This window comes from Leptospira hartskeerlii (genome assembly GCF_002811475.1).
GTDB lineage: Bacteria > Spirochaetota > Leptospiria > Leptospirales > Leptospiraceae > Leptospira_B > Leptospira_B hartskeerlii.
In genome coordinates, this window is the sequence record NZ_NPDL01000006.1 from 57,672 (window position 1) to 115,342 (window position 57,671).

At 40.4% G+C, this 57,671-nt stretch carries 57 protein-coding genes (2 of these 57 cut by a window edge); 33 read left to right on the top strand and 24 right to left on the bottom strand.

The window, feature by feature from the left end; genetic code table 11:
- The 3 genes in view from CH352_RS12115 to CH352_RS12125 are tightly spaced (each overlapping or abutting the next) and all read right to left on the bottom strand, a layout consistent with a single transcriptional unit that may run on beyond the window.
- A protein-coding gene (locus CH352_RS12115) for an AZOBR_p60025 family cell surface glycopolymer formation protein (RefSeq protein WP_100707530.1) crosses the window boundary here: on the bottom strand, window positions 1–468 show its start. Its footprint begins 771 nt before the window's first position; 468 of the gene's 1,239 nt are visible here — the first part of the coding sequence; the start codon lies at window positions 466–468; the stop codon falls past the left edge of the window.
- Window positions 469–2,055 carry a hypothetical protein gene (locus CH352_RS12120; protein ID WP_100707529.1) on the bottom strand — a complete coding sequence of 529 codons (1,587 nt, stop codon included), beginning with the start codon at window positions 2,053–2,055 and terminating at the stop codon, window positions 469–471.
- Window positions 2,052–2,450: a Fur family transcriptional regulator gene (locus CH352_RS12125; protein ID WP_100707528.1), complete on the bottom strand. Its 399-nt coding sequence runs from the start codon at window positions 2,448–2,450 to the stop codon at window positions 2,052–2,054. The genes CH352_RS12120 and CH352_RS12125 overlap by 4 nt, the downstream gene beginning before the upstream one ends.
- A gap of 146 nt (window positions 2,451–2,596) precedes the next feature.
- Here CH352_RS12125 and CH352_RS12130 point away from each other — a divergent pair, with 146 nt between their 5' ends.
- A complete protein-coding gene (locus tag CH352_RS12130) occupies window positions 2,597–3,301 on the top strand; it encodes a leucine-rich repeat domain-containing protein (RefSeq protein WP_100707527.1) in 705 nt (234 codons plus the stop codon).
- Here CH352_RS12130 and CH352_RS12135 read toward each other — a convergent pair whose 3' ends face one another.
- Complete coding sequence (locus tag CH352_RS12135) at window positions 3,302–4,087, bottom strand: hypothetical protein (RefSeq protein WP_100707526.1); 786 nt, start codon at window positions 4,085–4,087, stop codon at window positions 3,302–3,304.
- 93 nt (window positions 4,088–4,180) lie between these two features.
- Here CH352_RS12135 and CH352_RS12140 point away from each other — a divergent pair, with 93 nt between their 5' ends.
- On the top strand, window positions 4,181–5,803 hold the full coding sequence (locus CH352_RS12140) for a peptidase M30 (RefSeq protein ID WP_100707525.1): 1,623 nt from the start codon (window positions 4,181–4,183) through the stop codon (window positions 5,801–5,803).
- Here the strand turns inward: CH352_RS12140 and CH352_RS12145 are convergent, their stop codons facing one another.
- The 4 genes from CH352_RS12145 to queA all read right to left on the bottom strand — a co-directional run bounded on the left by CH352_RS12145 (window position 5,804) and on the right by queA (window position 9,213).
- The gene (locus tag CH352_RS12145) at window positions 5,804–6,112 is read right to left on the bottom strand and encodes a YbaB/EbfC family nucleoid-associated protein (RefSeq protein ID WP_100707524.1); all 309 of its coding nucleotides are present in this window, start codon (window positions 6,110–6,112) and stop codon (window positions 5,804–5,806) included. It abuts the gene before it with no gap.
- A gap of 56 nt (window positions 6,113–6,168) precedes the next feature.
- Window positions 6,169–6,399, bottom strand: coding sequence for a hypothetical protein (locus tag CH352_RS12150; protein ID WP_100707523.1), 231 nt, complete (start codon window positions 6,397–6,399; stop codon window positions 6,169–6,171).
- 88 nt (window positions 6,400–6,487) lie between these two features.
- On the bottom strand, window positions 6,488–8,107 hold the full coding sequence (locus CH352_RS12155) for a S16 family serine protease (protein WP_100707593.1): 1,620 nt from the start codon (window positions 8,105–8,107) through the stop codon (window positions 6,488–6,490).
- A 50-nt stretch (window positions 8,108–8,157) separates the two neighbouring features.
- Window positions 8,158–9,213, bottom strand: coding sequence for a tRNA preQ1(34) S-adenosylmethionine ribosyltransferase-isomerase QueA (gene queA, locus CH352_RS12160; RefSeq protein ID WP_100707522.1), 1,056 nt, complete (start codon window positions 9,211–9,213; stop codon window positions 8,158–8,160).
- A gap of 84 nt (window positions 9,214–9,297) precedes the next feature.
- Here queA and CH352_RS12165 point away from each other — a divergent pair, with 84 nt between their 5' ends.
- The 9 genes from CH352_RS12165 (at window position 9,298) to CH352_RS12205 (ending at window position 19,294) form a co-directional block, all read left to right on the top strand.
- Window positions 9,298–10,608, top strand: a complete 1,311-nt coding sequence (locus CH352_RS12165; RefSeq protein WP_100707521.1) for a glycosyltransferase family 87 protein — start codon at window positions 9,298–9,300, stop codon at window positions 10,606–10,608.
- 13 nt (window positions 10,609–10,621) lie between these two features.
- Window positions 10,622–11,749 carry a glycosyltransferase family 4 protein gene (locus tag CH352_RS12170; RefSeq protein WP_100707520.1) on the top strand — a complete coding sequence of 376 codons (1,128 nt, stop codon included), beginning with the start codon at window positions 10,622–10,624 and terminating at the stop codon, window positions 11,747–11,749.
- An 11-nt stretch (window positions 11,750–11,760) separates the two neighbouring features.
- Window positions 11,761–12,366, top strand: a complete 606-nt coding sequence (locus tag CH352_RS12175; protein WP_100707592.1) for an LIC20162 family protein — start codon at window positions 11,761–11,763, stop codon at window positions 12,364–12,366.
- A complete protein-coding gene (locus CH352_RS12180) occupies window positions 12,366–13,751 on the top strand; it encodes a hypothetical protein (protein ID WP_100707519.1) in 1,386 nt (461 codons plus the stop codon). Before CH352_RS12175 ends, CH352_RS12180 begins: the two co-directional genes overlap by 1 nt.
- A gap of 63 nt (window positions 13,752–13,814) precedes the next feature.
- A complete protein-coding gene (locus CH352_RS12185) occupies window positions 13,815–15,323 on the top strand; it encodes an MBOAT family O-acyltransferase (protein ID WP_100707518.1) in 1,509 nt (502 codons plus the stop codon).
- A 7-nt stretch (window positions 15,324–15,330) separates the two neighbouring features.
- Window positions 15,331–16,491 carry a hypothetical protein gene (locus CH352_RS12190; protein WP_100707517.1) on the top strand — a complete coding sequence of 387 codons (1,161 nt, stop codon included), beginning with the start codon at window positions 15,331–15,333 and terminating at the stop codon, window positions 16,489–16,491.
- 2 nt (window positions 16,492–16,493) lie between these two features.
- Window positions 16,494–17,891, top strand: coding sequence for an MBOAT family O-acyltransferase (locus tag CH352_RS12195; protein ID WP_100707516.1), 1,398 nt, complete (start codon window positions 16,494–16,496; stop codon window positions 17,889–17,891).
- Window positions 17,892–17,894: 3 nt separating this feature from the next.
- The gene (locus tag CH352_RS12200) at window positions 17,895–18,965 is read left to right on the top strand and encodes a DUF1574 family protein (RefSeq protein ID WP_100707515.1); all 1,071 of its coding nucleotides are present in this window, start codon (window positions 17,895–17,897) and stop codon (window positions 18,963–18,965) included.
- On the top strand, window positions 18,962–19,294 hold the full coding sequence (locus tag CH352_RS12205; protein WP_100707514.1) for a nucleotide pyrophosphohydrolase: 333 nt from the start codon (window positions 18,962–18,964) through the stop codon (window positions 19,292–19,294). Before CH352_RS12200 ends, CH352_RS12205 begins: the two co-directional genes overlap by 4 nt.
- Window positions 19,295–19,296: 2 nt before the next feature.
- Here the strand turns inward: CH352_RS12205 and CH352_RS12210 are convergent, their stop codons facing one another.
- Both CH352_RS12210 and CH352_RS12215 read right to left on the bottom strand, forming a co-directional pair.
- Entirely contained in the window at window positions 19,297–19,695 is a 399-nt protein-coding gene (locus CH352_RS12210) for an ExbD/TolR family protein (RefSeq protein ID WP_100707513.1), read from the bottom strand.
- A gap of 6 nt (window positions 19,696–19,701) precedes the next feature.
- Window positions 19,702–20,178, bottom strand: coding sequence for a MotA/TolQ/ExbB proton channel family protein (locus CH352_RS12215; RefSeq protein ID WP_100707512.1), 477 nt, complete (start codon window positions 20,176–20,178; stop codon window positions 19,702–19,704).
- A 96-nt stretch (window positions 20,179–20,274) separates the two neighbouring features.
- On the opposite strand from CH352_RS12215, the gene CH352_RS12220 reads away from it, so the two are divergent.
- The 3 genes from CH352_RS12220 (at window position 20,275) to CH352_RS12230 (ending at window position 24,355) form a co-directional block, all read left to right on the top strand.
- Window positions 20,275–21,021, top strand: coding sequence for a ubiquinone/menaquinone biosynthesis methyltransferase (locus tag CH352_RS12220; RefSeq protein WP_100707511.1), 747 nt, complete (start codon window positions 20,275–20,277; stop codon window positions 21,019–21,021).
- Between the two features lie 58 nt (window positions 21,022–21,079).
- Window positions 21,080–22,918 carry an LruC domain-containing protein gene (locus CH352_RS12225; protein ID WP_100707510.1) on the top strand — a complete coding sequence of 613 codons (1,839 nt, stop codon included), beginning with the start codon at window positions 21,080–21,082 and terminating at the stop codon, window positions 22,916–22,918.
- Between the two features lie 84 nt (window positions 22,919–23,002).
- On the top strand, window positions 23,003–24,355 hold the full coding sequence (locus CH352_RS12230; protein WP_100707509.1) for a PrsW family glutamic-type intramembrane protease: 1,353 nt from the start codon (window positions 23,003–23,005) through the stop codon (window positions 24,353–24,355).
- Here CH352_RS12230 and CH352_RS12235 read toward each other — a convergent pair.
- The 8 genes from CH352_RS12235 to CH352_RS12270 all read right to left on the bottom strand — a co-directional run bounded on the left by CH352_RS12235 (window position 24,326) and on the right by CH352_RS12270 (window position 31,570).
- The gene (locus CH352_RS12235; RefSeq protein WP_100707508.1) at window positions 24,326–25,012 is read right to left on the bottom strand and encodes an HAD family hydrolase; all 687 of its coding nucleotides are present in this window, start codon (window positions 25,010–25,012) and stop codon (window positions 24,326–24,328) included. The two genes, CH352_RS12230 and CH352_RS12235, sit on opposite strands and share 30 nt — an antisense overlap.
- Window positions 25,013–25,019: 7 nt before the next feature.
- A complete protein-coding gene (locus tag CH352_RS12240; protein ID WP_100707591.1) occupies window positions 25,020–26,987 on the bottom strand; it encodes a hypothetical protein in 1,968 nt (655 codons plus the stop codon).
- Between the two features lie 157 nt (window positions 26,988–27,144).
- Complete coding sequence (locus CH352_RS12245; RefSeq protein ID WP_086445833.1) at window positions 27,145–27,597, bottom strand: TraR/DksA family transcriptional regulator; 453 nt, start codon at window positions 27,595–27,597, stop codon at window positions 27,145–27,147.
- An 11-nt stretch (window positions 27,598–27,608) separates the two neighbouring features.
- Window positions 27,609–27,761 carry a 50S ribosomal protein L33 gene (gene rpmG, locus CH352_RS12250; RefSeq protein WP_010514486.1) on the bottom strand — a complete coding sequence of 51 codons (153 nt, stop codon included), beginning with the start codon at window positions 27,759–27,761 and terminating at the stop codon, window positions 27,609–27,611.
- A gap of 125 nt (window positions 27,762–27,886) precedes the next feature.
- The gene (locus tag CH352_RS12255; RefSeq protein ID WP_100707507.1) at window positions 27,887–28,852 is read right to left on the bottom strand and encodes a bile acid:sodium symporter family protein; all 966 of its coding nucleotides are present in this window, start codon (window positions 28,850–28,852) and stop codon (window positions 27,887–27,889) included.
- Window positions 28,853–28,856: 4 nt separating this feature from the next.
- Window positions 28,857–30,002 carry an aminotransferase class V-fold PLP-dependent enzyme gene (locus CH352_RS12260; RefSeq protein WP_100707506.1) on the bottom strand — a complete coding sequence of 382 codons (1,146 nt, stop codon included), beginning with the start codon at window positions 30,000–30,002 and terminating at the stop codon, window positions 28,857–28,859.
- Between the two features lie 130 nt (window positions 30,003–30,132).
- Window positions 30,133–30,873, bottom strand: a complete 741-nt coding sequence (locus tag CH352_RS12265) for a ferritin-like domain-containing protein (RefSeq protein WP_100707505.1) — start codon at window positions 30,871–30,873, stop codon at window positions 30,133–30,135.
- Between the two features lie 67 nt (window positions 30,874–30,940).
- On the bottom strand, window positions 30,941–31,570 hold the full coding sequence (locus CH352_RS12270) for a lysoplasmalogenase (RefSeq protein WP_100707504.1): 630 nt from the start codon (window positions 31,568–31,570) through the stop codon (window positions 30,941–30,943).
- 103 nt (window positions 31,571–31,673) lie between these two features.
- On the opposite strand from CH352_RS12270, the gene CH352_RS12275 reads away from it, so the two are divergent.
- From CH352_RS12275 to CH352_RS12345, 15 genes are all read left to right on the top strand, one after another.
- Window positions 31,674–32,663 (top strand): TerC/Alx family metal homeostasis membrane protein, encoded by a 990-nt coding sequence (locus CH352_RS12275; RefSeq protein ID WP_100707503.1) that lies wholly within the window; start codon window positions 31,674–31,676, stop codon window positions 32,661–32,663.
- An 11-nt stretch (window positions 32,664–32,674) separates the two neighbouring features.
- The gene (locus CH352_RS12280) at window positions 32,675–34,552 is read left to right on the top strand and encodes a methylmalonyl-CoA mutase family protein (protein WP_100707502.1); all 1,878 of its coding nucleotides are present in this window, start codon (window positions 32,675–32,677) and stop codon (window positions 34,550–34,552) included.
- Complete coding sequence (scpA, locus tag CH352_RS12285; RefSeq protein WP_100707501.1) at window positions 34,549–36,726, top strand: methylmalonyl-CoA mutase; 2,178 nt, start codon at window positions 34,549–34,551, stop codon at window positions 36,724–36,726. The genes CH352_RS12280 and scpA overlap by 4 nt, the downstream gene beginning before the upstream one ends.
- 6 nt (window positions 36,727–36,732) lie before the next feature.
- Window positions 36,733–37,767 (top strand): methylmalonyl Co-A mutase-associated GTPase MeaB, encoded by a 1,035-nt coding sequence (gene meaB, locus CH352_RS12290; protein WP_100707500.1) that lies wholly within the window; start codon window positions 36,733–36,735, stop codon window positions 37,765–37,767.
- A 241-nt stretch (window positions 37,768–38,008) separates the two neighbouring features.
- Window positions 38,009–38,389 carry an LIC20211 family lipoprotein gene (locus tag CH352_RS12295; protein ID WP_100707499.1) on the top strand — a complete coding sequence of 127 codons (381 nt, stop codon included), beginning with the start codon at window positions 38,009–38,011 and terminating at the stop codon, window positions 38,387–38,389.
- Window positions 38,390–38,485: 96 nt separating this feature from the next.
- The gene (locus CH352_RS12300) at window positions 38,486–38,809 is read left to right on the top strand and encodes a hypothetical protein (protein WP_423789715.1); all 324 of its coding nucleotides are present in this window, start codon (window positions 38,486–38,488) and stop codon (window positions 38,807–38,809) included.
- Window positions 38,806–39,147: a hypothetical protein gene (locus tag CH352_RS12305; RefSeq protein WP_100707497.1), complete on the top strand. Its 342-nt coding sequence runs from the start codon at window positions 38,806–38,808 to the stop codon at window positions 39,145–39,147. The genes CH352_RS12300 and CH352_RS12305 overlap by 4 nt, the downstream gene beginning before the upstream one ends.
- Window positions 39,144–41,690, top strand: a complete 2,547-nt coding sequence (locus CH352_RS12310) for a TonB-dependent receptor plug domain-containing protein (protein WP_100707496.1) — start codon at window positions 39,144–39,146, stop codon at window positions 41,688–41,690. The genes CH352_RS12305 and CH352_RS12310 overlap by 4 nt, the downstream gene beginning before the upstream one ends.
- On the top strand, window positions 41,690–42,187 hold the full coding sequence (locus CH352_RS12315; protein ID WP_100707495.1) for a hypothetical protein: 498 nt from the start codon (window positions 41,690–41,692) through the stop codon (window positions 42,185–42,187). The genes CH352_RS12310 and CH352_RS12315 overlap by 1 nt, the downstream gene beginning before the upstream one ends.
- 78 nt (window positions 42,188–42,265) lie before the next feature.
- Entirely contained in the window at window positions 42,266–42,883 is a 618-nt protein-coding gene (locus tag CH352_RS12320; RefSeq protein ID WP_100707494.1) for a MotA/TolQ/ExbB proton channel family protein, read from the top strand.
- 27 nt (window positions 42,884–42,910) lie between these two features.
- Window positions 42,911–43,315: an ExbD/TolR family protein gene (locus tag CH352_RS12325; protein ID WP_008588965.1), complete on the top strand. Its 405-nt coding sequence runs from the start codon at window positions 42,911–42,913 to the stop codon at window positions 43,313–43,315.
- Between the two features lie 9 nt (window positions 43,316–43,324).
- On the top strand, window positions 43,325–43,981 hold the full coding sequence (locus CH352_RS12330) for an energy transducer TonB (RefSeq protein ID WP_100707493.1): 657 nt from the start codon (window positions 43,325–43,327) through the stop codon (window positions 43,979–43,981).
- A 171-nt stretch (window positions 43,982–44,152) separates the two neighbouring features.
- Window positions 44,153–44,704 (top strand): SCO family protein, encoded by a 552-nt coding sequence (locus tag CH352_RS12335; RefSeq protein ID WP_243396376.1) that lies wholly within the window; start codon window positions 44,153–44,155, stop codon window positions 44,702–44,704.
- Window positions 44,705–44,863: 159 nt separating this feature from the next.
- Window positions 44,864–45,316: an LIC_20196 family exoprotein gene (locus CH352_RS12340; RefSeq protein ID WP_100707590.1), complete on the top strand. Its 453-nt coding sequence runs from the start codon at window positions 44,864–44,866 to the stop codon at window positions 45,314–45,316.
- An 11-nt stretch (window positions 45,317–45,327) separates the two neighbouring features.
- Window positions 45,328–47,727: a C1 family peptidase gene (locus CH352_RS12345; protein ID WP_100707491.1), complete on the top strand. Its 2,400-nt coding sequence runs from the start codon at window positions 45,328–45,330 to the stop codon at window positions 47,725–47,727.
- A 40-nt stretch (window positions 47,728–47,767) separates the two neighbouring features.
- On the opposite strand, the gene CH352_RS12350 is transcribed toward CH352_RS12345, so the two are convergent.
- The 6 genes from CH352_RS12350 to CH352_RS12375 form a co-directional block, all read right to left on the bottom strand.
- Window positions 47,768–49,117 carry an EAL domain-containing protein gene (locus CH352_RS12350; RefSeq protein WP_100707589.1) on the bottom strand — a complete coding sequence of 450 codons (1,350 nt, stop codon included), beginning with the start codon at window positions 49,115–49,117 and terminating at the stop codon, window positions 47,768–47,770.
- A 78-nt stretch (window positions 49,118–49,195) separates the two neighbouring features.
- Window positions 49,196–50,626 (bottom strand): UTP--glucose-1-phosphate uridylyltransferase, encoded by a 1,431-nt coding sequence (locus CH352_RS12355; protein WP_100707490.1) that lies wholly within the window; start codon window positions 50,624–50,626, stop codon window positions 49,196–49,198.
- Complete coding sequence (locus tag CH352_RS12360) at window positions 50,614–51,021, bottom strand: hypothetical protein (RefSeq protein ID WP_100707489.1); 408 nt, start codon at window positions 51,019–51,021, stop codon at window positions 50,614–50,616. Before CH352_RS12360 ends, CH352_RS12355 begins: the two co-directional genes overlap by 13 nt.
- Window positions 51,021–51,527, bottom strand: a complete 507-nt coding sequence (locus CH352_RS12365) for a CsgG/HfaB family protein (RefSeq protein ID WP_243396373.1) — start codon at window positions 51,525–51,527, stop codon at window positions 51,021–51,023. Before CH352_RS12365 ends, CH352_RS12360 begins: the two co-directional genes overlap by 1 nt.
- Before the next feature lie 52 nt (window positions 51,528–51,579).
- Window positions 51,580–53,721, bottom strand: coding sequence for a 7TM diverse intracellular signaling domain-containing protein (locus tag CH352_RS12370; RefSeq protein ID WP_100707488.1), 2,142 nt, complete (start codon window positions 53,719–53,721; stop codon window positions 51,580–51,582).
- Between the two features lie 23 nt (window positions 53,722–53,744).
- On the bottom strand, window positions 53,745–54,941 hold the full coding sequence (locus CH352_RS12375; RefSeq protein ID WP_100707487.1) for a TraB/GumN family protein: 1,197 nt from the start codon (window positions 54,939–54,941) through the stop codon (window positions 53,745–53,747).
- Between the two features lie 211 nt (window positions 54,942–55,152).
- On the opposite strand from CH352_RS12375, the gene CH352_RS12380 reads away from it, so the two are divergent.
- The 4 genes from CH352_RS12380 to CH352_RS12395 form a co-directional block, all read left to right on the top strand.
- Entirely contained in the window at window positions 55,153–55,659 is a 507-nt protein-coding gene (locus CH352_RS12380; RefSeq protein WP_100707486.1) for a chemotaxis protein CheD, read from the top strand.
- 4 nt (window positions 55,660–55,663) lie between these two features.
- The gene (locus CH352_RS12385) at window positions 55,664–56,515 is read left to right on the top strand and encodes an HDOD domain-containing protein (RefSeq protein WP_100707485.1); all 852 of its coding nucleotides are present in this window, start codon (window positions 55,664–55,666) and stop codon (window positions 56,513–56,515) included.
- Window positions 56,512–57,051, top strand: coding sequence for a shikimate kinase (locus tag CH352_RS12390; RefSeq protein WP_100707484.1), 540 nt, complete (start codon window positions 56,512–56,514; stop codon window positions 57,049–57,051). Before CH352_RS12385 ends, CH352_RS12390 begins: the two co-directional genes overlap by 4 nt.
- A 314-nt stretch (window positions 57,052–57,365) precedes the next feature.
- Window positions 57,366–57,671 carry the 5' end (the start) of a tyrosine-type recombinase/integrase gene (locus CH352_RS12395; RefSeq protein ID WP_100707483.1) on the top strand. It continues 588 nt past the right edge of the window, so the window shows 306 of its 894 coding nt (coding positions 1–306); it begins with the start codon at window positions 57,366–57,368; the stop codon falls past the right edge of the window.

Below are 57,671 nucleotides of genomic sequence, written 5' to 3' on the forward strand. Positions count from 1 at the left end.
TCGGATAGCAAGGTAAGAAAGGTAGAAGATCCCCAAATTCAGAATGTACATCCCGAAGATGGTCGCATTCATCCCGAACCAACCGAATGGAGAAACTAAAAGCGGATAACCTATTCGGGGCGCTCTGAAACTGGTCTCGAAACCATTCGGCCAATCCAAGCTAAAGCCGGATAACATTCTAGAATAATAATAAAAGATCTGCCCGTCATAACCAGCACCGAGATTCCCCTCCTCTCCTAAGAAAACGATTGCACCCGGAGGAGTTTGCTCTTTGTTTTGGTCGGCGAATTCTTTACCGAAATTTATTTGCGAACTCGGGCTCCAAGAGTATTTCTTCCAAACGCAAAAAGAGGAAAAGGAATACAAAATGATAAAAATAACGGTAACTAGTTTAGGATTTCCTAAAACATTGATCCACTCTGACTTAAGTTTCTCATTCTGAAAAATTTTAGAAATGAATTCGAACATTTATTTTTCTGTTAATGTTTCTAAGATCCAATCCGCATATAGATCTGAAGCTTTTTCGGAAGCTTGGTATGTCAAATGATGGGGATCGAAAAAAGATCTTTTATCATCAAAATCAGCGATTGCGTTTTTGAATTTATACTTATCTTTCCCTAAACCTTCCAAATAAGAAATGTATCCTTTATACCAAGGACTAGATTCATATACTTCTCTTTCGATAGGATTTTCAGGAGAATTTACTATAACGACTTGGATACCTTTAGATTCCAGATACTCTATCCCTTTTTTCAGATATTCCAACTCAGACCAAACAAAGAATTTAGGAGAAGAGGCTAATTTGATCTTTGCCATTCTAAGAGTGACAAGTCTAGACATTTTGGAACTTTCTCCTTTATATCCATAGATCCTTTCCGCATAATCTTTGGAATAAGTTGTATCGTCCATTTTAGAAATTCTAGAATCATCTAAGCCTGGAATTCGAATATAAGAGATATGTTTTCTGATCTCATTTCTGCAAAAGTTTTGAGAAAGTCTGATCCCATAAATTTCTTCTGTTCCGAAAATCCTTGCGTCTACTTGCAAAGAAGAGATCTTTTTATCGGAAACAATTCTGAGTTTGGTTCTATCCGACTTTTCCGGAACTTTAAATTGGATTGTATGCCAACCTGATTTTGGAAAAGTTTTATCGAATAGGATGGATTTACCTTCTCCCCAAATTTTTAAAGTAGTTCCTTTGTCTTGGAAGAATACACTCTCTTCGAAGTTTCCATTTTTCAATTCGCAATCGATCGAGAACTCAGGTTTGGCCCATCCTCTTAGATAGATACCTTCTTCAGGGATAATTCCCGTATAATAATGGTAGGATCTCCCACTTCTGAGATGGTTTTCGATCCAAGCGTCCATCGGATCATACAAAAAACTTCTGTATCGGACTACCAAGAACAAAGACCTGGAAAGAAGAGATAAGAAAGCTGATTTGCCGGTTTTCAGAATGTCTTTATACTTCTCTCTTAGATATTGGGCAGGATAGATCATCCTGTTTTGGTGCCTTGTTTTTGCGGAAACATCATCTAAGGCTTTTTCAGAATATTCTAAATTCTGAAAGTCTATAATGGACTTTTCTTGGTAGAGCAGATTTTGTTTGTATTGGGCCAATCTGTTTTCGTTCTCTTTTTCTGTGATCAGAAAATCCAATTGAAGATCCGCTGGATTCAAAACAAAAAATACAAGTTTGGGCTTTTTAGAAGTTATATCTTCCTTATAAAAATAAAGATCAGAAGGTGTGAGAGCCGGGTGAGAATAAAACTCCGTACGGATCGACGCGTTTTTCAGTCTCTCGTTCATTCTTTCCGGTAAAGAAGAATAAAGAGCCACACTACTTCCTACTATCAGTGCACCTTTTTCATTTTCGGAAAATTGGATCCTTCTTCTTTTTTCCAAGAAGTTGAACCAAGGAGAGGTATCCCATTCTAGTTCGTTCGGAAATCCAAAAAGCAGATTTTCCAATACGACACGATCTATAAAGGAAAATAACGCGATAAATAGAATGCTTAAGTAGAGTATTTTAAATTTCAGTTTTTTTTGATTCATTTTGAAGAGTGGTTACATTCGGAACAAACGCCGTACAATATAATTTCATGAGAATCTAATGTAAACCCCTTAGGAAGATTTTCCATAGGGAAAGGACAGATCTCTACATCAAAAACTCGATCACAAAGTTTACAATGGAAATGATGATGATGGTCCAGATGACTGATCTCAAAGCGGGAAGATTCTCCAGGCAATTGGATCTCATGGATTGAACCTGATTCCAACAAATGATTCACCGACCTGTATACGGTGGCGATCCCTATATTCTGTATGGATTTTTTAGAGATATCGTGGATTTCCTTTACCGAAAGAGGACCTTTTGCGTCACGGATGACTCTCAGGATCTCGCCCTTTTGTTTGGTATTTCGAGAGGCGGATTTTTTATCTTCTTCCATTCGGATCAGCTTCGAATCTTATCTTGCTGTAAAAAGGAGGCAGATGTCAACCCGATTCCCGTTGGAATTCCAAGCTGTGGATCAAAGGATGATAATCGTTTTTTAAAGCGCTTGTAGGAACTCCGCCATAAAATAGATTCGATCTTATGAGGAAAATTTTTCTAGTCCTCTATTTCTTATTCGCCTGTTCCCAATCGAATCATCTTATCTCCGTACGGAATTCTGAAGGTGAGATCTTAGGTAACTATCCTAAAGATATTAGATGGTTGGGATTCGAAGACAATCTTACTTGGAGAGACCTGTCCCCATTCTCCGGATTAGAAATCCTGGAACTAAATTCTAAAGATATAAAATCATTGGAAAGTTTACCTGAACTTCCTAAACTCAGATATGTCCATTTATCCGGATCTTTTGTAAGAGATCTTTCTCCTCTAAATCGGTTTGCAAAACTGGACAGCCTGGTGCTCAACCAAACGGAGATAAGCGACCAAGATCTGAAAAATTATCTGTATTGGAATAGATTGACTAGAATAGAACTGACTGATTCTAAAATTTCCAATCTGGGATTTTTAGGACCTGGTTGCAGCGTTAGGCACTTGCAACTAAAAAATACTAAGATCACAGACCTAAGGCCTTTAGAGAATTGTACAAAATTAATGGAATTATATTTGGGTGGAACCCAAGTGAAGGACTTAAGTCCCCTATATGGTCTTACAAACCTGTTCCACCTACAACTAGATAATTCAGATGTTTCTGCAAAAGAAATTTCCGATTTTAGAAAGATCCAACCCTATGTAAAGATCATACCTGGCCTACGTAAGATCTTAAATTCGGAAAACGGACTAGATTAATTATAAGGCGAGAGGTCTCGCTTCTCCGGGATTTGTGTATAAGATCATATCCCCAGGTTGAGCTTGATTTGATTTTTCGGTTTTGATCTCGCCGGTAGTTTCGACGGTTTTTAAAGAATTCAATTCCCTCTTTTGTCCATCTTGTTTTTCTAATATAGCCTTGGCACCTTTTCTCACCCGAGAAAGACGGATCCCCCAAATACTTGTGATAGTCGGATCCGTTTTTAGTATGATCGCAGAAATTTGAGAAACATTAGAAGATTTGGATTTTTGGAGAAGAATCCCCTCTTCTTCTCCTTCGGGACCGGGAGTTAAACGAATATTTTCCGGACCTGATTTCCATATTAGAAATTCGAAATGATCACATTCGTATGCCCTTGTTAATGTCCAACGATCTCCTGGATTTTTACTTGTGAACATCCTACAAAGTCTGGGACGAAACCTAAAAAATTTTCCTGATTCGTCTAAATTTAGTTTTCCTTCGAACCTTGTTTCTTCCCAATTCTTAGATTCGCTCACTGTTAGTTGACTGATCAACATTTCTTTTTTGTTGGAATGATTTAGATATACCTGTCGGATATAAAACCCGGTTGGGATTTTTTTGATCTCGGAAAAATATTCTCCGCTATCCGGAATGGAATCAAATGCGGGGATTTGTGGACCTGGGATCGGATCTTTTTGTAAGGGAGAAGGACGAAAGCCGCAATTATATCCTAACGAAAAAATTACGATATATTGAAATTTTTTGGAAAAAAATTTCCAAATCTTCGGAACCCTTTTAGCCAATGATCCTTGCTCCCATTCGACCCTGAATAATTATTGACCTTAACAAAAAGGACCAAGGCGTAAAGCTAGTTTCCTTTTTTGGTAGGAAAGATCATGAAGGTTTCGACCGGAGACGGTTTTTGGAAGTCCCTTTGTATGCCGATAGGCAGATCTTTATATACGTTTGTAATTTCGTTTTGTTTGATATTCTTACTTTCACACTGCGTGGTAAGTAACGATGCACTCGGCACGCAGGATAAAACAGAGCCTAGTATAGACGATCTACTTTCATTAGCCAAAGTATCTAGTTCTTGTGGCGGCGGTAATACATTCTGGATCCGTAATCTTATAAAAAATAGTTCCAGTTGTGTGCAAACGACTAAAGTAGCATCCGGTTCCCACGTAAACATCTACGCGACTAGCGGTTTAGAATCAGTTTTAGATTACCAATACATCTCTCAAGAATTCGATTCTAAAATTTATCCAAGACTCGGCGAGGCTTTCGGCTTTTCAGACGATCTAGACGGAGACGGAAAAGTTGCAGTCATAGTATCCGATATACACGACGGAAGCACTACAGGTTCTTCTTTCGTAGCTGGGTTTTTCGATCCTGTGGATTATTTTCCGGATAGTTCCGGTTATGCGGTGCGTTCTAATTATTCGAATATTGTGTATATGGATGGGGTCGAGCTTGTTACAGTCCGTAACTCGGACCTTTCCCAGGGAAAACCGGATACATTCTTAGCGACTCTCGCCCACGAATACCAACATTTGATCCGATTCCAATACGAGGCCAGGATCATGAGCCAAGGTGGAGGAAGAGATGAGGCTTGGATCAATGAAGGGACGAGTGAAGTTGCCGCCGATATCGCAGGATATTCTCCCCAAATTAACCGGATCAATTGTTATAGAGGTAGGAATTCCAACGCCTGCTCTAGGGGCGCGAATGGGAATAGTATATTCGGAAGTTCTAAATTTAACTCACTAGTGGACTATGCATTCGCCTACTCCTTTATGAAATACTTATATATGATTTCTGGAAGCGACACTGATTCTAGAAATTCATATTTTAGAACTGGGGTCCAAGGTCCTAAAGGTTATAGAGCCTCGGATGCAACCGGATTATTCCATCTATTCAAAACAAGCGCGGATAATTATATAAATTCTTCCCAAGATGTTAAAGACGCGGTCGGAACGGATGGCTCTGCGATCTTCATGAAAATTTACCCTGCATTCTTATGGCAGTCTTTAGGAGATGTTTCTCCCGAATTTGCACAATCCGGAACGGATACTAGCGGAGCCTCCGGGTTCTTACAAGATATTACTAAGACAATCCAATCTTTTCCATTTCCTGCGGCAGGAACGGACGGAGATGTATTAAGAAAATTATACGATCCACTCAGAATACCCGAAATTACTCCGTTAGGAGAATTGAACCCAGGACAGATCCAATTCGTAAAAGCGGATCGCTCCAATTCGAGCGCTATTGGAAGACTAGTATTATTAAAAAAGAATATAGATGGAAACCTATATTCTCTGCAGATCAATACTGAGATGAAAAGATCAGGAGATATTTCGGTATCTTTGGGAATTACAGAGAATGACGACGAAGGTGGAGAAGAGGCGATTGTTCTTCCTGAGTCTACCGATTCTCGTCCGATCTGCCCTCATGAATTCTTTAAACTCTCTCGGAATCGGACGAAACAGAAAATTTTTAGCGAATATAAGGGCCTATAATTAAGGCATTCCGGAAAGAAGAGATTTGAATTCTCCCATTCTTTCTTCCGCAACTTTCTGAGCTGCTTCCATGGATTGGTTCACAGCCTGCTTTATACTTTTTTGAAGTAGTTTTTTATCGTTTTTAGCAAGCAAAGAATCTTCGATACGGATTTCTTGCACGGTTTGTTTACCGTCGGTAATGCAGATGACCAATTCGTTCTTGGATTTTCCCTCGAAGGTCAGAGCCTCCAGTTCCTTCTCCAATTTTTTCATACGAACCCGCATCTGGTTCATTTGTTTTAGATTATCTAAACTTTTGCCAAACATCGAACACTCCCGGTCTTTCTTGATAGGATTTTCAGACCGGGAAGCGGAGCAAGAAATTAAACCAGGCTGGGTCCGGTTTCTCCTACTCTCTCAGGCAGATCTCGGATCTGTTCAGAGCTTGGTTCCCAAGTAAATTGGTCGGGAATGAATTCTCTTAAGACAGGTTCATCGGTTAAAAAACCTCCGGTCCTGACAGGGCCAATTCCCAAACTGACTAAGAATCCCATACTCGCAACCAAGGTTACCAACAAGGAAGACTCAATATTGATGTTCGCCCGGCGTTTCATGACTCTATACAGAGTATCGGTCGTTTCAGGGCAGACTGATTAGAGGAATTCTGAGAAAAAATCAGTACCGACCGGCTATTTTTGCGAGTTAGGCCTCTTCGCCATCTCGTTTGCGATCTATTCGTTCTTCTATGATCCTAAAAAGTGAACCGTTCGGATATTTGCCTGATTTGGAGATCCTACCAGCCGGGACTCCAAAAATATCCGGGATCAGATCTTCTACGTGAGAACAGGAGAATATCTGGAAATTCCCCTTTTTCATACTTTCACGGATCTCACGAGGAAGATTCAGATCTCTCATATTGTCTTTCGGAATATAGATTTTATATTTATCTCGGGTAGAACCTGTGAGTCGGATCACATCAAACCAAGCCTGTATCTTAGTATTCACAGAACCCACAGGAAGAATGTCCCCGTACTGAGAAAGAGCACCTGTCACCGCAATATTACAAGGTATCTCCAATCCGGAAAGAGCAGAAAGAAGTGCCAAAAGTTCAGCGCAGCTTGCTGAGTCCCCATCAATCGGAGAACTATTTTGCTCGAATAGAATAGAAGCATCCAGACCGAAAGATTGTGTATGAGAGAACATTCCTTTGATATAGGACTGTAGAATAAACACTCCCTTATCATGAAGGCTTCCTGAAAGATTTACTTCTCTTTCTATATTGATCAGATTTCCGGAACCCAAGGAAACCCTGGCAGATACTTGATTCACCTGTCCGAAATCCAAAAGAGAAGACTGCAATAAAATTACCGAAAGCCCGTTGATCCGCCCTGTTTTCTTTCCTTTGAGAGGAACGGAGATAAGACCTTCTTTGATATTTTCTATATATTTTCTTTTATGGATAGCGGTTCTTTTTTGAATAAGAGAAGGGCCTGCTTCTATCTCTGCCCGTCCCACTGACTTCTTGCCTTTATTATTAAATGCTAATACTTCTCTCACGAAAGAACGAAGTTCCGAAAGATGTAAAGAAAGTCTAGTTTGGCTATCATTCCATCTGAGCGCAAGTTCCAGAAGTGAATCTAGAGCCGCTTGGTCCAAAGGAGGATACCCTGGCTTCTCCCAAGATTTAACTAGTCCCGAAAAAACAGGAAGCCAAGATTTTTCCAAACTGATCTCATACGGCATGTGAATTTTAAAATCAAAACTCCCGTAAAAGTCGGCGTCTATTTGGGAGATAGAATCCACTTCTGTTTCTTCTCCCACTAGGATAAGCCTGAATCTGGAATCTATACTAGGATGAAATCGATTGATATTTTTAGAATCTGATCCTTCCGGAAGAGAAAGAAAATCTATCTTGCCCGTAAGAAGAACACCTTTTAGAAAATAATAAAGATCCGGATCTTCTACAAATGGTTTGATCGGAAGAAGTAAAAGTCCTCCGTTCGCTTCTGAAATTTTTCCAGGCCTATACTTATTCTCCAAAGGAAAACCTGCCAAGGAAAGTAAGGTAGGATTTGGTTCAGCGACTACCGGTTGGTCTTTTACGATCTCTTCCAGGTATTGTCCGAATTGTAGAAGGTTTGCCTCTATCTCTGGACCGGTAATTAGAATATGTCGGAAGAGTCCGGGGTTTCCCAGGGCTTGGCGGAATGTTCTCACCTCTTCCTTGTGAAATACTAAAAAGTCAGGCAGTCCGTTCAATCTTGCCGGCTTTGCCGCTTTAAATCTAATTTCAGTTTGGGAAGGAAGAACCTTTTTTAACACCTTTCCCATTTTCGTTTCGGCTTAGAATTCCTCAATTAAATAAGTTCGGATCAGACTTTTTCAGGATCCAAAATTAGCATAGAATCTCCGTAGGAAAAAAAACGAAAATTTTGTTCTATTGCGAATTTGTAAGCCCTCAGTATTTTTTCTTTTTCTGCAAATGCGCTTACTAACAAAAGTAAGCTACTTTGAGGAAGGTGAAAATTCGTAATCAAACCTTCGCAACTCAGTATAGAATCTTCCGGCTGTAAAAACAGTCTTGTTTTTCCTTCTCCTGATTGAAAAGTTTTAGTATTTGGATCGTAAGCGGATTCTAATGCTCTTAGAGTAGTAGTACCAACGGAAATGATCCTTTTGCCATTCTTCTTAGCGGAATCCAAAACATTTTTAGTCTCAATGGGAAGATCGAATTCTTCTTCATGCAATTTTTTATTCGTAAAATGATCTTCATTCAAGGATTGAAATGTTCCATAACCTACTTTCAATTCTAGTTTTAGAAATTCTATGTTCCGATTTTTCAGTTCTTCTAATAGTTCCGGAGTAAAATGTAAACCCGCTGTAGGAGCTGCAACTGAGCCTAGGTTTTTAGAATACACAGTTTGGTAACGTATGTCGTCCTCAGATGTACTTTCCCTTTTGAAGTACGGAGGAATAGGAGTGCGACCTATGATCTCAAATGAGTTTTCATCGAGTTGGGTCTCTGATCGAAAGATTGTAAATTCTTCTTCTTTTCGTTCAACTGAAAAAAGAAATTTTCCAGTTGCCTCGTCGGAGACAATGTCTCCTAACTTCAGCTTTTTAGAATTTCTAGTAAGAGTTTTCCAAGTCCCAGGTTCTGATTCGGAAAGGAACATTGCCTCATGTCTTCTCCCAGTTTTAGTTATCAGGAATACTCTTCGTTTGGAAACTCTGGTTGCATTTGCTACCAATACATCTCCTTCACGGAGATAGTTTAGTATTTTGGAAAATTCACTTTCTTCTTTTAAAAAATTTTGGGTCCTTCCTAAAACAAGCAGCCTACTTTTATCTCTTTTGGCCGCCGGAAATTTTGCGATCTGCTCTTCGGGAAGTTCGAAATCAAAATCGGACAGATCTTGGAATTCCATTCTTCCAATGAATTGGATCCGAAGAATTCGGGAACCGATTTTTAATTTCTTGGCTTTTTCGGGCGGACAGAAAAGAGTACCTGAATGCGGATCGACCTCAAAAAGTCCGGCCCTGTTTTAGTATTCTTTCTATTCTTAGCTTTTCTTTACGCAAACGGGTTCAGTCGCACCGAACAATCTTCCGATTTTTCAGACTATTACGAAGCTTCCCGTAATTTCAAACAAGGCAAGGACCTATATAGTCTGGACGCGTTGTCTGAAGTGGTCCAAGAATTCGAAAGCGGCAAATTAAAGATAGACCAGATATTCGATCCTGAAGTGTTCTTTAGGATCAAAGCAAAAGTGGAGAATGTAGGCTCCTATATTTATCCCCCTACTTTTGCGTTCTTGCTCATTCCAATTTCAGGCCTTCCTTTCGAAGTCGCTTCCGGAATATTTTTCACAATCAACTTTATAGCTTTGATCTTAAGCTTATTGCTGATCGGGAAACTTATAGGAAGAGAGAAATCCTTTTTATTCTTATCCGCGGTCTTACTTTTATCTCTACGATTTGTAGAGAATCATCAAAACAATAACCAAGTCGGGTTCTTACTCTTATTCCTGATCTTGGTCTCCGTTTCCGCTCAAAAGGATTGGTTGTCTGGACTTGTTTTGTCCCTCGCAATTGTGATCAAGATCACTCCTGCAGCATTCTTGTTTTATTTCTTATACAAAAAAAGGCCGATGGTGATCGTTTATACGATTATCTTTGCTTTAGGTTGGATCGCGCTACCTGCATTATATAATCCAGAGTTCACTTGGAAGATGAACCAAACTTGGTATGATTTAGTTTTAGATAAGTATCTTAAATCTCCGGCTTTGCGTGCATGGAAGAATAACCAAAGTTTGAATTCTACTTTGGCTAAATACTTTTTAGCATATTCTGATCTGTTAAACCAAGGGCGATTCGGAATGCCATTTACTACGTTAACAGTAAATCACGTAAAGATCATTTCCGGAATCTTAAGTTTGGGAATTGTAGGTCCTTATTTATATAGAGTGTATAAAGGTGCATCGGAAGGATTCGTACTATCCGGACTATTCTTCTTTTCCGTAATTTTCAGTGGGATCTCTTGGATACATGCATTCGTATTTTTATTATTCCCAACAGCGTTTGCTCTCTCCAAACTTTGGCCAGAACAGGGAGAGCCACTTCTGGTCTGGGAAAAATGGAAAGTGAAATTGATAGAATATAGATCCGCTACGATCTTTATCTCCGTTTCGATATTAGTTCTACTTTTAAATAGAAGTTTTATAGGAAATATAGCGGAAGAAGCAATACTTATGTTTTCCTTCTTATTATATACTTCTTTAATACAGTACGTATGCACTTTCTATTCGGACAGAATTGCTTAGCCGTTAGGATACTATGCTAAAAAAGGAAAATTTAAAATACAAACCAAGGGTTGCAGTAGATGCAAGACCCTTGTCTTATGGGATAACAGGAAATTCCAGATACCTTGCGGAAGTTTTACAAAGACTTTTACGTCCTGATTCTCCTTTAGAATATTATCTTTATTCAAATAAACCGATCCATCCTGTATTCAATCATCTGATAGGCCTTACTCCTACTTTTATTCCAAGCAAACTCCCGGGAGTTTTATGGTTGAACTTGATCATACCTTCTTTGGTAAAAAAACATAGGATAGATCTTTTTTGGGGAACTTTGCAGCTACTTCCCGCCTTTGGTCTAAAAATCCCCACTTTAGTAAATTATCATGATCTAAATTTCAAGTCTGCTCCGGAAACGATGACAACTGCAAATTATTGGCAGCATAAGATCATGTCTCCGATCACTTTAAAAAAAGCGGATAAAGTTCTATGCCTTTCTCAAAATACTAAGAATGATATTCTAAATTTTTTACCTGAGTTAGAGCCAAAATTAGAAGTAGTTTATCCGGGAGTCCAAGGTTTTGGCTCTATCTCTGCTCCTGAAAAAACTCTGCCTAAAAATTTTCTATTCTCTGTTGGAACATTAGAGCCTAGGAAAAATCTAAGTACTCTTGTAGAGGCTTACCTTTCCCTAAAAAAGGAAGAACCGAATTTTCCATACCCTCTCGTTCTTGCAGGAAGATTAGGTTGGAAATCGGAAGGTCTAACCTCTCTTTTAAAAGAAGGCGGTTTGGAGAAAGACGGGATCTATTTTATAGAAAATCCTGACGATTCTAAACTGGGTTGGCTTTACAAAAATTGCTCTTACTTTATCTTCCCTTCTTTACATGAAGGTTTTGGTCTGCCATTATTAGAAGCTATTCGAGAAAATAAACCTTGTATCGTCTCGGATATTCCTGTCTTTCATGAGGTTTTGGACGAGCTTACGGATGCTTTCGTTTCTCCTAAGAATTTAGAGGCTTGGAAAAACGCACTTTCCCTGGCCGGTAAAAAAGGGATCTATGGCAGAAAGCCGAGTAGAAACGATTGGTCTTGGGATTCCACCGCAAAATTAGTCGAAAACTCTCTCGTAGAACTTTGGAAATCAAGAAAGAAAAACTCCTAGGCCCTCAAAGTATGAACAAATCCGATATATCCAAATCCGTATGGTGGAATTGGGAGAACTCCGAACCGGAAATCAGATCCTCCAGAATCAAAAAAAGTAAGTTAAGGATCAATTATATACCTCCTTTCTTTGCGATCCTAGTTTACGGAGTATTTTTATTCTATTTATTTCCTTTAAGGGCCTTGGTCTCTACTTGGATTTTCAAATTTGTAGAACTATTACAAATCACCAAAGTATTAAAACTTTCTCTTCTCACAGACAAAAGATTATACGACTATACCGCACTTTTTGTGATCTCTTATATCGCATTTGCATTCTTTTTAGATCTGGTTCGATTCTTAAGAAAGAATCTATTCCAAACTTTTGTTACGGAAGAAAGCAGGCTCGCGGTCACCAAATGGGGATTTTTAGGAAAGGAAACCATTCGTTGGAATCCGGACCAAACCGGTTTACAGATCCACCATAAATCCGGATGGTTCCGTTCGCTCTTAGGTTTAGAAAAATTATCTTTTAGGATACATCTTTCCGAAACTGAAAATTCAGTGCTTGCTGAATCTCCTTACTTCTTCTCGAAAAGTAATCGGGAATTTTTATCCTCTGTGTTCAGATCCGTTTAATGTTCAAACGTTCCCTGGAAAGTCTAGAGTTCCTTAAGAAAGCGGAGAATATATTTCGTTCTCCTTTTATTTGGGCAGGCTTTCTGTTTCTAGTTTGTTTTACCGGGATATTATTTTTATTTGATCTTAGATTTTTATCCAGACATTACGATTGGGACTCCATCGTATACACTCATAATATAGTTACTAACAAATACTGGAAGGTATTCTTCAATCCTCATCATATAGGTTTTGAAAGTACAGGATTATTATATTTAAAATTTTGGCATTGGTTTCATGGGCCTGACTCTGCCATGTTCGGACTTAGACTTAGAGTATTAGTAGTCGCATCTTTCTTTATTTTTATACTTATGCTCTCATATTGGAGATTGTATAAGGACATGGTCGGTGCAGTTCTTTTGGGACTCGCTGTCCATTGTTCTCAAGGGTTTTGGTTTTATGCCCAGCATAATGATACCCCCCTTATCCATTCCTGTTTTACTGCTGCCCTATTTTTACTCTGCGTTTGGAATTCTAAGAACGGTTGGTCTCCCGGCAAACTGTTTATCGCAGGATTTTTGCAGGTTTGGAATGTTTACTACCACCAATCAGATACAATTTTTCTGACATTTGTGCCTGCTTCTGTTCTTCTTGCAAATAAATGGAGAGGAAGAAGTTTCGAATATTCTTATAAACTAAAACTCATCTTTGTATATTTACTCTCCGTAGTACTCATCCTCACACTTTCTTATTTGTATGTAGGATTTATCCTTTTAGAAAGAAATCTAACTGCTCCGATCGAAAGTGAGAAAAATTTTGCCAACTGGCTATTTTTATACGCTTCGCAGGAAAGATGGGGAGCAGCTCCTGGACCCAAAAATTATATCATGAATTTTTATAGAGGAATAGGAGACGCATTCCTAAATTTCGAAGGTGTGAAGAATGGACTCAGGGTCAATACAAATGATCTTACGTCTCTCAAAAGTTTTCCTTATAATCTCAATCTTGGCTTTTGGGTCGGGATCTTATTGTTAGCATTCTTAAATTGGCTCCGTCTTTGGAAGTCCTACAAAACAGAACTCATTCTTTTATTCTTTTGGCTGATCCCTTCATTTGTATTCTATACTTGGTGGGAAGGTTATTTTTTCGAGTTCTGGGTCTCTTCTGTGATAGGACTTCTCATCTTTGCAGCTTTAGTGTTTCGTTCTTTGGAATTTGAAAACTTCAGATTCGGAATAAGATCTATCTCTCATATTATTTTTTTCTCTTATGTAAGTTTACTTTTTCTAGTCAATTTCACTTATTCTACTCTTCCAAGATCTGAAAGATCCCATAAAAGTTTTATAGAAGGAATTGAAGATAAGTATGAGCGTATCACTCCTGAACCGGTATATCTAAACGAGTAAATAAGTGCTTGTGGGTTTCCCTCAATCCAAAAAACTGCACAGGAGTCGAGGATAAACGAACGAATGCTGTTCAATTCAGCCCATTTTCTATTATTTTTGCCGATCGTTTTAATCCTAGCAAAAATCCTAAAAGGTACATACCAAAGGGTTTTCCTTCTTCTTGCCAGTCTCTACTTTTATAACGCTTGGCATCCTGCTTCCATAGTTTGTGACGATATCCGAACCTCTACTTGGTATGAGAACTGGATCGATCTATCCTTCTGTAATTTTAATATCAACTTATATATCATCATTCTGATCGTTTCCATGGTCGTGGACTATGCTGCAGGAAGATTGATGAGCAAAGAAGGAGCCTCTGAAAAATTCAGAAGACTATGTTTGATCGCTTCTTTGATCACAAATTTAGGGATCTTGGCGTATTTCAAATACACAAACTTCCTTTTAGAAGTTTTTGCCGACCTATTCAATCAAATCTCATCCGGCGAACCGCTTAAGATAGAACATCTAAAGATCATTTTGCCTGTCGGTATTTCATTTTATACATTCCAGTCCATGAGTTATACCATAGACGTATTCCGTAGGAACCTGGAAGCTCGTAAATCTTTCTTAGACTTCGCGTTGTACGTTTCCTTCTTCCCTCAATTGGTCGCTGGACCAATTGTTCGTGCACATACTTTTTTTAGAGACTTAGACGATACGCCGAAGGTTACTGCAGAAGATGTGCAGATCGCTTTTGCTCAGATCCTGATGGGATTCACTAGAAAGATCGTATTCGCGGACAACCTGGCAAAGGTAGTAGACTTTACATTCAATAATTATAAAATTCTTAATCCTGCTGAGATCTGGGTCGGAGCAATGGCTTTCGGCTGGCAGATCTATTTTGACTTTGCAGGGTATACTGATATCGCAATCGGAACAGCAAGGCTTTTCGGATATAAATTCGATCCAAACTTCAATTTCCCGATGGTTGCTAGAAATATTGCGGACCATTGGTCTCGTTGGCATATTTCATTCTCCACTTGGATCAGAGACTATATCTATATTCCTCTCGGCGGTTCTAGAGTTGGGGTTTTAAAAGGATACAGAAATCTTTTTATTACCTGGTTATTCGCAGGTATCTGGCATGGAGCAGCTTATCACTTCGTTTTATGGGGACTCTGGCAAGGAGTTATGCTTGGTATTCATAGAGAATATTCTAAAACCAAAATTGCTATTTGGCTGAACGAAAAAGGTGGCTTGAGCTACGATATCGGAGCTCGAGTTTTCACAATGTTCTGCCTTTCCTTCGGATTCATCTTGTTCCGTGCAAAAACAATGAAGGCCGCCTGGGCAATGATGAAATCACTTGTATTTGCAGTTCCAGGCGGGATCTATTCCGTTAAAACATTCGTAAATTACGATTACGGAATATTACTCGTGATCTGCTTCATTCTTTCCTATTATTTCTCCCGAAACACGATAGAAACAATCGTGGAAAACAAGAAAAAGTTCGGGGTATTCGTTACAGCGAATCTATTTATCATTCTGTTCTTCGGAGCAGGAGGCCAAAACTTCCTGTATTTCGATTTCTGAGGCGAATATGAATCCGTATATCAGTTTGATCCGTCAGAGAAGTTTTTGGATACCAGTTATAGTTCTGGCCCTATTCGATCTGTGCCTGCAGACAGGAGTTTATAGGCCTTATCTTAAAAAGGGATCGTTTGCGGCAAACGTTATCCGAAACACTGATTATGTTTTGGAAAAGAAGGCCGAATTCGAACCTACAATACTTCTTCTTGGGACCTCGGTCGCTCACCAAGGACTCTCGCTCAAAACTTTAAATGAAACTTTAGAACCTTATGGCGAAAAGATCCAGTCCATCGCGATGGAAGGAACTGAGCTCGTAGTACAAGATGCTCTTGTACGCAACCTTCTTCCTAAATTTCCTAAAGTGCATACTGTTTTACATATATTAGAGATCTCCACTCCTTGGGTGGACCAAGAAGATCTGCAAATCCACACTCTTGCGATGCTCGGAGAGTTGGATAGAAGGTTGGCATTTCCTTTAATTTACGAATTCAATTATAATGTGCGTTATGATGACCTTGGGTTTTTAGCGTTCAAGAGCATCGCTTATAGAAGAGACATCCGCGATTTTATACTAGATCCTTCAAAACGACTGAAAGACATTGGCAGAAGGAAAAAAGAAATCAAACTCACTCCTTGGCCTCATGAGAATACTAATCTTCCAAGCATCAGTATGTTCCCGGAAGTGAAAGATATTAAATCCTGCTTGAAGATCACAAATCCTGGGAACGGGATACCTGCTCCTGCAGGCTCGGACCAATTCCATAAAAAGGCGATTTGGGACACATGTGGCTTGGGCGAAAGAACTCCCGTTAAGGTAGAAAGAACCAAACAGGTGAATAACTACTTCCATAGATTAAAAATACTGCATAATGATATTCGCCAAGTCGGTTTGGAGAACGGACACAAGATCAAGATCATCGGAGTGATCGCGCCTTATAGCGAGATCATTAAAAATTGGAGAAGCCCGGATAGAAATCGTATTTGGGAAGAAGAGATCCAAAAGATCGATCCAAGCACTCCTCTACTCGACTACCAAGCGAGCTTAGATGGGCCAAATAATGGGGATTATTATTACGATCTCATCCATTTGAATAAGGCCGGAATGGAAAAATTTTCCGCGATATTCTCAGCTGATTTGCCCTCTATCCTAGGATTAACTCGGAAAAAATAAAGATGATCTTTACTTCCACTTTATTTTTCGTATTCTTCCTGATCGTTTATGTTCTGTACTGGTCTTGGGAAAGCCGCAAGTACAGAGAATGGATCCTGCTCATTGCATCCTTGGTATTTTACGCTTCTTGGAATCCACCCTTCCTATTACATCTATTAGGGATCGTATTCATAAATTATCTTTTTCTAAAGCCGATCGCTAAAACAAAAAGTAAAAAGTTACTTACGATCATCGTTCTGATAGACCTGATCAATTTAGGAATATTCAAATATTTTTATTTCATATCGGACAATCTTTTCTACGTCACGAACTTATCTCTGTTCAATACAAGCACATTCTCTTTCAGGATCATTCTTCCTTTAGCGATCAGCTTTTATACATTCCAAGTAATGGCATTCGTGATAGATGTATATCGTGGAAAAGTAAAAGAGCTTCCGAATTTCTTCCACTTTACTTTGTTCTTATTATTCTTCCCTCAATTGGTCGCAGGACCTATCATGAGAGCGAAAGATTTTTTTCCAAGATTAGAACATTTACGCATCCATAAAACTGCGATCTATACTGGACTATTCTTAGTCGGACTAGGGGCATGTAAGAAGATCCTAATTGCAGACAATTTAGGAACTCTGATCGATCCTGTGTTCTTAAGACCAAAAGAATATGGAAGCGGCTCCCTTCTGTTAGCAGCAATCGGATTTACTTGGCAGGTATATTCAGACTTCTCCGGATATACCGACGTAGCAAGAGGATGCGCTCTATTATTCGGATTTAATATTCCTAGAAACTTCAACGCTCCATTCTTCAGTAAGAATATCCACGAGCTTTGGAGAAAATGGCATATTACCTTGGGCACCTGGCTCAAAGATTATATCTATATTCCGTTAGGTGGAAGTAGAGGTTCCGAAGCCAGAACCAATATTAACCAAACGATCACATTCGCTTTAGGTGGTCTATGGCATGGAGCCAACTGGACTTTCTTAGCTTGGGGACTTTCTCACGGGCTATTCTTATTTGTAGAAAGAACCTTTGAAAGAAAGGGCATCAAAATCCTACCTGAAGTAGGAAAATTTTTCACGGGAATTCGGATCTTTTGGACCTATGTTCTGTTTACGTTAGCTGCCGTATTCTTCCGTTCTTTTAGCATAGGAGATTCTTTTTACTTTTTCGAAAGTTGGTTCTATCATATTCGCCCTGAACAGGCCAATACTCTTTCTTTCAATTTAGCAATTCCTTATATTATAGGTGGAATTATTTTCCATGCCGCGGAAGCACCTAAACATTATCCGCTTTGGTTCCAAAGAAATAGGACCAAACTTTTACTTGCCTTTCTTTTGATCGGAGCTTTGATCTTTGGAAATTACGCGGGCAAGGGACAAGACTTCATCTACTTCGCATTTTAGATTATGAAAAGAATCCCTCTGTTACATCGCAAAATTCTTTGGATCCCACTTGGGATTGCCGCCTTATTAATTGTATGGGACAGGATACTTTCTTCCGAAAAAATCAGACCCTATACGGAAACTGGTGCAGAATATTATTTTTATAATATGAAAGATAAGGTTCTTTCTACCATGAAGAAAGAAACCGATTCCAAAAAGGAAGACCAAAAGGTGCTCACATTCTTCGGGACCTCTCATATGGGAGAATTCTCACTTGAAGAATTTGAAAAAGAAAGTCCAGGCCTGATCGTATATAACCTTTCAGGGCCTTCTGCTCCTTATTCTTTCCATAATTTTACTTTGGAAAAACTTCTTTCTAGAAAAATTCCTTTGGACTATGCGATTTTAGAATATTATCCCGATTCAGGAACGGACTTCGCAAATAGATATCCATTACGTTATTCGTATGACTTCCCTTTCTTCTTAAGATACTGGGATATATTTTCCACGAATGAATGGGATAGTTTTTTAAAAGCGAGAGTATTCAGAACTTCCGTATTTCCTCCTAGATTCAAAGAAGCATTTTCCAGGATCAAAAATCCTGGGGAAGTCCAACAACTTATATTCATTCGAGATATTCTGATCAATGAATCAGACAAGTTTAAGGGTGGGATCCCAAATGGACTTCTGGCAAATACTCCGGAAGATAAGTTAGGTTCAGAGTCGGAGAGAATTTTTAACGAATCCTATAAGAACTTTAAAAGTTCCAAAGTACAAGAATACTTCCTCAGAAATTTCCTAAAAACCGCAAGAGAGAATCATATTAAAGTAGTCTTATGGACTCCTTTGCTATATTCCACGTTCTCCGAAAAAGTCAGATCTGCTGCATTCTTCCAAGATTGGATCAATTTAAGGAATAAACTGATCCAAGAATATCCGGAAACTTTGGTATTAGATATGGAAGAATATCGTTCCAGAATGAAATGCCAAAAGTTCATAGATCCACATCATCTCAGCGGCGGATGTTATGCAGAACCTACTAGATTTCTTGTGGAATTTTTGCAGGAAAAGGGAAATCTTCCTAAAGTAAAATGAACTTCGACGAAGCCCAAAAGACGGTAGATGAGTGGATCAAAACCATCGGGGTTAAATATTTTTCAGAACTTACAAACCTAGCTATCTTAATGGAAGAAGTGGGAGAATTTTCTCGCTTAGTCGCAAGAAAATACGGAGACCAATCTTTCAAGAAGGGAGAAGATCCGGAAGGTTTATCCAAGGAACTAGGAGATATACTTTTTGTCCTTACTTGTTTAGCAAACCAAATGGGAATTTCAATGGAAGAAGCTTTTAAGGGGACCTTGGAAAAGAACACGACTCGTGACAAAGATCGTCATAAGAATAATCCTAAGTTAAAGGATCTTTAATATTATTTTTGGCCTTGGACAGCAAGTTCCAGGGAAGAAGCACCAGACCTACTGAGCAAATCCAATACTTTTACGATCTCCTCATAGTTTGCAGTTTTGTCCGCGAAAAACCGGACTTCTTTTTCTTTTACAAGTCCTTGTCTTAGCTTTTCTTCCAAGACTTTTTTTGGGACTTTTTCTTCTCCGATCCTATAGGAGCCGTCCGGTAAAAGTGCAAATTCTACCCTTTCACCCTTTGGGTCTTCCCCCTGTCCTACTTTAGGAAGTTCTAATGGAATAGATCTAATCTCTTTTCGGAAACTTACTGCCAACATTACAAAAACTAGAAGTATAAACACTACGTCTATAAAACTAGTCAGGTCTATTCCTGGATCTTCTTCTTTTAAGATCGACTTTCTCATCTGTCTTTATCTAGGAGGGATCTTTAACCAGGATAGAGCTTCTCTTTCCAAGTCTAGTAATCTATGTTTTAAAAATTGGAATCCGAACAAGGAAGGGATCGCCACGAACAATCCAAGAATTGTGGTCACAAGTGCGAGTTTGATCCCACCTGCAAATGCATCTAAACTCACTGTTCCTGCAGCTTGTAAAGAGGAGAATGCCTCAGAAATCCCGAGCACTGTCCCTAATAATCCAAGCATTGTTGAAATTCCTGCCAAATGTTTCATCCAGGAAAGTTTGGTTTCAATGGGAAATAATACTTCTGAAAGTTTTTCTTCCCAGATGGATGGATTGTTCTCAGTTAAGAAGTTTTGTTTTAAGGATTCTTTTCTTTTGGGAAGAATGCTCCATACATGGATAAAGGTTCCAAGATTCCAAACGGAAAGAAGGATGATCAGGCTTGAAACCCAATCCAATCCTTGTAGAAAGCCTAGGTCTTTCATCGTTTCTCCAAAATACGAGGACTTCCACTTTCTGTCATCCGAACAAAAATCCAAATCCCTCTTGCGCCGGAGAGATTCGTCGAAATCCTAAGGGAAATGGCTTCTTTTCAAATGCCTTCTTCAGATACGAAGGCGGATTTCGTTCGAGTAAATTTCAATAAGATCGCTTCCAAGTATGATCGTTTCAACGATTGTAGTAGCTTCTTCTTACATCGATCTTGGAAGAATAAACTGGTAGAAGAGATCGAGACTGAAACCAAAGGGCCTCTCCGAGTATTAGATCTATGTTGCGGAACCGGAGACATCTCAGTTCGTTTAGAAAAGTCCCAAAGAGTGGAATCTTTACTAAGCCTGGACTTCTCGGAAAACATGTTAGAAGTCGCAAAAACAAGACTCGAAAAGCCGATCAGCCAAGGCAGAGTGAAAATAGAATGGGGAGATGCCACCAATCTTTCTCAGGTCAAAAGTGAAAGTCTGGACGCAGTCAGCATTGGTTTCGGCCTAAGGAATGTGAACAACCTGGACAAGGCTCTGTCAGAAATTTATAGAATACTCAAGCCGGGTGGAGTATTTGCAAACCTGGACGTAGGAAAGGTCAAAAATCCCTTTATAAAAGCATTTGCAGATTTTTATTTTTTCAGGATCGTTCCTCTTTTCGGTTACGTGCTCTGGGGAGGCAAAAATGAAATGTTCGATTATTTGCCGGTCTCTTCTCTCTATTATCCAGACCAAGAAGGTTTAAAATCCAAATTGGAACAAACTGGTTTTGAGAAGGTCAGATATACCAATTTCGTATTCGGGAATAGTGTCCTCCATATAGGAAAAAAACCTAATAAATCGTAGTACCAACACTTTTCGCCCCGTCTCCTAACCTAAAGAGATTAGAGTGGGGTTACCCTTCATGAAAAAGTTCCTAGCCTTGGCGATGATTGCCGGGTTCATTTATAACTGTGGCGATAAGAAGAATGGCCTATTACTTCCGTTTTTTTTCTTAGGTAGCCAACACACCGCAACCGGAGGACTTCCGGGAAACAGTGGTAGCCCTGGAGTAGTATTTGTTCCAGGAGATGGTTCCGGAAATCCTGTGACCCCACCTGCGGATAACACGAACAATAGCGGAGGCTCCACCTCTACTCCATCAGATTCTAATTCTAATTCAGGAAGCGGAAATTCGAACAGCGGTTCTTCCGGAAATTCAGGAAGTTCTAATGATTCCAACTCCGGATCAAGTTCTTCTCCTTCTGATACAGCAAGTAATTCGGGTAATTCTTCCGACGAAAGCAGCAACTCCAACTCTTCTTCGAATTCTGGTTCAGAAAATAACACAGCTTCCAATGGGTCATCTAATAACGAGAACTCAGGATCTTCTTCCGATAACACAAACACCGGTTCAGATTCTAATTCAGGGAGTAGTTCCAATAATAGTGGATCAGGATCTAACGATTCTTCTGGAACTCCTACAGTTGCTGTAGTAGTCGTAGAAGATCCAAAAGGAGATTCTACTTTTAACTATAATACCACGATCAATATTCCGTTGAACCTTACCGTATTGGATAAAAAATCGAATGTGGTAGCTGGAGCCACTGTTCTAGTATATGATGAGAATAATAATATACTATTCCAAGGTGTTTCCGATTCTTCCGGAAAAGTTACCGGAACATTAACTGTTCCAACTTCCGTGGGAAATGTCACAATCGATATTTCGATCGGAGGAGAATCCATTACTCAATATATCAGTTTGGAATCCGTTCTTGGGATCAACAGAACGATCCGATATGAGATCAATCTTCCTGCATCTCAAGTAGCAGACACAGACGGAGACGGAATACCAGACGATACGGATATTTATCCGAATGATGCTACCCGTTCCACAGAAGTTGCTTACCCTGCAGAGGGAGTATTCACTGTTGCTTATGAGGATTCCTATCCTTCCGCAGGCGACGCGGACTTAAACGACTATGTGATCCAATTCAAAAATGAAGAAGATCTAAATTCTTCCGGAAAGATCGTAAGATTAAGAGGAACTTACCAACACGTTGCAAAAGGTGCAGGTTATAGACACCAACTCTTTATCAAGTTACCTGTTGATGTAGGAGCTTCTATCACTTATAAACTGACCCAAGCGGATGGAAAAGTAGAAGTTGCAACAAACACTGTAAGTGTTAGCGCCGCGAACTTAAAATCAGGTTATCAGATCTTTGATGATTCCAACAAGACCATTAGAGGCCAGAACGTTCACCCAGGTGATGTGTTCAAAGCCGGATTTATCGCGACTGTTGAGATCGTATTCAATGCTCCTGTAGAAAGAGCTAAATTAGGATCCTTCCCTTACGACCTGTATGCGTATGTGATCAATACAAAACAAGAGATCCATTTTCCAGGATCGTATAAGAACAATAACGGAACTGACAAATATCTGGATAGCACAGGATTTCCTTGGGCGATCTTAGTTCCAGGTGCATGGAAATATCCGTATGAGAGATACGATATCAGAAAGGACTCCGAATCAGGGTATTCAGAGTTCAATCTTTGGGTGTCTTCCGGTGGAAAAGAATACAAGACTTGGTACTATGATGTAACGAACGAATCCAAAGTATTCCCTGTCCCAAGTGATAGTACCCTACTCGGCTATCTGTTTCTTTCTGTGAAAAAATTTGCGATCTTCTATGCATTGGGATTAGTCATCGCAGGCGGAATTGCCGTTTATTTCCTAAGGAAAAAACAAAGTTTAGTCGTATAGAAACTAAGAACCCCCGCTTACAAAAGTTGCGGATTGAAAGGCGTCGCTTAAAATTGTCGAGCGGCGCCTTTTTTATTAAAGCGAATGGAAAACTGGATCTTTATAGGCAAACCAATCTCTGCAATCCTTGCCGCATGGTTTTATTGGGACTTTTACCGTAGGACCTACTACTCCGGACAGGGGAGCACATTCACAACATTTGCATTTTTTTATGGGATGATCGCAACTGGGATCGCTCTTGCTTGGGAAGTCGGAGTATTCGATCTATTCGAAAATTATTCCGCATTCTCTAAAGCAATGCTCGTAGGGGCCATTCCGGAAGAGACTTCCAAAGCAATCCTTATATTTCTATTTTTAAAACAGGTAAAAAATTCCTCCAACCTTGCGGATGGATTATATTTCGGTCTGACCTTAGGAGCATCCTTCGGTTGTATTGAGAATGTATTCTATTCTTTTAAACTGGACTTTTGGCAGGGTTTACTTAGAGCGGGGACTTCCTTGCCGTTACATACTTTTTCTGGAGGTATATTAGGATTTTTTATTTTAAAATTCCTGCAAACAAGAAAGGGAAATCTATCCGGCCTTGATCTTATTTCTACATTTTCCTTTTTAGTGACTCTTCACGGGTTTTATAACTTATTACTCATACGAGGAGGATTAGAAACAGTTTATATTCCCTTAATCCTAGGCCTTTCGTTTTTGACCTTAGAATTACTCGTAGTCCAAGCAGAAGTAACTCTACCATTCGAGTTATTGCAGGCAGAAAATCTGTATGTGGATGATTATTCCATGATCCGCAAATTTTCCAGATATGATTCTTGGTTAAGAGCTGCTCAATCCAAAGAGAATATAAAAGAAATTCCTTTATTAAGAGATCTTTCTACGATTAGATCATTTATCTCAGTAATCCTATTCGGAGTTCCTATCTTTTGTCTGAACTTTTATCTATTCGTTCCGGAATGGATCCCATACTATCTGGCAAATATTAGCTCTTTAGAATTTATCACGTTATTCATGGAATATCCTGCTTGGTTAGGATTTTTATTCCTGCTTAGAGGTATGATCAACCCTTCTTTCTTCAGAGAAAGAATTTTGAAAATCCCATTATTTCTTTCCGTAAACTTGGGACCACAAGGAGATGAGGAACCGAGCCTAGCCTATTCTCTATCCAGAAAAGGTTTTTATTCTCCTGTGATCAGAGAGCCGGAACTAAATAAAGAAACCACTGTTTCCTTCTATATAGCCGGAAGAAATTTCGAGAAGATACCTGTAGTTCCGGTTTGGAAAAACTTCAGACCGGAAGATCCAAATCATGAAAGTGGCGCATTGTATAGATTCCCTAAAATCCCTTGGAGACTTTTAGCCTGGAGATGGTTTATCAGGATAAAACAACAATACAGAAATACATTAGATGCGTTTTCCGGTACGAAAACTTAAAACTGCAGAAAGAACAGAAAGATCATCTGAATAATCCCGAAATACATGATGTATGTTCTGATCCTTCCATTCGGAATGAAGTTTTGGATCTTCTGTAATACCAATAAATTCCAAACCTAAGTTTCGTGCGGTTTTGGAATCCCAAATCCCGTCTCCAAAACAAATCGTCTTGGAAAAACTTTTAGAATACTTTTTACTGGATTCTTCCACTGCGGACTGAACGATGGATTCCCTTTCATAAAAAGAAGAAGCCGTTGCAAGAGGTACATCCAGAGGAAGACCGCAGTCTTTTAATTTTAAGAATGCAGGTTCATAAAAAGATCCAGTTGCGTATGCAAAAGGAATCATTGCAGACCTCAGTTTCTCTAAAAAGATTTTTGCCCCTGAAATTTCCGAAATTCCTTTTTGAAATTTCTCTTTTATATTTTGGGCCAACTCTTCTTCGAATTTTTTAGAGACCTTTTCATCCCAATCTGATTTAAAAGATGTATAAATCTCTTTGAATATATTCGAATCTGTATGATGTTTATATTCTTTTATTTCGGAACCTAAACCAGGCAGTCCGAAAGAAATCAAAACTTCATGGAAAGCTTTTCTGTGCAAAGAAACAGTATCCGTTAAGGTTCCATCTATATCAAATACGACTAAAACAGACATTTAAGTTTTAACGGATACGATTGAGCCCGTCAAAATCATCTGTTCCGATATAGAACTCGGAAGGCCCAGCTTGGTACCAAGAAATCCTCATCACCTTTGCGGTTAATGTTTTCGCTCCTGCAGGAACTCCTAAGCCTACTTGGTTTACTGTAGCAGTCAAAGGAGTGCTTCTGGATTGTAATTCCACACCATTCTGATCGGAGAATATCCAACGGATATACACTGGCTTTCCAGATTTAGGAGCCTCATCCAAAGCAATACGTAGACTGATATTTCCTTTATCGCCCAAGATCCAAGAAGTTCCTGAACGGAAAGAATGATATCTTCCCCCAGCCTTCTCTTGGAATTTTGCCTTTGCGGAAAGTTGATAGGTTTTTCTTTCTTCGTATCTGAATTCAGGACCTTGCAATTGGGAAGATTGTCGAATAAACGCTTTCGCAGTCAGTCCCAAACCGAATAACAAACAAACAAGATTGAATGCCGGAACCATCCACCATTTAGGCAGGGTTCGAGTAGAAGGTCCGGATGCGCTTAAAAGCCATATTAAAAGAAAACCTAATATACCTGCGCCGCTTGTCCAAGGCTCATAGAATGTAACCGGAAAGAATAGAAGTGGCAGAAACCAATAAGAAGTCCTTGTAAAAGATTCCAAGCCTACCCAGGCAAAGAATAGAAGGAAGAATAAGATCCCACCCTCTGAAAGTAAGAATACCCAAGAAGTTAATGCAAAGTCTTGGGTCCCATTTGGAGAATAAGCTCCTCTAGGTCCTGATTCGATCCAATGCAGAGCAAATCCGCCGAATCCTTGTCCGAATACCGGGGCTTCTTTGAACCAGTTCCATGCCGATAATGTCTGGACCCAACCGTCCTTCCAGAAAATTTCCAACATTTTGGAAACCGTTTTGCCCTTAGTCCATGCGTTAGACGCATCTTCTCTGATCAATTGCCAAGGAGTAAACGCCCAATCCATTCCACCTATAAAATACACTCCTACCAAAACGGAGATAGTCCCAAGCACAACGAATGGAATAAAAGAATATTTCCAGATAGGATTTCTGAATCCTCTTTGGTAAGTAAGCCCTATGACTAAAGCGGTTTGGAAAATAATCAAAAGCCAATAACCGGAACTTTGGTATTTCCCCGCCAGTCCCAGTGCAATAAACACAGCAACACTTAATAAAACTCGAGAAGAGATTCGCCAATTCCGGCTATGGATCTGGTAGAAGAAAAATCCGAATAGGATCGGCATTCCTATTCCAAAAGAAGCAGCATCCGGGAAGAATGCGGAGACTCCGAATGTTTCTGCGTTTCCTGCGGTAAAAGGAAAATCAGTAGAAGGTGCGAGCCCCTGGATCGCACCTAAAATTAAATTTCCAGTAAAACCTGCAGTGATCCCTGTTCTCCAATGTTTTCCTGGTGGATCCGTATCATGAGAACTTGTTTCTTCCGCGAAGAAGTATAAGAATGCTGATAACCAAGAACCTATACTGTCCAAGCTCAATGCGAACGCATACTTAGAAGAGATCCCTGCAGAATATTCAGTATCTTGCAAGATCCAAGAAGTCAAAGGATCTGTTCCGAAATAGGCAAGCAGCCTATCCAGAAGTAAAAACGATGCCAAGATTACAAATGCAGTTCTAGGATTTTTAGTGAACTCAAGAGAGTTCTTATAAGGACGGTTTATATAAAAATATCTTAATACAGGGTCGTCGTCGTTTGCAGGATGCCCGTAAAAAGTGGAGATATATTGGCGTAAAAATATCCCGAAAATCGCTCCTGCAAATAGAGCGGATAAATATAAATACCCGCCTTCTCCATAGAGCAATAATCCAGGAGAAAGTAACGCGAATGCTGCGGTGAACATTCTACCGGACTTTCTATGATGAAGATTGGGAAGTAATCCAGCCAGGAATTGGATCCATACAATTCCAAGGTTCCCATCCGGATCCCTGACTACAAGTGTCCAACGCAGCAATAGGTAGGACAGGATCACTGTTAAGATCAGTGTAAGAAAGGTAGGAGTTTTAAGAGGCCTCAATCGGGCGAAAAGATTTGGCACGAATTGGAAATGCTCGCCGAAAACGAGTAGATTTCAATCCAAAAAAATAGGCTAAATGTGTCGGCGCGGAGAATTAATCGTCAAGAGAATCTGGATCAGACGGAATTTTATAGGTCCCGGTCAGCGTTGCCGAAAGTGGACCTTTTTTGCCGGAAGCCTTATGTTTGGAAACAGCCTCGGCATATTCTACAGTATAGCGAGTCCAAGGGATCGCCTTTAATCTGGCTAAAGGAATTTTTTTGCCGGTCCCCTCGCAAATGCCATAGGAACCGTCCTCGATTTTCTCGAGAGCCACGTCGATTTCTCGGATGGTCTCGATCTCTGACTCGGTTAAAACGGAACTCAACATCTCTTCATTGATTTCCGACGCGATATCTGCGATATCTCCCATTTCTTTCAGGCCGGAAGGTTTGCTATTATCTTCCCACTTCGCATACTTCTCCAATAGAGAGTTTTTTCTCTCTAAAAGAAGGTCCGATATTTCACTCAGGACCTTTTTATCGTATGCAGCTTTTTTAGTCACCATCTGATTTGGAATTATACCTTAGATTCCTTATGTTCGACGTGGGCACGGCAAAATTTACAGAATTTTTTCGTTACCAACTTCTCGGATTTCGCCTTTTTGTTCTTGGTCTGGAAGTAAGAATTTTTCTTACAAACCTGGCAAGAAAGCTTAATGATCTCTCTCATAACGGATGATACTCTTAGCTAAGATTGGTCTGAACTGGAATTTACCGAGTTTAGGCCAAAATAATGGCCGCTCAGTTTACACTATTCGGACTGATTATGCTATAAAAAAAAAGAACAGCCAAAAATCAAGGAAGATCGGCTGAAATCGGCGAATTTTCCCTTTCTTCCTGCGGAATGGACCTTCTCCAGATCCCGGCCAGAACACTTCCGATCAAAGAATGCACAAAACTGGAAATTGCAGCCGGAATCGCCACCAAAGGGTCGGAAAAATTGTTCCGGGACAGAACCGCACCCAATCCGCTGTTCTGCATCCCCACTTCGATGGAAACTGTGCGAGCGCATACAAAAGATTTGGTCCCAAAATAAGCCGCCCAATACCCAAAAAAATATCCGGAGATATGAAGTAAAAATACGGAAGAAATTAAATGAAATCCGGAACGGATCACTGCTTCTTTTCCGGAACCTATGATGGAGGCGACAATCAATGTGATCAGGATAACTGCGATCAAAGGAGAAACGATTTTCACCTTCTCCGCAAATTTAGGAGTATAACGATTTAATAAAATTCCTAGGATCACGGGAAGGATCACCACTTGGACCGTATCAAAAAATAGACCGGAAGCGTTTGCACCCACACTATTTCCCACTAAAAACAAGGTGAGAACCGGAGTCATGATCACTGATAGAACTGTTGAGATCGCAGTCATCGTAACTGATAACGCCAAGTCCCCTCTTGCCAAAAAGGAAACCACGTTAGAGGCGACTCCTCCCGGGCAACAGGAAACTACAATAATCCCGACAGCTAAAGGAGCAGGAAGTTGGAAGAAGTTCCCCAAGAACCAACCAGTCAAAGGCATTATCGTGTACTGACCGATCACACCGATTAGGATTGGCTTAGGAGCTTTGAATACTCTGGTAAAATCTTCTGTTCTTAGGCTGATACCCATTCCTAACATGGTCAGTCCTAAACTATAAGTGATCCAAGGTCCTTTAAATCCGTGGAGAACAGATGGAAAAAACCAACTGAATGTCACACCGCAGATGACCCAGAGTGGAAATAATAAGGCTGCCTTTTCGAAGAGAGAAGCCAAGTTCTTATCTCGAAACTAGATCCACTACTCTGTCCAATTGTTCCTTGGCCAGGTAAATATGAGGAGAGAACCGAACCCTTCCCAAACGAAGTGCACACATGACTCCATTTTTCTTAAGATTGGAAACTACGTTTTCCATGGAGAGTCCTTCTTTTTCTGCGACTACGATCCCTGTTTTAAAATCCGGAAAATGGTCAGAAGCAAGTTTCCAACCCGCATCCCTCAGTTTATCTGAAAGATAATCCGCTAGCTCATAGATCCTTTCCATAGAATTATGAAAACCTACTTTATGAAGCATTTCTAATGTGGATTGAAAATAGACCCAATCTATAAAATTCACTGTGGAAATTTCGTAACGATCCGTACCTTTTAGTTCTTCTCTATAAGGTAAATAGACCTCGTCGTTTACCACGGAGCCGGTGCCCTTGAAAGGAAAATTTAGGCCTTCTAATTTCTCTTTGGCAATGTATAAAACTCCAAGTCCTAAAGGCCCGAGTAACCATTTCCACGCGGGGAAAGCCATATAAGAAATTCCCATTTCTCTAGGTCTTACTGGAAGAAGTCCCACTCCTTGGGCTCCATCCAAAACGAACTCGATTCCTTTCTCTGCGAGCAAACTCCCGATTTCTTCTAATGGGAAAGGCATTCCGGTGCACCAATGTACTGCAGAGAGACTCACTACTTTTACGTCAGGAGTAATGGAGGATTTTAAGTTTTCTAAAAATCCATCCGGAGTTTCTGCCATTGGCACAAAAGAAATGGAAACTCCTTTTTCCTTCCAATGTTCCCAAGGATAAATATTAGAAGGATATTCGTTTTCCAGAAGAAGGATGCGGTCTCCGCTTTTTAGTTTCAGACCCAGGGAAATAAATCCAATCCCTTCGTTGGTATGGTGAATTAGAGAAAGTTCTTCTGCTTCTACGCCTAATAGTTCCGCAAGAATAGTGCGGATCGCTTTTTTAACGGTTGGGTATTTGCGCACTTCCGTGCTACCGCCTCGTGCAGCATAGCCTTGCAGATATTCATTGACTGCATGTAAGGTGTCCGTATTTGCGGGAGTGGTCCCACAATTGTTTAACCAGATCATTTCCCGGTTTACCGGGTACAAATGTTGTATTTTGGTCCAATCCGGACTAGGATTCGTTTTCATCTCGAGGCCAGATTGGATCTATCCGTCCGAGGGAAAACTTCTTTTTTAAGACCTTCTTCCAAAAGGTTTAAGCTTCTCCGAGCGGCCAAAGATAAAACCGGGAATCGGATGTTTCCCGGTTTTTTAGTTCTTACTTTTTCTTTTTGGCAGCTGACTTTTTCTTGGGAGCAGCTTTTTTAGGGGCAGGTTTTTTCTTAGCTACTACTTTTGCTTTTTTAGGGGCAGCCTTCTTCACTGCCTTTTTAGCCGCAGCTTTTTTGACAGGCTTAGAAGGTTTTAATCCTTTTGAGCTCTTACCATTAGGTTTGGAATTTCCTACTGCCTTTGCTACTTCTTCCGCTTGTTCGTCCCAAAAGTATGCGCCTCCCGCAGAGCGAGTCTGGTCGAATGTATTCAACTCAGCTTCCAACAAGGATTGGTAATTATGGCTATAATCCATTAGTTTAGAAAACAATAGTTTAATATTCGAATCTTCGAATTTAGTGGTAAGCTTTTCGTAGAATGCTACTGAATTCTCCGCTTCTCTGATCGCTAGTTCGAGAGCCTCGTGAGCATCTTTGGATCCGGAACCTGTAATTGTACGTTCCACCTTATTCATGATCTTTTGGATTGTGGTTTGGTGGAATTTATGGATGGCGGCCAATTGTTTTAAGTTCGGAAGTTCCGCACCTTCTGCCACTCGATAGATCTCTTGGATAAATTTGATATGTTCATCCACTTCCTCTGCGAGTTTTTCGAATAATTCCCTAGTTCTTCCCGGAGGGAGTTTTTCGTACGTATCCATGTAAAATTCGAAGTAGTCCTTCTCGTGCTGGATCGCAGCTGCAACAGCTTCCAAAAATGTAGTTTCTTTTAAAGGTTTAATACTCATTCTGCATACTCCGGTCGCGACAATTCTAGAGGATTTTCAAGTTGGTTCAATAATAATTTTTTCTATTTTATTCCTCTTCTTCTTGGGAAAGATAGATTAAAAATTGAGCTAAATAATAAGTCGACATGACCCAAACTCCATGGAACGGAAGTTTGTTCGGAGTGAATTGTCCTAGTGCGATGATAGAATCGGAAATGATAAAACTGATCGCTCCTAAAATTCCTAATAATCGATCTCTGGCAGAGACTTCGCGAGCTGCGGATCTCCAACCCATTACACAAATTGCGGAGACGTAAACCGCAACTGGAATGGTTAACGCGGGCGCGATCCCGGGAAGAAGCCAATAAAAATAAGAAGTACCAAAGATCACATAAGGAATTAGCCTTAAAAAATGTACTGGATTACCCCAAGAAAAGCTAACGGAATATGCTACCTGAGCGATTAAGAAACTGCCCAAACCGAAAACAAAATATTTGTCCGGGAAAGCCAGGATCGTATCTCCTCCAAGCGAAAATACCAAACCGATCCCGAGCCAAATTCCGGCACGAGTTGTCCATTTTCCTTCTCCTACACTTAACGCGATTAAATATAAAATGGGAACAATTTTGGAAATCAAACGAAGCAGAAATATGTCGGAACCTAAAAATAGAACTCCCAAATGAACAAGGGCCAAAATCGGGAATATAATATAAATCATTCAGAGCTCCTAATCTCAAAACACCCGGCGATTTGGGATTGTCTTCCAGATCAAACCGAGGAACCTGTCTTTCAAAGGCCCAAATAGGGCCTCGGAAGCTGCGATGATCTCGTTTAGCCAAAAAGATTCTACACTTTTTCTTATTTTTTCTGTCGTAGTAGGCCTTTTGATTTATTTGGACCTATTCGTTCTGAATAAAAGAGCCCATAAGCTCTCTCTCAGAGAGTCCGGGTACTGGACCTTATTCTGGGTCACTCTTGCTTTCAGTTTTTCTCTTTTAGTTTATATTTTTCACGAAGATCCGACGAACCCAGGACTTGCAAAACAAAAGACTCTGGAATTTTTAGCGGGATACCTTCTGGAATATTCACTTTCCGTGGATAATCTTTTTGTGTTTATTATGATCTTTGCGAAATTCAGGATACAGGCTCAATACCAACCCATGATCTTAAAATGGGGAATTATAGGCGCATTGATCTTCAGAGCTGCAATGATCTTCTCGGGTGCGGAACTAGTTTCTAGATTCGAATGGATCTTATATCTATTCGGATTCTTACTCCTCTACTCCGCTTGGAAAATGTTCTTCCACGATGAAGAAGAAGATTTCGATCCGGAAGATATGACTCTTCTGAAGTACGCTCGTAAAGTTCTTCCTATGTCCAAAACATTCCATCCGGAAAAGTTTTTGGTAAAAGAACATGGAAAAACTCTTTTTACTTCTACTTTCTTAATACTGCTCGTCGTCGAATTCAGCGATATTCTTTTCGCAATAGATTCTATCCCCGCGATCTTCTCTATTACCCAAGATAGTTTTATCATCTATACTTCTAACGTATTCGCGATCTTGGGACTCAGATCCTTATTCTTCCTTTTAGGAGGAGTGATGGAACTTTTCGTGTATTTGAAAAAAGGTGTTTCTCTACTTCTCGCGTTTGTGGGAGTAAAACTTCTTCTTCCTGCGTTTTCAGGATACGTTTTCGGAAGAGTGATCCATGTATCCATTGAGATCTCTTTAGTAGTGATCATAGGAACTCTTGCACTCTCCATATTTGCTTCCATTCCTCATTATCTTAAAACGAAAAAAGGAGCCTGACGGTAAATCGAATGGCATCAGAAAAACTTTTCTCCGAATTTCCACCGGTTTCTACTGAAGAATGGACCAAGCTGATCCAGAAGGATCTTAAAGGTGCAGACTTCGAAAAAAAACTGGTTTGGGAAACCCAAGAAGGATTTAAGATCCAACCGTTTTATAGAAAAGAAAATCTAAAAGGAAAGGAATGGCTCCTCTCCAATCTTCCGGGAAAATTTCCATATCTTAGATCTACTCGTAAACTCACAAATGATTGGAGCATCAGACAAGATATAGATGCGACTGATATCAAAACCGCGAAAGAATTAGCGGTAGAAGCAATCTCCAATGGAGTTTCCGCTCTGGGTCTCGTGCTTGCAGATGTCGGCTCCGGTAGAAAAGGAATACAGATTAAAAATGAGAAGGACCTTGCTTTCTTATTGGAAGATCTACCTCTTAGCGAGATCACTCTTCATTTTGTTGCAGAAGAAAAATCTCCCGAACTTTATTCCTGGCTTCCTAAAAACAAAACTCTTGTGGGCGGACTAGGCTACGATCCTTATAGAATTCTCGCAAGGCAAGGTCATTCAGGTGGACATGGCCCTGAAACTTTAAAACCGATCTTAACAGAACTTGCAGGTAAATGGAAAAATTTCCGCGCACTTACAATTCATTCTTCTACATTTAGAGATAGCGGTTCTACGATTGTTCAGGAACTTGCTTATACTCTCGCGCTTGGTTCCGAATATTTGTATCGTTTGGGAGAATTGGGAGTTTCTCCGGAGCTAGTAAACTCTCAGACGATTTTCCAATTTACGATCGGTCCGGACTATTTCTTGGAGATCGCTAAGTTCAGAGCGGCAAGAACTCTTTGGGCGGAAATATTCTCTTCTTATTCTTCCGATAAGGGAGAAGCTTCTCTTCCGTTTATAGAAGCGGAAACCGCAAGATATAATTACGGGATCTATGATCTTCATAATAATATTTTAAGAGGAACCACTGAGGCAATCTCTGCTGCGATTGGCGGGGCAGAGATCATCAATGTTCTTCCATTCGATCATCTATTGCAGCCTGCGGATTCTTTCTCTCTTAGGATCGCGAGAAATGTGCAGTTACTTTTAAAACATGAATCTTATTTAGATAAGGTGGCTGATCCTTCTTCCGGTTCGTATTATATTGAAACGATCACCGACCAGATCATTGAACAGGCTTGGAAATTGTTTACTGAAGTGGAGAAGGACGGCGGATTCTTAGAATGTCTGAAATCCGGTAAGATCCAAAGTTCTATTTTAGAATCTAGAAAGAAGAAGGAAGAAAATTACTCCACTCGTAAAGAGATTTTCCTTGGAACGAATCAATATCCAAATTCTAAAGATAAGATCCAAAACAAAGATCTAAATAAAAACATCCGGTCTTCTGCGATCTCTTCCTCTCCTAACGAACTTAAAGTGACTGCTCTTCCAGAGTTTTTTGCAGGAGACGCAATCGAAGAGATCCGTATGAAAACGGAAAGCTACGAAGCAAAAAATAAAACTTCCGTAAAAGTTCTCCTTCTTCCTTTGGGCGACTTAAAAATGAAGAAAGCAAGAGCAATCTTCTCTTTAAACTTTTTAGGATGTGCAGGATTCCAGGTAGTAGATCCGGGAAGTTACGAAACCTCTGACGAGGCGATCGCAAATATACAAAAAGAAAATCCTCAGATGATCGTCTTCTGCAGTTCCGACGAAGAAGTCGCATCTTATGTGAAGGATATTCTTCCTAAATTAAAATCCAAACCGGTTGTTTATGTGGCCGGTTATCCAAAAGAAATTCTTTCCGAACTGGAATCTGCAGGTGTGAACGGATTTCTCCATGTTCGATCCAATCTATTAGAAACACTTTCCGATCTTCAAAAAAGGATGGGAATCCAATGAAAAGACCTACATTCTCCCCTAACAGAACTCCGGTCACTGGAGATACTAAATTCGAATCCTGGTCCAAAGAAGCTTTGGATGAATTAGGACTTTCTAAATTAGAAGAAACGATTTGGAATACTCCTGAAAAAGTCCCGGTCAAACCGGTATACGTTCCAAACGACGCAGAGTCCTTGGAACATTTGGATTATGCAGCAGGAATTCCTCCTTTTTTAAGAGGACCCTACTCTACAATGTATGTCCAACAACCTTGGACCATCCGTCAGTATGCAGGCTTCTCGACTGCGGAAGAATCTAACGCATTCTATCGTAGGAATTTAGCGGCGGGACAAAAAGGTCTTTCTGTTGCATTCGACTTAGCGACCCATCGAGGATACGACTCAGATCACGAAAGAGTTCTGGGAGACGTAGGAAAGGCAGGAGTTGCGATCGATTCGGTTCTGGATATGAAGATACTCTTCGACCAGATTCCTTTAGATCAGATGTCCGTGTCTATGACAATGAACGGCGCAGTCATTCCTACATTAGCTTTTTATATTGTAGCTGCAGAAGAACAAGGAGTAAAACCGGAACAACTTTCAGGTACCATCCAGAATGATATTTTAAAAGAGTTCATGGTACGTAATACGTATATCTATCCTCCTGAACCTTCCATGAGGATTATTGCGGATATTTTTAAATATACTACCGACTTCATGCCTAAGTTCAATTCCATCTCCATCTCCGGCTATCATATGCAGGAAGCTGGAGCCACTGCGGATATAGAACTTGCTTATACTTTGGCGGACGGGTTGGAATACCTACGCACCGGTATCAAGGCCGGGATGGATGTGGATAGTTTTGCACCTCGTCTTTCCTTCTTCTGGGCGATCGGTATGAACCATTTTATGGAAATCGCAAAGATGAGAGCAGGAAGACTTCTCTGGGCAAAACTTGTTAAAACATTTAATCCTAAGAACAATAAATCCTTAGCTCTTAGAACTCATTGCCAAACTTCCGGTTGGAGTTTAACGGAACAGGATCCTTTTAATAACGTAGGAAGAACTTGTATAGAAGCGCTTGCGGCTGCTTTAGGTCACACTCAGTCTTTACATACAAATGCGTTAGACGAAGCGATTGCACTTCCTACCGATTTCTCCGCAAGGATTGCAAGAAATACTCAGATCTATTTGCAGGAAGAAACCAATATCCACAGAGTTGTGGATCCTTGGGGCGGTTCCTTCTACGTAGAATCTTTGACTGCACAACTCGCTGAAAGAGCTTGGGAACTCATCCAAGAAGTGGAACAACTGGGTGGTATTGCAAAAGCAATAGAGACTGGAATTCCCAAAATGAGGATAGAAGAAGCCGCTGCGCGTAAACAAGCAAGGATCGATTCCGGTAGAGATGTAATCGTAGGTATCAATCGTTATCGTCCTAGCAAAGAAAATCCTTTGGAGATCTTGGACATCGATAATACTGCGGTGAGAGAATCTCAGATCCGCAAACTAAATGAACTCAAGAAGAATCGAGACAATGCAGCAGTTACCGCAGCCTTAGATGCAATCACAGAATGTGCTAAAACAGGCAACGGAAACCTGCTTGCACTTGCAGTTGATGCGGCTAGAAAAAGAGCAACCCTTGGCGAGATCTCTTTAGCTATGGAGAAAATATTCGGCAGATACAAATCCGTCACTCATATGATCAAAGGAGTGTACTCGGAGGAAATCATGGATGACCCGGATTTCAAAAAGGCAAAAGAACTCTCCGCAAAATTTGCAAAGTTGGAAGGAAGACAGCCTAGGATCATGGTCGCCAAGATGGGACAGGACGGGCATGATAGAGGTGCAAAAGTAATATCCACAAGCTTTGCAGACATGGGATTTGACGTTGATATAGGTCCTCTATTCCAAACTCCGGCAGAAGCTGCAAAACAAGCCATCGAAAACGACGTGCATGTTCTCGGAGTTTCAAGCCTCGCTGCCGGTCATAAGACCTTAGTTCCTCAGGTAATCCAAGAACTTAAGAAACTTGGAAGAGAAGACATTCTAGTAATCGCAGGTGGAGTGATCCCTCAGCAAGATTATGATTTCTTGTATAAAGCGGGAGTGAACGGGATTTTTGGACCGGGCACCAAGATCTCTAAAGCAGGTGCAGAGATCTTGGAACTTCTGATCAAGAGTGTAGAAGGATAACTCTTCATGCCTCAGACCGAGGGAGAAAAAGAAACCCATATCCGAGGCTCTATTAAAAAGAAGAGACTTCCGGACGCGGAAACTTTCTCCCAAGGGATCCTTTCCGGAGATATAGTTCTATTAAGTAGGGCAATCACTCTTATAGAGAGCACGTTACCTTCTCACCAGGAACTTGCCGAATCTATATTAGAAAAATGTTTACCTCATTCAGGTAAAAGTATCCGAGTAGGTATCACAGGTATTCCGGGAGTCGGCAAAAGTACTTTTATAGAGGCTTTCGGAAATCATCTTCTAAACCAAGGTAGAAAGATTGCAGTTCTTACGATCGACCCAACCTCGCAATTATCCAGAGGATCCATACTCGGAGATAAGACCAGAATGGAAACTCTCTCTCGCAGCGATAAGGCGTTCATCCGCCCTTCTCCTTCGGGCGATTCCTTAGGCGGAGTTGCACGCAAAACTAGAGAGACAATCTTTCTATGCGAGGCAGCCGGATTTGATACAGTACTTGTGGAAACCGTTGGTGTTGGACAATCCGAAACGGCAGTCAACTCGATGGTGGATATCTTCCTTCTTCTATTAATAGCCGGAGCGGGAGACGAATTACAAGGGATCAAACGTGGGATCATGGAAATGGCGGACCTGATCGCGATCACCAAGGCGGACGGCGAAAATCTTGCCAGAGCAAATCGTGCAAAAGCGGAGACAATTTCCGCAGTTCATTTTCTTCCTTCTCATGAATCAGGGATCAAAACAGAAGTTAGAACATGCTCAGCAGTTACCGGAGAAGGTATCTCAGAGATCTGGACTGAAATTTTAAACTTCATACAAGCAATCAAAGACAAAGGTTACTTGGATAAAAAAAGAAAAGAACAGGCCAAACATTGGTTACATGAATCAGTTCAATCCATGTTATTAGATGATTTCTTTTCTAAGTTAGGAGATGATTTCCAGAAGGCAGAAGAACTTGTAACCCAAGGATTGGCAGGTTCTTACCAAACCGCTCGTAGACTTGTAAAACATTATAAACACGAAGACTAACAAACTTAAATATTCAACGAGACCAAAGAATCATGGTTTTGTAATATATTTTCTTTCCTAAACGACGTTTGTCCCGACCACATCTTAGTGATTCCGGTTCCGGATGGAATTTTTTTTCTTGGAAAATATGTCTTTTGGGAGATTGATGGTGGATACTAAAGATTGAACCTCAATCGCGAAACGTCTCTGCTCTAACAAGAAATTGACTTAGACCAGAGTCGGTATTGGAAAAGGAAAAAACATGAAACCTCGTATTTCTGGACTAGTTTTATCTATTCTGTTAGCGACTTCTATCATCTCTTGCGCAACTTCTAGTGCGGGACTTGCAACGAGTACTGTTCCGGTCGCGGATAAAAAGTATAAAGTGATCTCTCCTGTAGAAGGAACTAAATACTGGTTCACCTTTGATATTGCAATTATCGGAATTCCTTTGGGCGAACCTCCAATCGATCAACTGTTAGAGGAATTGAAGAAAGAAAAAGAGGCGGATGCTCTCATCAATGTGCGCTATTGGACTGACAAATCCATCTTTGTATTCTTAACAATGAACCGTCTTCATATCTCTGCAGAAGCGATCAAATTCGAAGAAGAGATCTTCGATCCGAAAAAGAAAGGCCGTTAATTCCAACACAACATGATCCTTCTCCGATCTATCAGTCTGCTTTGTTTTTTATTTTTTACGATATACTCATGCTCGGGAACTTTCAGCCGAACAGATGTGGGAGGCAGAGTAACGAGTACTCAACTTATCGATTCTGCTACGATCATTCGTTCCAAAGATTATATGGAACTAGGAGTTTCGAGCGGAGAAAGTTCCGTTTTCTTTTTGTTTGGACTGATCCCTGTCACCAATCCATTAAATATGGATTATGCACTTAGTGAAGCAGTTCAAAAGATCCCGGGAGGGAAAAGTTTGATCAAGGTTAAATACTGGCAGGAGACTCACCTATTCTTTCCAGTCGGTACAGTAAGTGTTTTGAAAGTCAAAGGCACAGTGATCGGCTCTCCTACTGTAACTCCAAACGAGGCGGGTAAAAAATGAAAACCCGTGTATTTGCATTCAGCTTCTTTTGTATTTTATTAGTAGATTGTGTTCGGGAAGATACCGTTCCTCAGGGAGATGCAAATAGCCAGATCTATGCCGCAGCAGAATATCTTTCTAAAAAATGTGGAGATCCTATCCCGCCACATTTTCCGGTCGCGATTGGAGATGTGCAGAGAAGGAACTTAGATCTTTGTAGCATTGCGATCACCAAAGCGGAATGTCCTTTTAACTCTTATCCTGTAGTTTGTCTTTGGATCTATTATGATAAACCTGCAGGAGAGATCCCTTGGTATTTGAATTTTAAAGATGTATTTGTGGATCCTAAATTGCCATGACGTTAAAAAAAGTTCTGATCAAAATCGCTTTTCTCGCGGCAATCGCTCCATTGGATGTGTTTGCAGAAGTAACCTTTAAAGCCAGGCTATTCTCCAGACAAAAAAACCAAGGAGAAGCTAAGACTCAGGTTTTACTTTTCGAAACTAAAAAAATCTATAGGACAGACGCAGAAGGTTACTTTGACGCTGTAGTACCTTCTCCAGGGATTTATACTTTCCGTATCTTAAAAGTAGAAGATATGCAAGATATCAAAGGTAACGTGGACGCTTCCGGCCAAACGGTTATTCTTTATACGGATGCTGGTTCAGATTCTTCCGTAGCTTCTCCAAAGGCAAAGGTTCCTAAGGGCACAATCACAGTTGCTGCAGAAAGAGATAAACCTATTCTTTCTAGGACTACGATCAAATACGAAGAGATTAAAAGGATGCCGGGAACCTTCGGGGAACCGTTACGCGCATTGGAAACAATTCCGGGTGTGGTCCCTTCTGCGGCATTCGGTGGTGGTGCAAACAACTATGTGATCCGGGGTTCCGATCCGAACTCGAATTTATATTTAGTGGATGATCTTCCTATTTTGTATCCGTTCCACTTCGATGGATTGAGTGCAGTAGTAAACGCAAACCTGATCAAATCAATCGACGTGTATACCGGTGTGTTCCCCGCAAACTTCAATAACGCGCTGGGTGGGGTCATTCATATCGACACAGTGGACAAGGTGGACAAGTCCCAGAAGAACCTGATCATCTCGGCTTGGTCCAGTAGTATCAGTTATATGAGCCCTACTTTCGGCGGAAAAGGTTATCTGATCGCTTCCGCTCGCGTGGGTTACTTGGACAGATTCGTGCAAGGTTTGACATCTGCTTTAGGCGCTGACTTCCCGGAAGGTTTAAGACTTCCTAGATTCGTAGACTCTCAAGTAAAGTTCGTTCATAATTTCAACGAGCATCATCAGGTTTCTTTCCACTCCTTCTATTCAAAAGATGATTTTGCGGCAAATCTTCCGGCAAAATACCAGAACGACCCTGCGAATGATTCAACTGCTGCATTTGCAGGAGCAAGTATTTCTTCAGGACAAGGATTTAGGACTCAAGCGTTACGGTACACTTGGAAACCGATCGATACATTCTCCAATCGTGTAACACTGATCAGTTACGATCCATTCACAGACTTTAACGTTGCATTCGGTTCTATCCAAGGAAAGAATAGAGCGAGCGGTGCATATAACGGCGTGCGTCAGGATGCTTTTTGGGATCCGAATAAATATTTTAGCGCTGAGTTCGGATCAGAATACAGATTATTAAATTATTATTCTACCGGTTCGAGTATTATCCAAACAGATCCGAACAACTTAAGTCCGAATCCATATGATACTCAAAGCCCTGACTTCACTACTATTCCTACGAATATCACTGCAAAGGGAGCCTACTATAACGGTTATCTTACTACCAAGATCCGTTTAGGAAATTTGCATATAGAACCTGGAGCACGTTACGACTATATTCCATACGTAAACAATAGTGCATTCGGCCCGAGAGCGCAGGCATCATATAAGTTCGAAGGTATCGGAAAAGGAACCACCATCTTTGCGGGTGGAGGTAATTTCTTCCGCTTTCCTCTGGATACTAGGTTTAACAAAGACAGCGGGAACCCTCACCTGGATTTTGAAAAAGTATTCAAATACGGTGGAGGGATAGAACAATTATTAGAAGGTGATTACCAGATCAAAGGAGAAATATTCAAACAAGAATATACCGATCTGATCGTGGACGATCCTTATATCACCGATCCTATTGGCACAAATCCCGACCCGTATTCCAGGATCGCGCAACCTTTTATCGTAAACAAAAGACTGAACTACTCCAATAGCGGAACAGGTTGGTCCAGAGGTTATGAATTAGTACTTCGTAAGAATTCCCGTCCTGGAACCAGAAACTGGTTTGGTTGGATAACCTACACTTGGTCCCAAACATTCAGAAATAATAATATATTCACTCCTGATCCGGGCTCCGCGCCTCTGAATGCCCAGGAGACCCAAATCGCCGCCGAGTTTTATAAGAATTCTAAAGAGACATTATACGACTACGATAGGACCCATGTGATCAATATGGTCTTCGGTTGGAGATGGAGCCAAGAGTGGCAGTTCGGTGCAAGATGGTCCTATCTCACCAGCAGGCCGTTTACACCTATCGTGGGGGATGACGGGGGAAGATTTAGTAACCCTGCAAACGGCCAAACCTATTGGGTACCTCAATACGCCAATAATCCGGCCCTTGGAGAATATATCAATAGTCGTAGATTAAAGCCTTATCATCGACTTGACATCCGTTTCGATAGATTTTTCAATTATGAATGGGGGTATATAAATACCTTCCTGGAGATAGTAAACGTATACCTAAGAGAGAACGTGGGCGGAGAAGATTTCGATAATACGAAACCTTATTCCAAAACGAACCCAAGTCCTAGCCCGACATTCGGAACAATTCCGTTGCCGGGTGGTGTGATCATTCCATTCTTCAATATAGGTATCGAGGTGAAGTTCTAATGTACGTCCGTAGTTTGGGAAAATTATCTACACACTGGTTCGGATTATTCTCCGCTCTAGTTATATTCTCATATTGTTCCCAATATTCTCCGGAAGCTTCTAACGAAAGTACATTGGTATTACAATCTCTTTTAAATTATTCCTCAAATCCATCTGCAGCTTGTAAGTCTTCCATGCAAGAAGCGGAAGATTGTTTAAAAACTTCCTCCGACTTGAGCGGAAGCGGAGAAGTCGAAATTTCCGGATTATTCTCCGGAGGAACTGTCAATAGTTACGAAACTTATTGCAGCCAATTATTGGCCCAAGAGCAGATGTCCGGCTTAAATTCCAAAACCCAAGAATGTATTTTTAATTGTAACGAGGCCTATTGGTCGAGGGTCGGATCTGAAAACGATTGTAGCGGAGAAGGTTCCGAATTTATTTCTAACTCCGGAGTGGAAACTCTAGGCTGCGTTAGAAATTGCAAAGAACTTTATTCATCAGAACCAGAACTTTAAGCCCGAAATTTCGGAACAAAAACAGAATGACTGGGATCGTATCAGACAAAAAAACAGAAATTAAGAAGGAACTATAAAATGAGTTTTGAAAATGCTATTGGGTACATGGAAACGGCGATCTTCGTGATCATGGCGATCGCGAGTGTTCTTGCAGTGGCCGTTGTAGTAGAAAGAGCGATCATATTCATTAAAAATACGAAAGATTCCTCCTTCGTATTGCCTGAAATCATCCAAACCGCAAGAAAGGGAGATCTTTCCGGAGCTCCCAAATTTTCAGAAAATTATCCAGAGAATGTTTACGCAAGATTCGCGGACTTCTCCTCCGAACATTCGAAAGGTGGAAAAGAAAGCCTAGGCGAATTAATGGAAGGAAAGATGATCGGAGAAAGAGTCGGCTTCGAGACAAGACTTTCTATCCTAAACACACTCGGGAACAATGCTCCATTTATCGGACTATTAGGAACAGTATTCGGAGTAATCAGCGCATTCTATAAATTAGGAACTTTGGGGAATGCGGCCGGAGAAGTGGTTATGAGAACCATTTCACAAGCTCTACTCGCAACTGCTGTCGGTCTTGCTGTCGCAATTCCTGTGGTAATGGCGAATAACTATTTCACCAGAAAATTGAAAATCATCCAATCCAATCTGGAAATTCTTTCCAAAGAATTTTTAGCAAGCCTGTCTCGGAAAGGTTAAACCGAGGATTTCTAGAAAGGAGAATTTATGGCAGGTCAAAGTTCTTCCGGCGACGGAGAAGAAATCGGCAGTATTAATATTACTCCGATGGTGGACGTTATCTTAGTTCTTTTGGTGATCTTTATGGTTACCGCGAACTTCTTAAAAAAAGAATCCATCAATATCAATCTTCCTAAAGCGGATGCAGTGGATGCGAATCTAGCTAAAACCGTTCAGGTGGCGTTATCTAAAGACGGAAAAATTTTCTTAGAAGGGAATGAAACAGATTTCCCAAGACTCGAAGCTCAATTACAACGAGAAGCCAAAATCCGTCCTAATATGAGGATCACGTTATCCGCTGATTCTTCCCTTCCTTATGGAAAAATAGCTGAGACTATGGGAAAGATCAAAAAGGCTGGCGTGCACCAAATCGCATTATCCGTTAAGAGGTGATCCGGAGAAATGAACCCTACTCTGGAAAAAGTAAAGACTGACGTAATCCAAAAACTCAAAGAACTTTCTCTTTGGGAGATTTGTGTTTACGGATCGCTTGCTTTTCACCTATTCCTGTTCTTAACTTACTACTATATCACTCACAAAGAAAAGGAATTCGTAGATTCCGAACAATTGGAGATGAATGTAGAAGTAGATATCCAAGATATTCCTCCTGAATTGATCGGAGGAGAAACTTCTCCAACTCATAAAGATCCAAACGAATGGGTAGAAGGTTCGAATGAAGAAGGAAAAGATCCAGACCCAAATGAGATCAAAGAGAATGAGATTAGCGGAGAAGGTACCGACAAAGACGGATTCTTATTCGCTTTTTATGGAGACAAGGCCCCTACCCCAATCATCGATTTTTCTTTAAGAGATTATTTTCCTGAGAATGCTCGCGCACAAGGTATCTCCGATGCAATGATCTACTTGGAAGTACAAGTAGACGAGAAGGGAAATCTGATCAATGCAAAGGTGATCAAGTCTTCTATTCGTGGATACGGTTTCGAAGAAGCGGCAGTCAAAGTAATTCGATTGGCTCGTTGGAGTCCCGGTTATGCCAAAGGAAGACCGACTCGTATGAATCATAGAGTGCCTGTCCATTTCGAACTGGACGATAATTGATCCTGACGTTTTAAACAGCCTAAATATTTCCATATTTTACACACCGGAAATATTTTTCTGAATAAGATTCCTTCTATATTCAAGACTAAATTTTAAGAATATAGCTGCGGTTTTATCCTTAGTTTTCGTCCATTGTAACTATAGATGGAATCCGGGGCTTGGAAATTTTTTTTGACCGGCGTAATCACCAGTCTGATTATCGTGTTCTTCTTTTCTCATTCCAATCCGAGAATGATCCAAGCGGAGAAGGATGTTCCTGAAGAAACCTTAATTCTCGCAGAAAAACAAGAGAATGTTTCCTTAAAATCCGTATTCTCAGGCAAACAAAGCTTCTTATACTTTGGATTTTTAGATTCTTCCAAAAACAATTTGGATGAAGTGAAAAAGTTCCTGGATTGGTTTGATAAATCGGCACCAGGAGATTCTCAATTTGTATTCATCAGTTTAACTCCGGAAAAAGACACATACAAAGATCTAAAAGATAAATTCGGCAAACTGAGTGAAAAGATAGTTTTACTTAAACCTGCAAGCTCAAGTGCGGCATTGGAACTTGCTAGAGCGTTCGGGATCCAAGCATATATCCACCCGGAAAGTGGAAATATGAAATACAAGACAGCACTAATTTGGGTAGATGATTCTCCAAGGATCAAAGGGATCTTTCCTGAAATTCCGGAAAAACCGGATTCAATAGATCTGCCTTCCCTCCTCGTCCGAGCAAAATAAGTTCCCTAAAACCCTTTTAAAATACAACTTATAGTAAATTATTTTCCAAAAATTGGAATATTATAGATTCCATTTAGAAAGGAAAATTCTTGAAAAAGGTCCCGGATTAGAAGTAAAGTGGAAAGCCGCGTTAACAAATTGTTTCCGGAGTTATTCCAAATGCAAAAACGTTTCGTATCGATCCTATTCGTACTGATCCTATTATTCTTCTCACCAATTTCCGCATTAACACCGCCACCCAGTCTGGAATCTCAGGTGAATTCCTCTAACTTTATCGCTTTGGCAAAACTTTCCAATGTGAAAGAAAGTAAGATCTCTTCTAACTCGATCTCCGTAACAGCGAGTGTGGAAATACTAAAATCATTAAAGGGCGGGAAGGAACTCCCACAAAAGTTTGATATCGCCTTTTTAATATTCCCTGAACTATTCGGAAAATGGCTTAAGGCAGCTCCTCAAGAAGGAGAATATATACTTTTTTTAATTAAGAAAAAAGTAAAGGACAGCAAAGGTGTTGAATCGGAAGTGATCGGCCTATACGAGCCTCATCCTTACGCATTCAGAGAATACAACAAACAACTAGAAGAAAATATTTTATCTCTAATCAAGAACTAAAGGACGAATAGATGAAACTGAATTTACGTTTATTATCCGCTTTATTACTTTTACTCTCCGCTGGCAGCCTATTCTCCCAAACAACTCCCGGCCTGGGGATGAAACAAGAACCGGCTGAACTTTTGGCTTCTTTGAAAGAAGCAAACCCAAATCGGATCTCGCATAGGGGACTTTCTTCTTCTGTGGATCTGTCCCAGTACATGCCTCCTGTGGGAGATCAAGGACAACAGAGTTCTTGTGTAGCCTGGTCTACCGCTTATGCTACCAAGTCTTTTCAGGAATATATGGAAAGAAAAGACAGAGGTTGGAAATTAAGCGACTCTTCCGGAAGTCCAAACTATTCCAATATCTTCTCGCCTGCATTCATCTATAACCAGATCAATGGAGGAAGGGACAATGGTTCTTTAATCTCTGATGCAATGCGTATAGTCGTAGAAAAAGGAGCGGCTCCTTGGTCTTCTATGCCTTATAATGAAAGAGATTATCTGGCTCGCCCTCCCCAAGATGCTTTTAATACTGCTTCTTCTTATAAAGCAAAAGAGTTTTTAAGGATCAGGCAAACGGATCCAAACGAACTAAAAAATCAACTTGCTCTCGGAAGACCAGTCGTTGCCGGAATTATAGTTTACGAAAACTTTATGAACTTAAAAGGAAAAGAAGTTTATAAAGAAGGAGTCGGAAAAACCTACGGAGGACACGCAATTGCAATCGTAGGTTACGACGATTCCAAAGGTGCATTCAAGTTTATCAACTCTTGGTCTACTCAATGGGGAGATAATGGTTACGGTTATATTGATTACAGATGGTTCACCAAGGTTTGCCAATCCGCTTTCGTTCTTGTGGACGATGTTGCTCCTACAACTACCACGAATACAACCACTACTACACCTGCTACAGATGTAAAACCGGTTCCTCCTGAAAAAGTAAAACCAACCCCTCCGAAAGAAATTGCTGCTACCCAAGGTTCTTATTCTGATAAGGTTATTCTAACTTGGGCATCCGTTCCAGTCGCGATCGGATACGAGATCCACAGAAAGGGTCCGGGAGATTCTTCTTTTTCTAAGGTTGGGCTTTCTCAGACGAATGGATTTACAGACGACGGCATCCAAAAGGATATCGCTTACTCTTATAAAGTTGCGACTCTAACTGACACTGATTCTTCCGATCTATCCGATGGAGAGGCAATCGGTTATGCAAAAACGGAAGAAGCAAAGGCTCCTCCTAAAGTTGTGGGAGTCAAAGCAAGCCAAGGTCAATATCCGAACAAAATTGATCTAGCTTGGGAGCCAATTAGCGGCGTTTCCGATTACTACGTTTATAAGTGGAACTCCAACCAGAAAAAATATCTCTCTGTTGGAAGAGTTAAGAATGCGAACTACACTGATAACGCTGCTGCTAAGAACGGAGTAACCGAGTTCTATGTAATCGCTGCCATTAGCAACGGTAAAACGGGAGACGCTTCCGACGCAGCTTCCGGATTTACGATGAAGTCAGAGGCGAAACCTCCGAAACCTTTTGGGCTTACCGCTACAAAAGGATTATATAATAGTAAAATAGAAGTGCAATGGCAGAAAGTTTCAGGCGCATCTAAATATCTGGTCTATCGTTATGATGTGAGCGGATTATTCGGAGGAGGCGCTTGGTCCAAGGTTGGAGAAGAAGCAAAGGAGGCATTCATTGACGAAAAGCTGAATGGCCAGTATGCATTCTATGCTGTTGCAGCGGTGAATAAGGACGGACAATCCGGGCCATTCTCCGATTACGCTTACGGATACATAGATCCAAACAAACATAGAGCTGCAAAACTTCCAACCCCTACGAATCTCAAAGGTGCGCTCGATCCGAAAACGGGGAAAATTTCCTTAAAATGGGACTCTGTAAAAGGAGCCAACGAATACTATGTGTATCGTAAAAAAAGAGGAGCTTCTTCTTGGGATTTTGTTTCAGGAACCAATGAAAAGACTACGAACTTTACTGCAGATATTCCTGAAAAAGAGATTTTGTATCTATATTCGGTAACTTCTAAAACAGATTTGGGAGGAGAAAGTGATAAGGGCACTCCAGTCTCCGCGGTTCTTTCCCAAGCAAAACCTGCAAAGGTAATGCGTTCCTTCGGTGGAGATTCTAGTTTAGAAAAATTTAAAGGACCTTGGACTGCTATGTCTTGGGACGGTTCCAAGGGCGTGAACCAAGTTCTCCTCGAAATCGAAAGCCAGGATAATGTGAACTACGTCGTGAAGTTCAATAAGCAGAAAATTTTCGAAGGAAGATACGTGGAGAATAGCCCGATCATCGACAAAGAAGGTAAGTTCCGAATTGAGATCGAGAACGCTGGAGATGCTCTACAGGTAACTTTGAAAGACAATGGGATTATCAACCAGAAGGCGACTTTGAACTTCTTGAAAGAGTAAAGAAGATTGTGATGCGTGTAGGAACTCCTACACGCCGACTTTAAAACAGATCTACTTCTTTAGCTAGAACGAAAATATTGCCGACTTCTTTCAGTCTTTGAGTCAGTTCGGGAGAACTTAACACCTTAGTGACCGCAGTTTCCGGAAGTTTTTGCATTTCTTTAAAACGTTCCTGATAATCTTGGATCCAGATCTTTCTACAGAATAGATTGGCTTGGAAATAATACACTTGGTGGGTAATTAAAAAGTTCAAGGAATCAATATCTTCCAATGCTTCCGCAGTGATGATCGCTTCCCTGTTATCTGAAAGTCTTCTGCAATAATCTATAAATGCAAGGTTATCCAAAAATTTAGTTAAGTCTTGGTCTGCTTTGAATTTGAAACTGATAGGATCCAATTTAAATTCTTTGATCATCTCTCCTAGATCCAAAACGACTTGGTGACTTTGGCTCTTTACTCCGAAGTCATCCGCAGCAAAACTGATCCCGAAATTCCAGAATCTTCTACAAACGGATTTGAGAGTCGCCTCTCCTTCTTCATAAGGTTTTTCGATCAATTCCATACGAACGTTTTGAGGATTCAGGTTTTGTTTCAGAAGTAATTCATGAAAACGTGTGACCTTCTCGTCCGTATCGAATGTATCTATTAGAGTCTGAGGAGAAATATTAAATTTCAGAAGTCCAGGCGAACCATTGCAAGACATGATCAACTTCTCTAGGATCAGAAGTTCTATTCTATTCAGATCTTGGTCATGAGGAATGTCTCGGATTAGATCGGCGTAGCCTGCGTATGCCTCCCCACCTACGAAAACTTCCCCACCTTTCATGGAGAATGTATGGTCCCTATGATTGTAATGAATGATCGGTTGGATGACCGCATCTGCACGTTCGCTCGCGAAGTAATCGTTTACACGATTCAGATAAGTCCAACTCCAACGAACTAGATTGTCCTTCAGGTTTTTTAAAGAAGAAGTTTCCAGCTCTCTGAAGATCTCTTCTACATAGGAAATAAAATTACACTGAGTCCTTCCAATTCCGAAATCGAAATTAAAAGTTCCGGTACGAATTACTTGATCGTGAAATCTTCCCATCGCAGCATCAAAATTAGCAAGACTGATTGGTCCTGTACTATCTAGAGGAGCCACGCCGATCAGAAGATTCTTTTTATCACCGTAGGCATAATAACGAAATAATTCACGATGAGAAGGTTCTATGTCCGAGATCCTTTGAGGGATCAATTGTATGAATTCTACTAGAGAAACTGTGGAAATATTTTGAAATCTAAGGAGGAAGATTGGCTTTCCTCGATTTTCATTGATGAATACTGTCTTAAACTGTTCCAGATCCCCCATATCGAAGGATCTTAATTTTAAGTTATAAGCATCGGTCATTTCGTTTGCGACATTAATCGGCATAGGGTGGACTTACTACTCGCAAGCCCGTGGACTGGATTTTAAACGACTGTTGTTTTATGTAAAGCGGAAACGTAAACTATCGTTCGAGATTCGGTCCACACCTAATTCGGACAATTTTCTTTGTCCTGGTCCGGGATTTACTAATATAACATCTCCTTCTAGAATTACTTTCTTATCAAACAAAATATCTCCTTCTACTTTCAAGGAGGTGCAGCGCACTAAAGAAGGAATAGCTTTTATGCGATCGGAAAAATCTCTTACTTTTTTATAATAAGTTTCATCTAAGGAAACAACTAACTCTCCGAGACCTGCCTTCTTTCTTTCTTCCGACATAGTCACAGAGAAATCTGGATTCAGAGAATACGCGTCAGAACGTCGGACTAGATAATCTTCACATTTTTTTACCGGAGCAAAACGATCTCTTGGAATGATGAGACCTTTTGTGTTGGAGAAGTTTTGGATGGCCGATCCCATTGCAGTCTCTAACTGTAGGACTTCCCTCCCTTCTACCTTTTTCGGGTTCACGATCAAAGATAGTTTGAATGAGCCCGCGAGTAATTTTTCTTTTAAGACATCCAATCTTATCCAAAGATTATTAGTGGAGAATGTTCTAAATTTACCCAAACCTTCAAACTCATGCATATGATCAGAAGGCACCTGAGCAGTTTCTAATAACTGTAAGTTTTTCTTTTCTCCGCCGACTACCCTTCTGAAAATCGCTCCACCTTTTTTGTCAGCGAGAGTTTTAGGAGTCATCTCCATGCAGAAGTCCAGATTTTCTTTCAGAATATATTCTAATATTCCTGGATGAACCGTCGCACCTAAATTATCTCCGTTAGAAACGAACGCTACCTTATATCCATTTTCTAAAAGTCGATCGAGGAGTCCTGTTTCCAATAGAGTAAACCAGATATCTCCGTGGCCCGGGGGACACCATTCTTCCGAATTACCTTTGGAGATTTCCAAAGGTTTCAACTCAGGAACGACTAACCTCGGCACTTTATGTTGTAAGAAACTTGTAGGATAATTTTGAGAGAATTTGATCTTCTTAAGTTCTTCCTGGCTTTCTTCCTGGGTGCTGAAACTATCCATCAGGATCAAAGGAACTTCCAAATTATATTTTTGTCGGATGTATTCGATTTGCCTGCAAACCACTTCTAAGAAGCTCATTCCATCCTTGATCTCTATTAAGGATTTTGGTCCGGAAAGCCCCATGCTGGTCCCAAGACCTCCGTTCAATTTGATCACGACTAATTCTTTTAAGAATTTAGGATCACCTGAATATTCTGATTCGATTTTTTCTAAGGAGATCTCGTCTTTATTCGGGTCCAGGTCCCCAACTTCTTCCCATTTTACGATCCCCGTTTCACCGTTGCGGACTTCTTGGATCTTGGAAATAAAATCGGATACGAACTCTTGAGAGAGTCCTTCGCTCAACATTTTTTCTCTGACTAATTTTTCAGATTCAGCAATCATCGAATCCATCTGATAATTCCTTTCGCATCGTACATTTCATCGAACTCGCCCAATTCAATCGCATATTTTTCGTCTTTGGAAGAAGGGTCATAGATCAGTTTTAGTTTTACTTCTCTTCCGCTATCGTCTTTTTTTACAGGCTTCTCATTCTGCTCCACATATAGGGGAAGGAATACGGAATAAGAATAGATATACACCGATTTTTTGGAGTTTTTCCTATAATACAAAACGCCTTTTTCTGCAAGATCTCTTTTTAGGATTTTTGTATAAGGTACCGGAAAAGTTTTATTCCAAGTGGCAAGAAGTGTCTTGTCCATCTCGGAATGTTTAGGCACCTCCGAATACAAATTCGTTACGGAAAAAAGAAAAATGCCCAATACCAAGAAACGAAAGATAGCCTTCATTATTTAACGGATTCCTTATATTTGGAATAGGTCTCGTTATCCGAATCAAATACTATATCCGCAGTAGCGCAGACCACCCCGCCCAATGAAACAATCCTGATATTTAATAAAAATTCCTGGTCTTGGAAAACAAGTTGGCCTAAGGCCAGATATTCCGCTCCGGATAGCTTCCCGATGGAGACGATCTGATCATTCAACACAAGCCCGCTTGCTTGAAAATCCTGTTCTCCTATGACACGATTCAATCTATCTCTTTCCAATAATTGAAAGGTTTTAGGATCGAATAATTCTTTTCCGAGACGATCAGTGACTATTCTTCCTAATTGAGAATTACTTCCGTCTTCGTTAACTATATTTAAAATCGCAAGTCTTGCTGGAAGTTTTCCGCCTTGTGCTTTGAGAGAAGACAAAAATTGATATCTAAGCTCGGAGGCAATACTTGCCACTCCTGCATTCGGGTCCTTTGCCTTCTTCTTAACATCTCCGGAAGAAATGCATGAACACAATAATATTATAACCGTCAATAGGAAGATCCGTATTTTCATTTTACAGCCTATATTAAAAATATTTAACTAATGTTACTTGGTTTCCGGTGCTATTAAATTTCACCAGATCGAATGTTGCTAAAGTAAGTGTAAGCCCTCGGCCATGAGTGATCCCTTCCGCATTCAGCTTTTCCATGCTGCTTTTTTGAAGCCTAGCATGATTGAATCCTTTTCCTTCGTCTGTGATCCTTATGCCGATCCTATCTCTCGAAAGTGAATATTCTACTTTTACTTTTTTGGATTTATAATAAGGGTCCTTTTGTCTTTCCTGCACAAATCTGAAATAGCTTCCTTCTGACATTGCCCTAGTTTTTTCTTCAAAGCTAATATTAAGATTCCCATGCTCTATCGCGTTGATGATCATTTCTCGAAGGCAATTTCTCATCGCGGTGATCGTGCTCGGATCAACAAATCTGTATAAGTTTGCAGTCATTCTTTGGCTAAGAAGTTCCGCATTCTGTAGATAATTATTCGCAGAGTAGACAGTCTTCTCATCGTCTACGTATCTGGACATCAAGTCTTGGTCAGGTTCGTAAGCTCTTCCTAAAATTTCTCTCTGGCCTTCATATTCCAAGATCTGGAATTGCACCTGCAACTCTTTAGGTTCCCTTAAATATTTTTGTAGGAATTCCCCAATGAATCGGACTGGTTTCCCTTCGGAAGCAAGTTCTTCTAATTTTTCTAATACGTATAATTTTTTATACGCGTCTTGTAGTTCTCCAGCTTTGTAAATCAGCTCCATAAAGTTTTTGCCGATCACTTCATTCGGTTTGAACCCTATATGTTTGGATACGGATCTATTTGCTGCGAGAATGTTCCAGTTTTGGTCCAAGGAGAATAAAAAGTCTTCTTCTACTTCGAATAAACTTCTGTACTTTGCTTCCGATTCTTCTGCGTAGTTTCGGATATTTCCCAGTTCTTCTACTTTTGTCCTAAGCTGATCCGATAGTCTCTTGATCCTATCCGCGAGTCCCAAGGATAGAAGACTCACTTCCATCACGGAGCCAACCTGTATTCCCCAAAGTGTGAAAAAATTATTCGGAAGTATCCCGAATGATTTTAATCCGAATAGAAAGCTGAAGAATAGAAAAGAAGACCAAGCGAATAAGAAGTATTTCGCTTCCCTTCTTCCAGCGAGCAAACATTGTATTCCGTTGGAGATCAAAAATCCTAAAGTAAAGAACATTAGGACAAGGCTACTCATGATAGCTGTTCTATATTCCCAAATGAATAATGTAGAGATCATTCCGCCAAAACTAAGCGCAAAAAGTAAATAATACAATTTGGAAGTTTTAGGGGTGTATTCAGGTGCATTCAGAAAGGATCTGCTAAATGCGCCCGCAGCTAAAAGAACTGTAAAGATCGAAAGCGGTAGGCTATAATTTGCCCATAAAACGGAACTTCTCCACAAATACTGGAAGGAAAGTCCGTTCAATGTGAACTGAAAAAGTATATAAGTCAATATATAAATAACGTAATATAGATAACTCTTATCCTTGGTGGAAAACAATAGAAATAGATTGTAAACCACCATGATCAGCATAGAACCGTAATACAACCCGAGTGCAAGTTGCTCTGTGGAAGTATGTTCTATGAATTCGTTTTTGGAAAATGCGAGAAACGGTAATAAAATAGAGCTGGAGCTAGCAATCCTAAAATAGATCTCCCTTTGGGAACCTGGCTCATCCGAAAATGGATATGCAAAATTTCTATGTTCGATTGGACGCGTGCCGAATTCTCTTAGATCACCTGAATGATTGATTGCGGAATCGGATGTTCTTCCAACATATAGATCCACAAAATCCAAAAGAGCATAATCTATCTCTAAGATCCAATCTACAATATTATTAGTTTGATTTTCGGTGCGAAGACGTACCCAGATCGCAGATTTAGAATATCCTAAACTGTTTTGGAAGATCTTTTCGGATCCACCTTGATCAAAAATTTTTAATATTTCTTTAAAAGATTTTTTTCCGGTCTGGTCTTGGTAAACGGAAAGATAAGGAAGAAGAGAAGTGCCATCCATCTTCTCTTCCAAGAAGAAGCGGTCCTTTTTTTCATAGACCGGACCTTCTGCCCAAATTGAAAAAGAGAAGAAAATCAGCAAAAGGAAACTAGAGAAGATAATAGATCGAGTCTTGATTTCCTTTCGCATGGGCTACAAATCGTATGTAAATTTTAGAAAAAAGCGCCTACAAATTTTATGATTTTATCAAAAATCTGTTTAGACACGATGAAGGTTCCGATACTGCTTCCGATCTGAGGGAGCATAAATACTAAGAAGATACGAGTTACTTTATTCTTCCAATATCCGCTGAAAGTTTCAGTATCTTCTCCTAATCTTTCAAAATCTTCCACCAAAGGTTTTCTAAACCAGGATTCGGATAACGCTGCTACCCAACCAGGCTTGATGATTGGATTGAAGTTCCCGATGGGAGCTGCGATAAATGCAAGAAGAATGGAAACTGGATGTGCAAGAGCGATGATCGCGCCGATTGCAGCAAGTGTTCCTTTGACCAAAATCCATCTGATCAAAAATTCTTGGCCTTCTTCTTTTCCTCCGAACCAATATAAAGCGGTGAATGAGGAAATAATAATTGCAGGAAATAATAAAGGACGAACTCGGTCCCAGAAACCTTTAACAGGTTGGATATCCAGATGATCGATGTCTTTGTCTTCTACGATATGTTTTACGATACCTTCCAAATGCCCAGCGCCGACTACTGCGAAAATTTTCTTACCGACCGCGGCTTGTTGTCTGATCCTTTGTGCTAGGTATGCATCCCTTTCATCTATGATCACATTTTTGACCGACTGGTATCTGGAAGGAAGCTGAGAAAATAGATCCTTGAGAACATCGTCAGATTTCATCTCTTCTATTTTTTCAGGAGAGACTTCTTCCTTAACGATGAGTGAACTTACCAAGGTGGAGAATAACATCATTCTGCTCCAGAATCCTACGTTCCACCATGCTCTTTTGAGTGTGATGGAAATTTCTCGGTCTACTGGAACGATCTTAGCGTGGATCTTATTTCCTTCTTCGATCGCTTTTCTCATTTCGTCACCGGGACGAATATTTCCGTAACCTAATTTTTTCTGGAAAGAAGAAAGGATCAGACTGGAAAGAAGGAGCCACATCTTTCTTTCCTTGAACACTTTGAAAATATCTAATTTTTTCCAATGATCCGTATCCTGAACGGATCTCATTCTGGAAGCGCAGAGTTCCACACAGACCGTGTCCGGTTTTTCTTCTTGGATAATTCTGGAAACTTCATCTATACTTTTTTGGCTGATATGAGCCGTTCCCAAAATTGTGATCTGGGAACCGTTTAATTCCAAGGTACGGATCGGTTCTGAAGAGGCGATTGTTTGCAAGAGGGTCGATTTCCTTTCTTTACATACAGTTTCCTTTACGCTGGATGATATGAAACTCTATTTTTCCAAAAAGAGTGGGAATTCCCACGGGAATTTTAGAAGGTTAAATCGTCACATAATTCGATTCCGGCCCGGTCAATTTTCCGGGAAAAAAGATTTGAAGGAACTTGGATGATCCTAAAATACTACCCGGTTATTACTGACAGAAAGTATGCTCAATAAAGACGTAAAAATCATAAACGTCGGGATCGCGGATATCCAAGGAGGCCAGTCGCCTTCCATGATCCGCACCACATTAGGTTCCTGTATCGGGGTCGTTTTTTATTCTCCGGATAAGAAGGTAGGAGCTATGGCCCATATCATGCTGGCCAAAGACCCTTCCGGAAAAGATTCCTCCAAAAACCCTCATAAATACGCAGAGACTGCTCTTCCTGAATTGGTAAAAAGAATGACGGAGTTAGGCTGTAATAAGGGAGAATATTTCGCTCGTCTATTCGGAGGAGCTTCCATGTTCAAGGGAATGAACTCAAGTTTCCTGCAGAACATTGGCGACTTGAACGTAAGTGTTGCAAAAGAATTTTTAGATAAAGAAAAAATAACGTTACTCGTAGAGGACGTCGGGGGCCATGAAGGCAGAACGATTAGTCTCTATTTGGATGATGGCAGGATCCTTTTAAAGAAAGGCGGATTCGAGAAGTACCTTTATAAGGTCAGGTAACGGAATGAAAGAAAAGATAGATCAACTTTTTGAAAACGAAGCCCAGCTTCCTAAAATCTCCTCCGTAGTAAGTAAAGTAATGGAGATGGTAGGAAAACCGGATGTTGTAATCGCAGACCTAGCAAAGGAAATTTCCAAGGATCCGGGACTTACTGCTGCGGTGATAAAACTTTCTAACTCTGCATATTTTCGTCCCGCTAAACCTGTAAAAACAGTGCAAGAGTCCTTGATGACTCTTGGGATCAAAACAGTAAAAGATATTATTCTACTAAACGAGACCAAAGGTATTCTTAAAAAAGAACTGAAAGGTTATCAGGTAGATGGAGAATCAAACTGGATGCATTCCTTGATCGTGGCGGAACTCGCTAAAAGGATTGCAGTCCAGAAAAAACTTAAAGTGGATAAGGACGTAGTATTTACTGCCGGGCTTCTTCATAATATTGGAAAAGTGATCCTCGCCGATTTTTTCCCTACAGTACTTATGCAATTCAGAGCCGAATTACAAACCTACGAAGGACCTTATACGGACCTGGAAGCAAAGTATTTCGGATATACGCACCAGGAAGCAGGAGCAAAACTTTTAGCTAAATGGAATTTCCCCGAAGAATTAATAGAAGTAGCCAGATATTATACTGAACCTGAAAAGGCCACCCAGTTTCCTGAACTAGTTTCCATCATACATATCGCGAATTGTATCGTGCTCTTAGGTGGAATGGGAATTGACATAGGCGGTTTGAAAATTCCACTCTCTTCTAAAGCCTTACAAAACGTAGGTGTGACAGAGGGAGATCTGCAAATGTACTACACACTTTTACCGGAGATGGTGAAGCATATCGAAGAGTTGATCTCGGTTTGAAAAACATCGCCTTGATCGGCCCAAGAGGTGTCGGAAAATCTAAAATCTCCCGTAAACTTTCCAAACTCACAGGCAAACCGGTAATCTCCACTGACATGATAGCTGTCTACCTGACAGGTGGAGTGTCTATTCCAGACTTCGTAAAATCACATTCAGGAAATTGGAAACCATTCCGTGACCTAGAATTCCAAATCCTAAAACAAATCTCAGGCTCTAAAAATCTGATCTTAGATTGCGGTGGTGGGATCTTATTCGACCAAGACGAATCAGGTAAGGAGATTGTAAGTGAAAGAAAGGTGGATATCTTGAAAGAAACCGCATTTGTGATCTCTCTCTCCAGAAAATCCGAATACTTGGTAGAGAAAATCCAAAATGATCCTACTCGCCCTCCTTTGAGTAGCGTCCTTTCTTATAAAACAATTCTAGAATCCAGACTACCTCAGTATCGGGCTCATTCAGATATCCAGATTGCCTTAGATGACCGCAGTACGGAAGAAGTTTGCGAGGAAATCCTACGCAGATCCGGCTGGGCCTAATACAAATAGGGCGTTCTGCCCTTTCCTTAAACGTCGAACTTTATAAGATATTACAAAAATCATAAGGGCCTGTCCCCAAAAGAGCCCAGGCTCTTGAAGCCCGGAGCTGGGTATTGACCGATAACCTAGGTTTTGAACCGGACTATAAATATCTTTACGACTTTCTAATGGAATTAGAATCTTCGTTATAACCGGTTGAGAAAAAATCATTCTTGAAAGTCCAAATCAGATATTGGAACTCCAACAGATCAGACTTTTAAGACATCCGGATACACAAAATATAAAAATGATACAGTTAGCACTAGAGGTCCGAGATGATAGCAACGGAGGTCCCGAAGAAGAACAAGTCTTCCTTCGAGAAACTAGTAAAGGTAATTCGGCAAAGAAATTATAAAAAGGCTACCGAATACACTTACTTAAGATATAATTTGGACTTTCTTTTGTTCGCGGACAAACCCGCGGAAAAAGTAGTTACAAAGGATATCGAAAAGTACATAGAATATTTAAGGAAGAAGAAGGTTTCCTCTTCCACGATCCAGATCAACATCAGTTCTTTAAAAATGTTTTTTGAAGAAGTTCTGGATATGAACGTATTCGAAGACTTCAGAAGACCTGCCAGG

Excerpts from the sequence above, each read along its gene's own strand:
- CH352_RS12120 (WP_100707529.1), bottom strand. The coding sequence starts at position 2,055 with ATGAATCAAAAAAAACTGAAATTTAAAATACTCTACTTAAGCATTCTA.
- CH352_RS12125 (WP_100707528.1), bottom strand. The coding sequence starts at position 2,450 with ATGGAAGAAGATAAAAAATCCGCCTCTCGAAATACCAAACAAAAGGGC.
- CH352_RS12130 (WP_100707527.1), top strand. The coding sequence starts at position 2,597 with ATGAGGAAAATTTTTCTAGTCCTCTATTTCTTATTCGCCTGTTCCCAA.
- CH352_RS12140 (WP_100707525.1), top strand. The coding sequence starts at position 4,181 with ATGAAGGTTTCGACCGGAGACGGTTTTTGGAAGTCCCTTTGTATGCCG.
- CH352_RS12145 (WP_100707524.1), bottom strand. The coding sequence starts at position 6,112 with ATGTTTGGCAAAAGTTTAGATAATCTAAAACAAATGAACCAGATGCGG.
- CH352_RS12150 (WP_100707523.1), bottom strand. The coding sequence starts at position 6,399 with ATGAAACGCCGGGCGAACATCAATATTGAGTCTTCCTTGTTGGTAACC.
- queA (WP_100707522.1), bottom strand. The coding sequence starts at position 9,213 with ATGGAATTCCAAGATCTGTCCGATTTTGATTTCGAACTTCCCGAAGAG.
- CH352_RS12165 (WP_100707521.1), top strand. The coding sequence starts at position 9,298 with ATGCGGATCGACCTCAAAAAGTCCGGCCCTGTTTTAGTATTCTTTCTA.
- CH352_RS12170 (WP_100707520.1), top strand. The coding sequence starts at position 10,622 with ATGCTAAAAAAGGAAAATTTAAAATACAAACCAAGGGTTGCAGTAGAT.
- CH352_RS12175 (WP_100707592.1), top strand. The coding sequence starts at position 11,761 with ATGAACAAATCCGATATATCCAAATCCGTATGGTGGAATTGGGAGAAC.
- CH352_RS12180 (WP_100707519.1), top strand. The coding sequence starts at position 12,366 with ATGTTCAAACGTTCCCTGGAAAGTCTAGAGTTCCTTAAGAAAGCGGAG.
- CH352_RS12185 (WP_100707518.1), top strand. The coding sequence starts at position 13,815 with ATGCTGTTCAATTCAGCCCATTTTCTATTATTTTTGCCGATCGTTTTA.
- CH352_RS12190 (WP_100707517.1), top strand. The coding sequence starts at position 15,331 with ATGAATCCGTATATCAGTTTGATCCGTCAGAGAAGTTTTTGGATACCA.
- CH352_RS12195 (WP_100707516.1), top strand. The coding sequence starts at position 16,494 with ATGATCTTTACTTCCACTTTATTTTTCGTATTCTTCCTGATCGTTTAT.
- CH352_RS12200 (WP_100707515.1), top strand. The coding sequence starts at position 17,895 with ATGAAAAGAATCCCTCTGTTACATCGCAAAATTCTTTGGATCCCACTT.
- CH352_RS12205 (WP_100707514.1), top strand. The coding sequence starts at position 18,962 with ATGAACTTCGACGAAGCCCAAAAGACGGTAGATGAGTGGATCAAAACC.
- CH352_RS12210 (WP_100707513.1), bottom strand. The coding sequence starts at position 19,695 with ATGAGAAAGTCGATCTTAAAAGAAGAAGATCCAGGAATAGACCTGACT.
- CH352_RS12215 (WP_100707512.1), bottom strand. The coding sequence starts at position 20,178 with ATGAAAGACCTAGGCTTTCTACAAGGATTGGATTGGGTTTCAAGCCTG.
- CH352_RS12220 (WP_100707511.1), top strand. The coding sequence starts at position 20,275 with ATGGCTTCTTTTCAAATGCCTTCTTCAGATACGAAGGCGGATTTCGTT.
- CH352_RS12225 (WP_100707510.1), top strand. The coding sequence starts at position 21,080 with ATGAAAAAGTTCCTAGCCTTGGCGATGATTGCCGGGTTCATTTATAAC.
- CH352_RS12230 (WP_100707509.1), top strand. The coding sequence starts at position 23,003 with ATGGAAAACTGGATCTTTATAGGCAAACCAATCTCTGCAATCCTTGCC.
- CH352_RS12235 (WP_100707508.1), bottom strand. The coding sequence starts at position 25,012 with ATGTCTGTTTTAGTCGTATTTGATATAGATGGAACCTTAACGGATACT.
- CH352_RS12245 (WP_086445833.1), bottom strand. The coding sequence starts at position 27,597 with ATGGTGACTAAAAAAGCTGCATACGATAAAAAGGTCCTGAGTGAAATA.
- rpmG (WP_010514486.1), bottom strand. The coding sequence starts at position 27,761 with ATGAGAGAGATCATTAAGCTTTCTTGCCAGGTTTGTAAGAAAAATTCT.
- CH352_RS12260 (WP_100707506.1), bottom strand. The coding sequence starts at position 30,002 with ATGAAAACGAATCCTAGTCCGGATTGGACCAAAATACAACATTTGTAC.
- CH352_RS12265 (WP_100707505.1), bottom strand. The coding sequence starts at position 30,873 with ATGAGTATTAAACCTTTAAAAGAAACTACATTTTTGGAAGCTGTTGCA.
- CH352_RS12270 (WP_100707504.1), bottom strand. The coding sequence starts at position 31,570 with ATGATTTATATTATATTCCCGATTTTGGCCCTTGTTCATTTGGGAGTT.
- CH352_RS12275 (WP_100707503.1), top strand. The coding sequence starts at position 31,674 with ATGATCTCGTTTAGCCAAAAAGATTCTACACTTTTTCTTATTTTTTCT.
- CH352_RS12280 (WP_100707502.1), top strand. The coding sequence starts at position 32,675 with ATGGCATCAGAAAAACTTTTCTCCGAATTTCCACCGGTTTCTACTGAA.
- scpA (WP_100707501.1), top strand. The coding sequence starts at position 34,549 with ATGAAAAGACCTACATTCTCCCCTAACAGAACTCCGGTCACTGGAGAT.
- meaB (WP_100707500.1), top strand. The coding sequence starts at position 36,733 with ATGCCTCAGACCGAGGGAGAAAAAGAAACCCATATCCGAGGCTCTATT.
- CH352_RS12295 (WP_100707499.1), top strand. The coding sequence starts at position 38,009 with ATGAAACCTCGTATTTCTGGACTAGTTTTATCTATTCTGTTAGCGACT.
- CH352_RS12305 (WP_100707497.1), top strand. The coding sequence starts at position 38,806 with ATGAAAACCCGTGTATTTGCATTCAGCTTCTTTTGTATTTTATTAGTA.
- CH352_RS12310 (WP_100707496.1), top strand. The coding sequence starts at position 39,144 with ATGACGTTAAAAAAAGTTCTGATCAAAATCGCTTTTCTCGCGGCAATC.
- CH352_RS12315 (WP_100707495.1), top strand. The coding sequence starts at position 41,690 with ATGTACGTCCGTAGTTTGGGAAAATTATCTACACACTGGTTCGGATTA.
- CH352_RS12320 (WP_100707494.1), top strand. The coding sequence starts at position 42,266 with ATGAGTTTTGAAAATGCTATTGGGTACATGGAAACGGCGATCTTCGTG.
- CH352_RS12325 (WP_008588965.1), top strand. The coding sequence starts at position 42,911 with ATGGCAGGTCAAAGTTCTTCCGGCGACGGAGAAGAAATCGGCAGTATT.
- CH352_RS12330 (WP_100707493.1), top strand. The coding sequence starts at position 43,325 with ATGAACCCTACTCTGGAAAAAGTAAAGACTGACGTAATCCAAAAACTC.
- CH352_RS12340 (WP_100707590.1), top strand. The coding sequence starts at position 44,864 with ATGCAAAAACGTTTCGTATCGATCCTATTCGTACTGATCCTATTATTC.
- CH352_RS12345 (WP_100707491.1), top strand. The coding sequence starts at position 45,328 with ATGAAACTGAATTTACGTTTATTATCCGCTTTATTACTTTTACTCTCC.
- CH352_RS12350 (WP_100707589.1), bottom strand. The coding sequence starts at position 49,117 with ATGACCGATGCTTATAACTTAAAATTAAGATCCTTCGATATGGGGGAT.
- CH352_RS12355 (WP_100707490.1), bottom strand. The coding sequence starts at position 50,626 with ATGGATTCGATGATTGCTGAATCTGAAAAATTAGTCAGAGAAAAAATG.
- CH352_RS12360 (WP_100707489.1), bottom strand. The coding sequence starts at position 51,021 with ATGAAGGCTATCTTTCGTTTCTTGGTATTGGGCATTTTTCTTTTTTCC.
- CH352_RS12370 (WP_100707488.1), bottom strand. The coding sequence starts at position 53,721 with ATGCGAAAGGAAATCAAGACTCGATCTATTATCTTCTCTAGTTTCCTT.
- CH352_RS12380 (WP_100707486.1), top strand. The coding sequence starts at position 55,153 with ATGCTCAATAAAGACGTAAAAATCATAAACGTCGGGATCGCGGATATC.
- CH352_RS12385 (WP_100707485.1), top strand. The coding sequence starts at position 55,664 with ATGAAAGAAAAGATAGATCAACTTTTTGAAAACGAAGCCCAGCTTCCT.